General features: G+C 52.5%; 27 protein-coding genes. 12 read left to right on the top strand and 15 right to left on the bottom strand.

What is annotated here, in order from left to right:
* Positions 1–457: 457 nt before the first annotated feature.
* The 8 genes from FJM74_RS11150 (at position 458) to FJM74_RS11115 (ending at position 19,725) form a co-directional block, all read left to right on the top strand.
* Positions 458–772: a hypothetical protein gene (locus tag FJM74_RS11150; protein WP_187262683.1), complete on the top strand. Its 315-nt coding sequence runs from the start codon at positions 458–460 to the stop codon at positions 770–772.
* Positions 773–935: 163 nt separating this feature from the next.
* Positions 936–4,688 carry a DUF4450 domain-containing protein gene (locus FJM74_RS11145; RefSeq protein WP_187262682.1) on the top strand — a complete coding sequence of 1,251 codons (3,753 nt, stop codon included), beginning with the start codon at positions 936–938 and terminating at the stop codon, positions 4,686–4,688.
* A 221-nt stretch (positions 4,689–4,909) separates the two neighbouring features.
* A complete protein-coding gene (gene rhaM / locus FJM74_RS11140) occupies positions 4,910–5,221 on the top strand; it encodes an L-rhamnose mutarotase (RefSeq protein ID WP_187262681.1) in 312 nt (103 codons plus the stop codon).
* 361 nt (positions 5,222–5,582) lie between these two features.
* Positions 5,583–8,438: a glycosyl hydrolase gene (locus FJM74_RS11135; RefSeq protein ID WP_187262680.1), complete on the top strand. Its 2,856-nt coding sequence runs from the start codon at positions 5,583–5,585 to the stop codon at positions 8,436–8,438.
* Positions 8,439–8,681: 243 nt separating this feature from the next.
* Positions 8,682–11,963 carry a glycosyl hydrolase gene (locus FJM74_RS11130; protein WP_187262679.1) on the top strand — a complete coding sequence of 1,094 codons (3,282 nt, stop codon included), beginning with the start codon at positions 8,682–8,684 and terminating at the stop codon, positions 11,961–11,963.
* A 438-nt stretch (positions 11,964–12,401) separates the two neighbouring features.
* Positions 12,402–14,183, top strand: coding sequence for an FG-GAP repeat domain-containing protein (locus FJM74_RS11125; protein WP_187262678.1), 1,782 nt, complete (start codon positions 12,402–12,404; stop codon positions 14,181–14,183).
* A 721-nt stretch (positions 14,184–14,904) separates the two neighbouring features.
* On the top strand, positions 14,905–18,054 hold the full coding sequence (locus tag FJM74_RS11120) for a SusC/RagA family TonB-linked outer membrane protein (protein WP_187262677.1): 3,150 nt from the start codon (positions 14,905–14,907) through the stop codon (positions 18,052–18,054).
* A 9-nt stretch (positions 18,055–18,063) separates the two neighbouring features.
* The gene (locus FJM74_RS11115; protein WP_187262676.1) at positions 18,064–19,725 is read left to right on the top strand and encodes a RagB/SusD family nutrient uptake outer membrane protein; all 1,662 of its coding nucleotides are present in this window, start codon (positions 18,064–18,066) and stop codon (positions 19,723–19,725) included.
* Positions 19,726–20,016: 291 nt separating this feature from the next.
* Here the strand turns inward: FJM74_RS11115 and FJM74_RS11110 are convergent, their stop codons facing one another.
* Both FJM74_RS11110 and FJM74_RS11105 read right to left on the bottom strand, forming a co-directional pair.
* Positions 20,017–21,306 carry an energy transducer TonB gene (locus tag FJM74_RS11110; RefSeq protein ID WP_187262675.1) on the bottom strand — a complete coding sequence of 430 codons (1,290 nt, stop codon included), beginning with the start codon at positions 21,304–21,306 and terminating at the stop codon, positions 20,017–20,019.
* Positions 21,293–21,877, bottom strand: coding sequence for an RNA polymerase sigma factor (locus tag FJM74_RS11105; protein ID WP_187262674.1), 585 nt, complete (start codon positions 21,875–21,877; stop codon positions 21,293–21,295). The genes FJM74_RS11110 and FJM74_RS11105 overlap by 14 nt, the downstream gene beginning before the upstream one ends.
* A 203-nt stretch (positions 21,878–22,080) precedes the next feature.
* Between FJM74_RS11105 and FJM74_RS11100 the strand changes: the two genes are divergently transcribed.
* Positions 22,081–23,988: a vWA domain-containing protein gene (locus tag FJM74_RS11100; RefSeq protein WP_241739079.1), complete on the top strand. Its 1,908-nt coding sequence runs from the start codon at positions 22,081–22,083 to the stop codon at positions 23,986–23,988.
* 562 nt (positions 23,989–24,550) lie between these two features.
* Entirely contained in the window at positions 24,551–27,103 is a 2,553-nt protein-coding gene (locus tag FJM74_RS11095) for a PAS domain S-box protein (protein WP_187262673.1), read from the top strand.
* 382 nt (positions 27,104–27,485) lie between these two features.
* Here the strand turns inward: FJM74_RS11095 and FJM74_RS11090 are convergent, their stop codons facing one another.
* From FJM74_RS11090 to FJM74_RS11055, 8 genes are all read right to left on the bottom strand, one after another.
* Positions 27,486–29,369, bottom strand: a complete 1,884-nt coding sequence (locus tag FJM74_RS11090) for a rhamnogalacturonan lyase (RefSeq protein ID WP_187262672.1) — start codon at positions 29,367–29,369, stop codon at positions 27,486–27,488.
* A 569-nt stretch (positions 29,370–29,938) separates the two neighbouring features.
* The gene (locus FJM74_RS11085) at positions 29,939–31,912 is read right to left on the bottom strand and encodes a rhamnogalacturonan lyase (protein ID WP_187262671.1); all 1,974 of its coding nucleotides are present in this window, start codon (positions 31,910–31,912) and stop codon (positions 29,939–29,941) included.
* A gap of 206 nt (positions 31,913–32,118) precedes the next feature.
* Positions 32,119–33,447: a glycoside hydrolase family 88/105 protein gene (locus FJM74_RS11080; protein WP_187262769.1), complete on the bottom strand. Its 1,329-nt coding sequence runs from the start codon at positions 33,445–33,447 to the stop codon at positions 32,119–32,121.
* A gap of 542 nt (positions 33,448–33,989) precedes the next feature.
* Positions 33,990–36,854: a glycoside hydrolase family 2 protein gene (locus tag FJM74_RS11075; protein ID WP_187262670.1), complete on the bottom strand. Its 2,865-nt coding sequence runs from the start codon at positions 36,852–36,854 to the stop codon at positions 33,990–33,992.
* Positions 36,855–37,701: 847 nt separating this feature from the next.
* Positions 37,702–38,925, bottom strand: coding sequence for an oligogalacturonate lyase family protein (locus FJM74_RS11070; RefSeq protein ID WP_187262669.1), 1,224 nt, complete (start codon positions 38,923–38,925; stop codon positions 37,702–37,704).
* A gap of 39 nt (positions 38,926–38,964) precedes the next feature.
* Positions 38,965–39,741: a polysaccharide deacetylase family protein gene (locus tag FJM74_RS11065; RefSeq protein WP_187262668.1), complete on the bottom strand. Its 777-nt coding sequence runs from the start codon at positions 39,739–39,741 to the stop codon at positions 38,965–38,967.
* Between the two features lie 395 nt (positions 39,742–40,136).
* A complete protein-coding gene (locus tag FJM74_RS11060; protein WP_187262667.1) occupies positions 40,137–41,642 on the bottom strand; it encodes a RagB/SusD family nutrient uptake outer membrane protein in 1,506 nt (501 codons plus the stop codon).
* A 20-nt stretch (positions 41,643–41,662) separates the two neighbouring features.
* On the bottom strand, positions 41,663–44,953 hold the full coding sequence (locus FJM74_RS11055; protein ID WP_206684031.1) for a SusC/RagA family TonB-linked outer membrane protein: 3,291 nt from the start codon (positions 44,951–44,953) through the stop codon (positions 41,663–41,665).
* A gap of 867 nt (positions 44,954–45,820) precedes the next feature.
* Between FJM74_RS11055 and FJM74_RS11050 the strand changes: the two genes are divergently transcribed.
* Positions 45,821–48,700 (top strand): exo-beta-1,4-galactosidase, encoded by a 2,880-nt coding sequence (locus FJM74_RS11050; RefSeq protein WP_206684030.1) that lies wholly within the window; start codon positions 45,821–45,823, stop codon positions 48,698–48,700.
* A 137-nt stretch (positions 48,701–48,837) separates the two neighbouring features.
* Here FJM74_RS11050 and FJM74_RS11045 read toward each other — a convergent pair whose 3' ends face one another.
* From FJM74_RS11045 to FJM74_RS11025, 5 genes are all read right to left on the bottom strand, one after another.
* The gene (locus FJM74_RS11045; RefSeq protein ID WP_187262665.1) at positions 48,838–49,638 is read right to left on the bottom strand and encodes a hypothetical protein; all 801 of its coding nucleotides are present in this window, start codon (positions 49,636–49,638) and stop codon (positions 48,838–48,840) included.
* A gap of 387 nt (positions 49,639–50,025) precedes the next feature.
* Positions 50,026–50,628, bottom strand: a complete 603-nt coding sequence (locus tag FJM74_RS11040; RefSeq protein ID WP_187262664.1) for a hypothetical protein — start codon at positions 50,626–50,628, stop codon at positions 50,026–50,028.
* On the bottom strand, positions 50,629–51,921 hold the full coding sequence (locus FJM74_RS11035) for an LVIVD repeat-containing protein (protein ID WP_187262663.1): 1,293 nt from the start codon (positions 51,919–51,921) through the stop codon (positions 50,629–50,631).
* Between the two features lie 148 nt (positions 51,922–52,069).
* Positions 52,070–52,543: a hypothetical protein gene (locus tag FJM74_RS11030; RefSeq protein WP_187262662.1), complete on the bottom strand. Its 474-nt coding sequence runs from the start codon at positions 52,541–52,543 to the stop codon at positions 52,070–52,072.
* A 170-nt stretch (positions 52,544–52,713) separates the two neighbouring features.
* Positions 52,714–55,713, bottom strand: coding sequence for a DUF6298 domain-containing protein (locus FJM74_RS11025; RefSeq protein ID WP_187262661.1), 3,000 nt, complete (start codon positions 55,711–55,713; stop codon positions 52,714–52,716).
* A 341-nt stretch (positions 55,714–56,054) separates the two neighbouring features.
* Between FJM74_RS11025 and FJM74_RS11020 the strand changes: the two genes are divergently transcribed.
* Positions 56,055–57,671, top strand: a complete 1,617-nt coding sequence (locus FJM74_RS11020) for an arylsulfatase (protein ID WP_187262660.1) — start codon at positions 56,055–56,057, stop codon at positions 57,669–57,671.

The raw sequence follows: 57,671 nt of genomic DNA, 5'->3' as shown, positions 1-57,671 counted from the left end.
TTATGCCCTTTTTAAACCAGGTAGTCTCCAACTGCCTTTGCTTCGCATAAGCAACAGGCACGCAAGGAACAACTTACAGCAGTTGCATCTGCTCACGACACCAGCAGCCAGAATAGCCTCTGGAGGGGCATTTCCATTGAAATAATTGCCCTGATGCCTTGCAAGCAATCATGTGCAAGACACTGGCACCACTTCCATTTGATTATTAAGAAGATTTAATGCGCCAGCAGCAGCCAGTAAGCCTGGCTGCCAAATCAATGTAGCGAAACTCCAGAGGAAAGTTCAGGCAAACTGGATTTGCGTTTGGAGGGCCGCATCAACCGGGTAAACTTCACAGGACAGTACAGGATACCATTTACGGCCATTCTGTCTATTATTGAACAAACGTTCGTGCCATGTGCAAGGGTGGAGACGCCCGGGCAAAAACTGATAAATTATTAATCGTCCAGAAACGGAAATGTGCCAAAAGCTTAATTTTAAAGCAGTTACTCCCATAATTTGTGTTCTTTCATTTCCGGCTGCTGTCCGGACCAAAGAGGCTTCTGCCGGAGGTATCTGCAGCCAGGCCTGTGTAAGCCACACCAGCGGTGTGCCGCTGAGGCGGACTCATGTGCCGGCGCCTCAAACCGATTCCCATATATACGCAATTATTGATCAGGACCTCACCGGCATCACCAGAAACGGCGAGAAGGCCTCGAGCCTGAAACAGCAGCCGCTCCAGAAAAAGGCGGTGGTGGGTTCTATGATGCAGAAAGCAACATGCTATGGCTGAAAACAAAGCGTTCTGACAAAGAGGGTATAACCAGTGTGGTGCAGTAAAACCGCATGATGACACAGGTGCGGATGCTCGCGCAAATTTTAAATGGAATGGTGGATGTTATACAAACCTGAAGTAGCAACATTAGCCAGAAATAAGAAACATAAATATAATAGATGTGTTAAAAAGAGTAAGAAAAGCCGGAGTAGTAGCCTTATTGTTGGTGATGGCATGCCAGTCGCAGAACGTTTCTCAAAATGTTACTGGCATTAACCAAAGTGAGGAGGTTATTGTGGGGGGAGGTGGTTCATTAAAACCTTTGCAAGGAAGAACTGAGCCGACATTTGTTGATAAACCCGCTGCCTCCACTGATAAACTGGACCAGGTGCGCCCACTGCGCTATAAACCCGACGGTGCTGATTTTGTGATCGTTAACGGGAACAAGCGGTTTAACAGAGCCCTTTACGGCACACCCACAGCTTTCAGGGTAGAGGCGGGCGATTTGCCGGAGTTCCTGCTCTACATGCCCAACAAAGGCGGCAACCTGAAGCTCGGCATTGCCACCGACCGGGGAGAGAAGTGGCTGATAGAGGCAGCGGAGATCAAAGCTATCTACAGGCCCGGCACCATGCTCTACGAAATCAAGGACCCGCTGCTGGGCCAGGGGCAGCTGAACCTGCAGGTGCTGGCCATGGCCGATGCTGAAGGCATGGTGCTGTCGATGGAAACTGCCCCTAATACGGCACCCTTCGAACTGATCTGGACCTACGGCGGTGCCAGCGGGCACCGCCCGTCGCGCGATGGCGACATTGGAGCAGACCCGGAGGAAGGCTTTTACCTGCACCCGGAGCATTGCAAGGACAATAAGTTTGCCATCAGCAACAATACTTTTCTCCTCGATTTTAAAATAAAGAACAACACGCACCAGATACAAGGGATTATGCCATCTGGTTCTACCTTAAAGCTGGCAGATGCCCGAAAGCAGGATTCCCCCAAAACACTTTGGCAGTCTGGGGAGTCGGAGTTGCCGGTAGTGGTGGGGCGGCAGGCACTTAAACCAGCCCAAAAAGTATTCTTTGGCCTCCAGAATAGCAAAAGCAGCCCCATCCGATATTCAGATTTAGCCAATGTTTTCCAGAAAGCGGAAGCGAGCCGCAAAAAAGCGGCCAGCCACATCAGACTTGAAACACCTGATCCGTTTTTCAACACCTTCGGAGGCGCACTGAGCATCGCAGCCGACGCCATTTGGGACGGAAAAAGCTACATGCACGGGGCAATTGCCTGGCGCATGCCGCTCAACGGCTGGCGTGGCGCTTATGTGGCCGATGCCCTGGGTCACCACGACCGCGCCCGCTCTCATTTCCGGGGGTATGCCGAAGCGCAGGTGACCTCGCCGGCCAGTGGTCCGGTGGTGCCGGACCAGGAGCGGAACCTAGCCCGGATGGAGGAAACGCTGGGGCTCTCGCTCTACACCAGCGGTTATATATCCCGGAACCCAGGCAAAAAACATGTGGCCCACCACTACGACATGAACATGGTGTTTATAGACCAGTTGCTGCGCCACTTCCTCTGGACGGGCGACAAAGCCTACCTGCAGGAGGCATGGCCGATGCTGGAGCGCCACCTGGCCTGGGAGAAACGAAATTTCGACTCCGATAACGATGGCTTATACGATGCCTACGCCAGCTTCTGGGCCAGTGATGCCGTGCAGTACAGCGGCGGCGGTGTAACGCTATCCTCCTCTTACCATCACTTTTCCAACAAGATGGCGGCCCGGCTGGCCCCGCTTATCGGGAAAGATCCTACGCCTTACGCCAGGGAGGCAGAGAAGATAAAGAAAGCCATTGGGTCCACGCTATGGATGCCGGAAGCCGGTGTGTACGCGGAGTTCAAGGACCTGCTCGGACTGCAGAAACTGCATCCTGCGGCCGCTCTCTGGACCGTTTACCATGCCCTCGATTCGCAGGTGCCGGATCCGTTTCAGGCTTATCAGGCGCTGCGCTACGTAGACACGCAGATTCCGCACATCCCGATAAAGTGTGCCGATCTGCCAGGTGAGAATCTCTACACCCTCACTACTACCAACTGGATGCCTTATACCTGGTCGGTAAACAACGTGGCACTGGCCGAGGTAGCGCATACGGCTTTGGCGTACTGGCAGGCGGGCCACATAGAGGAGGCGAACCGGCTCATGAAAAGCATATTGGTAGAGAGTATGTACATGGGTTCCAGCCCCGGCAACCTGCAGCAACTCTCTTACTACGACCATTACCGCAACGAACTGTACCGCGATTTTGCCGATGGCATTGGAGTTACATCGCGCGCCCTTGTAGAGGGTATGTTCGGTATTCAGCCGGATATGCTGGCAGAGGAGCTGACGATACGGCCCGGGCTGCCAGCTTCCTGGAACCATGCGCTGCTCGAAACGCCTGATATTAAATACAGCTTCAGGAGAGACGGAAACAAGGAAACCTACCTGCTGGAACCACACTTTGGCAAACCGCTGAAACTTAAATTCAGAGCTGCCGCCTTAGGTGATAAAGTGGCCTCAGTAACCGTGAACGGGCGTCCTGTAAAATGGACAGCATTTGCAGAGGCTGTAGGCACACCGCAGATAGACATAGAGCCGGCTGTTGCGGAGAAATACGAAGTGGTCATAACCTGGGCGGGCGATAAACCCGCTGCACCGGCGCACCATGCCATTGCAGCACAAGGAGCGAATCTGGAAGTTGATTTCGGGAAAGCGGAAGTGCTGGAGCTGAAGGATACACAGGGAATTGTAGCAGGCTCGGACCAGAAAAAGAACAAAGTGCAGGTGAAGCTGGCAGGGAAGGACGGGCACCGCACATTTTTTGTGCGCACGGCACAGGGCGACCTCAGCTGGTGGCAGCCCGTAAATGTGGAACTTCGCGAGCCTTACCGACTTGTTTCTGCCACAGCTCCTGCTGAGGCGCAGCTGCGGGTTGAACTGCAGAATAATACAGCCCATGCACTAAATCAGGAAGTAACGGTTTCTGTAGGAAAGTACTCGCAGAAAATGAAACTGGAAGTGCCGGCGTTTGCATCATCTGCCGCCATCGTCATTCCTGCGGAACACCTTAAACCCGGTACAAACCAGGTCTATGTAAGCGCGGGAAACCAGACACTGGCCACAGCCGGCATTACCAACTGGCATGTGCCGGTAGCTGCGGCAAAGGCAGCTCCTAAGTGGGAGACGCTGGACCTGACAGCTCACTTTAACGACAACGTAACTCAGATCTTTAAAAACGAATACCTGACTCCACGGCCTGCATCGGCTACGCTGCAGCTGCCCAAGCAGGGCATCGGCAACTGGTGCTACCCCTTGGTAACAGCTGAGATCGACGATTCCGGACTTCGGGCGAAAGCAGGGGAGACAGGTGAAATTACCTTGCCCAACGGCTTGCCCTTTAAAACAACCGGTCCGGGCGCTGGCAGAAACATCCTCTTCACGAGCCAATGGGATAACTACCCTACCAAAGCAGCTGTGCCGCTGCAAGGCGCTGCCTCACATGCCTACCTGCTCATGGCCGGCTCTACCAACCCGATGCAGTCGCGCTTCGACAATGGCGAAGTGGTGATAACGTATACCGACGGGACACAGGACAAATTAGTGCTGCGCAACCCCGACACCTGGTGGCCGATTGAGCAGGATTTCTACCTCAACAAGTATTCGTTCACCAGCTCCAAGCCGAAACCGATCCGGGTGCACCTGAAAACAGGTGACGTGCCGACCAACTTTAAATACAGTACTATTCAAGGCTTCGCCTACGACAGCTACATTCCCGGTGGTGCCGCCACTGTGCTGGACCTGCCCCTGAACCCGGCTAAAAAGCTGAAGTCGCTGGAGGTAAATGCGCTGGCAAACGATGTGGTCATCGGGCTGATGGGCGTGACCTTGGTAAGGAATTAGGTTGGAGATGCTAGATAATAGATGCTAGATTTTAGACATTTAATAGGACAAGGTAATATAAGGAGGAAAAGCAGTTTACAGAATGAAAAAGCAGGAAGACTCCCATAGATATTGAAGAGTTGAGGGCGAATTCATAATCAGGTTAACTAAAAACCAATAATCAGTTTAATACACAGGGTAAAAAATCTAGTATCTCATATCTAAATCTAGCCTCTAACAACATGCAGCGATTTGCTTTTAAGATGAAACTGAAGCCTGGTTTTGAGGCTGAGTACAAGAAGCGCCACGACGAAATCTGGCCCGAGTTGGCGCAACTGCTGAAAGAGGCTGGCGTGAGCGATTACTCCATTTTTCTGGATGAAGAAACCAGCACGCTCTTCGCAGTGCAAAAGCAGGCGGGGCAATCGTCGCAGGATCTGGGCACTACGGCCATTGTGCAGAAGTGGTGGGCCTTTATGGCCGACATCATGGAGACGAACCCGGATAACTCACCGGTTAGTATACCGCTAAAAGAAGTGTTTTATCTGGCTTAGCCTGTAATACTTCACAGCGTTTTCCTGACCTGTGTGTCTTTGTAGAGCAATAGCAGCAGCGACTCTGGAAGGCCGTTTTCATTCAAATAATTTAGTTTTCGGTTGTTGAAAGGCTAAATGGTTTAATTGCTAAATAGTTGATTTAGGAGGTTTGAGGCTAAATGATGAAACACGAGGCAATGCTTCACTAACCTTGGGCCCTATGTCGTGGTACGTGATACTTATGTCATGATACTAAAATCTATCATCTATCATCTAACATCTAGCATCTAAAATCTATTTAAAGCCTCCGGAAGGTCATTTTCATTGGAATAATTAGAAATCAGGGGAATCAAGAAAATCCTTTAATCAAGGTTTAAGAATGGTACATAAAAATAAACTACTCCTCACCCTCGCACTTTGCGGGGCGGTGCTTACCAACTGCCGACAGTCGCAGCCTGCCGCCTCTACCGACACAGCCACAGCCGGTAGCCAGCAAACAGTGAACGCCTGGCCCGAGGTGCAGCGCGAAAACAAGCCCTGGACCCGCTGGTGGTGGATGGGCAGCGCCGTAGACGAGCAGAACATCGACAAGCAGATGACCCAATACGCGGAAGTTGGTCTGGGCGGTGTGGAAATTGCGCCTATTTACGGAGCCATGGGGCACGAGAGCCGCTACATCGATTTTCTGTCGCCGAAGTGGATGGGCATGCTCGACTACACCGTGCAGAAGGCCAACAACCTGAACATGGGCGTGGACCTGACACAGGGAACCGGCTGGCCTTTTGGCGGGCCGCAAGTGAAGCCGGAGTTTGCCGCGGCTAAACTGATTGTGCAGACCTATACCTTAAAGGCTGGTCAGATCCTGAAGGAGAGCCTGACGGTGCAGGACCCGAAGCAACGCGAGCTGAACCCGCAGCTGCAGGCAGTAATGGCTTATAGCGGAAAAGGAGAAGCGCTGAACATTACCGACAAAGCCACGGCCGATGGCAAGCTGAACTGGACCCCGAAATCCGGCACCTGGACGGTGTACGCGGCCTTTAATGGCAAAACAAGGCAAATGGTGAAACGTGCCGCGCCAGGCGGTGTGGGCTTCACCCTCGACCACCTTTCTGAAAAAGCCGTGAACGCCTACCTGGAGCCTTTTACCAAAGCCTTCGGCGGGAGCAACCACGGCGTGAGAGCCTTCTACAACGACAGCTACGAAGTGTACGGCGCCAACTGGTCGCCTACTTTTTTTGAAGAGTTTCAGAAGCGCCGTGGCTACGACCTGCGCCTGTACCTGAAGGATTTGGTGAGCAAAGAGCAGACTGAGAAGATAGCACGGCTCAAAGCTGACTACCGCGAAACCATGAGCGAAATGCTCTACGACAATTTCTACAAGACCTGGAACAACTGGGCGCACCAGCACAAAAGCTTCACCAAAAACCAGTCGCACGGCTCACCGGGCAACCTGCTCGACCTGTACGCAGCCGTAGATATTCCGGAGTGCGAGACCTTCGGCTCCAGCTACTTTCCGATTCCCGGCCTGCGCCGAGACAGTGCTGATGTGCGCAACGTGGACCCGGACCCGATCATGCTCAAATTTGCTTCTTCGGCTGCCCATGTGGCCGGCAAGAACCTGACTTCCAGCGAAACCTTTACCTGGTTGGGCGAACATTTCAAGACCGCTTATTCGCAGATGAAGCCGGAGGTGGAGCAGGTGTTCCTATCTGGTGTGAACCATGTTTTCTACCATGGAGTGACTTACTCGCCGGAAGATGTCGCCTGGCCGGGCTGGCTGTTCTATGCCTCCCTTAACCTGACGCCAGCCAACAGCCTCTGGTCGCATTTCGGAGCTTTTAACAATTATATTGCACGGGTGCAGTCGGTGCTGCAGTCGGGCAGACCCGATAACGAACTGCTCATGTACTGGCCTATCCATGATGTATGGAGCAACCCTAAAGGCATGGAAATGCTCATAAAAGTGCACGACATAGACGAGTGGCTGCACCCGACACAGTTCTACAAGCAGTCGCAGCAGCTCATGGATGCAGGCTACTCCCTGGATTTTGTTTCGGATAAGATGCTGCAGGAGGCGAAGGTGAACAACGGGCAAATTGTAACGGCTGCAGGCGCCCCCACACGTAAAGTGCTGATTGTGCCGCAGAGCAAGTACATGTCAGAAACCACGTTTGAGCGGGTAATTGCCCTGGCAAAAGAAGGTGCCACGGTAGTGCTGGAAGAGCTGCCAACCGATGTGCCGGGACTGCAGGACCTGGAAAACCGCCGCAAAAAGCTGGAGCAGCTGGTGCAGAGCCTGACTTTTACGGATGCCGGACAAGGCGTACGCCAGCATAAAGCCGGAAGAGGGGAGATTCTACTCTCTAAAAATGTGCAGCAGGCGCTGGAGCTGAAGGACATTCAACGCGAGGCACTGACTGATACAGGCCTTAAGTTTATCAGGAGAGAGATTGAAGGCGGTAAGTATTACTACCTCGTCAACCACACCCCCAAAGCTATCGACACTACCATCCCGCTTAATATAGAAGCGCAGTCGGTCGTGATCCTGGACCCACAGAGCGGCAGTGCTGGTCTGGCCAGGGCTACAACAGCCAACAACAAAACCAATGTGCGGGTGCAGCTCAAGTCTGGCGAAGCCCTGATTCTGCGTGCTACCAATGCTGCTACCCCAGGCCTGGTAGCCTGGCAGTACCTGGAACAGCCGGGTTCACCTATTGCCGTTTCCGGCGACTGGAACCTGCATTTCACAAAAGGTGGCCCCGAAGTGCCAGCCGATAAGAAGCTGACGAAGCTGGTGTCGTGGACCGAGCTGGGCGACAAGAAAGCCGAAGCGTTCTCAGGTAGCGGGGAGTATACCGTCACGTTCGACATGCCAGCCAAAAATGCCGGAGAATACGTGCTGGACCTGGGCAAGGTAAGCGAAAGCGCGCGTGTCTGGTTAAACGGGCAGGAAGTGGGCCACCTGTGGAGCATCCCGTTCCAGGCAAGGGTAGGGCAGTACCTGAAGCCAGGCAAAAATACCCTGAAAGTAGAAGTTGCCAACCTGATGGCCAACCGCATCCGCGACATGGACCAGAAAAAGATAGAGTGGCGCAGGTACCACGAAATCAACTTCGTGAACATCGATTACAAAGCCTTCGATGCCGCCGTCTGGAAACCAATGGCCTCCGGCCTGATCGGCCCGGTAACCATTACACCTTATGCCACTACTTCGCAGGGGCAGGCACTGAAGTAGCCATTCCCGCACAGACCTCGCAGCGTCTTTCAGACCTGCGAGCGTCTTGCTGGGCACGAGGCAATTTCGAATAAGTGAGCGCACCTTTAAATTATTCTAATGAAAATGGCCTTCCGGAGCTTTAGTAGGGATAATTAGTAGGGATAAAAGGCACAGGTCCCCAGGCTATAAAACAGGCTGGGTCAAACGAAAAGTAGTAGTGCCTTCCACGTAGTAAACCAAGAGGAGATAAAAAAGCCCAATATGCAACGGTACATTCTTCTGTCAGCCCTGGTTGCCCTAACCCACTTTGTTGTTGCTCAAAAACCGGGAGGCGAAAATCTTGCTGTTGCCCTGCAAGGCTTCAACAATGTGCAGGACAGCGCCCGCACTAAAGTGTGGTGGTTTCATGGAGAGACAGAAACTACCAAAGAAGGTATAACGGCCGACCTGGAAGCCTTTAAGCGCGCAGGTGTTGGTGGTGTGGTGTATTACGATCAATCGCATGGGAAGGCAGAAAATGCATTGCCCGGATTTTCGCCTGAGTGGTGGAAAATGCTCCGGTTTTCGGCCGAAGAAGCAAAACGCCTTGGACTGTCATTTGAAATCCACCTCTCCAATGGCTATGTTGCCGGTGGCCCCTGGGTTACGGATGAGTACGGCATGAAGCGACTCACAGCCACCGAAACAGTAATTAGCGGTGGGAAAGCTTTTGCAGGAAAACTGGAAGAGCCTGTTAACGCGCACGGATTTTACCGTGATGTGGCCGTGCTTGCTTTTCCTGCTAAGAGTGGTGCAGGCGTAAGTTCATCCACAGTACCATTCAGTTTGCATTCCAATGTAGCCGGCATGGATTTCGCCCCTATGTTCAATCCTCAATCTGCTTCACTAACCAGAATATCTCCCAAAGAGGGCGGGGTTTTGGTTGATTTGAGCTTTTCCAATCCGTTCGAGGCCAGAAGTATTTCCTACCAGGTGCAGCCAAAAGGAAAAGCTACCACCAGCGCCACCAACGTGCCCGGGCCACCGTCAAACACATTTGTCGGCACCGGTTACCGGGCTCTTCCTGATCTGGGGCAACTGGAAGCTTCTGATGATGGCGTTCATTACAGGAAAGTATGCGACCTCAAGCCAATTTACAGGGCACATGAAAGCTGGAAACAGAAAACCATCTCCTTTCCTGCCATCAAAGCAAAGCACTACCGGCTTAGGTTACACAACTGGTGGGAACAGAGCGAGAAAAATAAAGATATGCTGTTAGGGTCCGTGACACTGAACGCTGCCGCCAAATTGGACCAATGGGAGGAAAAGGCCGGGCTCTTCTCTGAATACATCGAAGCAGACAAAACCCCGGCCTATGCTCCTGCCGAGAGTATCGACGCAAGAAGCATTATTAACCTTACCGGCAAAATGGATGCTGAGGGGGTTCTACGCTGGGATGTTCCTCCGGGAAGTTGGGTCGTGATGCGGTTTGCCTATGTGCCTACCGGAGCGAAGACCAAGCACGGCCGGACAAATCTGATCGGAAGGGAATGTGACAAACTCTCGGTGCGGGCAGCCGAACTCCAGTGGGAAAATTATGTTGAGAAAATAGCAGACTCGCTCGCTTTTACCCAAAGTGGTAGCCTTTCAGGCGTTGCCATGGATAGCCACGAGGCCGGCGCACAAAACTGGACCGACAATTTTATCGATGAATTTACAAAGAGGAGGGGCTATGATCCCACTCCATTTCTGCCTGCCATGATGGGCTACGTCGTCAACAGCGTAAAAGAGTCTGATGGCTTTTTGTTTGACGTGCGGCGCAATATTGCCGATATGATTGCCGATAATTACTATGGCACCTTTGAGCGGTTGAGCAAAAGCAGAGGGTTGACCTTTACTGCCCAGGCCATCGGCAATGCCTTGTGCTTTGTAGGAGACCCGATCCAGGCGAAGAGCAAGGTAAGTAAACCTCAGGGAGAATTCTGGGCCATCCACCCCGAGGGCAATTACGACATAAAGGAGAGCTCTTCTGCCGCGCATCTTTACGGCAAGCGAATAGCCTCCGGCGAGGCGTATACGGATGCAAAATACAGCGCTTCTCTGGCCGACTTAAAATCGCTGGCCGACTATGCCTACGCCTTTGGCATCAATGAATTTGTTATCTGTGCTTCCGCCTATCAGCCCTGGCTTGACAAGTTGCCGGGCAGTACCGGAGGCGGCCGGCACTACGCCATAAACCGAAACAACACCTGGTGGAACTATAGCCGCCCGTTTTGGGATTACCAGGCCAGAAATGCCGCCATTCTGCGCACAGGCAAATCCTCCATCGACCTTTGTGTCTACTTGGGTGAAAATGCGCCTGTAAAAATTCTTACCTACCGGCTGCCTGACATTCCCGGCGGGTATGATTTCGATGCTTTTACAACCGATGCCCTGCTTACCCGCATGGAAGGAAAAGCAGGGAAAATCATGTTGCCGGATGGCGTAAGCTACAACATGATGGTACTTCCCCGAAACGGCGACATTACCTTGGAGGCCCTGCGAAAGATTGCCTCTATTGTGGAAAAAGGAGGAAAAGTTTATGGGCCCAGACCGCTGACATCCGGATCTGCAGGAGATGTAGGAAAAGAACAGGAATACAGAGAAATCGTAGCCAGGTTGTGGGGAAAGAGTTCTTCTGAATCAGGTGCCCGCACCTATGGCAAAGGAATGGTGTATTGGGGTATGCCGCTGGCTGAAGCTATTGAGAAAGCAGGTATGAGGCCCGATGTGGCCCTGGCATCCGGAGATACCAAGGCAAACAAAATTTACTTTGCCCACCGAAAACTGGCAGATGCGGATATTTACTTTCTGGACAACCATAAAGATGCGGCAGAGGAAAACCTGTTTACGTTTGCCGCTGCCGGAAAGCAGGTGCAGCTATGGAACACCGTGACGGGGGAACGCCTTTCCCTGCCGATTCTGAAAAGGGATAAAAAGTCCGTTTCTGTGCAACTGAATCTGGCTGCCCGCGAATCTTGTTTTATTGTTGTCACAGCTCAGAACGATAAACTTCTGCCATTCTCCCCGCCAAAGCCTGCAGGTAAAACCGAAGTTATCAATGGCGGTTGGAATGTCCATTTTGATGAAAAATTGGGTGGACCTGGAGAACGAACATTGGAAAGGCTGCAAGATTGGACAGCCTCCGACAATCCACAGATGAAATACTACTCCGGCACGGCTATATATAAAAAAAACATATTCATTGATCCTGCAGACGATGACATCTACCTGGACCTTGGCAACCCCGGATCTGTGGCACAGGTGTTCATAAACGGGAGGGAGGCTGGCATTGTATGGTGCTCTCCCTGGCAACTGCGAGTTACAAAGTACCTGAAGAAAGGAACAAATGAAATTGAGATTCACGTGGCCAATTCACTCATGAACCGCATGATCTATGATGCTCAGGTGCCGGAGTCTGACCGCATTACCTATGCCTTTCCGGCGATTGCCTCCTCAGAGGATGCGCTGGTGCCGTCGGGCTTAAAAGAAGTGAAGCTGCACCGTAGCGTACGTTCCAAGTAGGTTCTTAAGATACAAGACAACTACGAAAACACAATAGGATCCGGCAAAAGGGAGCACTCTCCGCAAAGCTGTTTATAGCTCTCGCAAGTTTTGGTGCTGCTGGTTCTCCCTATCCGAAGGTCGGCAACAGTGGGGCTTGCAGGAAGTGCTTGGCCCTTGTAAGATAACTTAAGAATCTTTGCAGAGGTTGATAATCAGTATTAACCTGATCCAGCTGGCATAGCAACTCCCCTTCTGTTTCGGGGGCATCATGCAACGATTGGATTTAGGTTGAATGGCACGCCTGAGGTGTGGTCTTTAAATCATTGATTAGGGTCTATTCGAGTGTCCGGAACGACCATAAACAACTTCAACAGTCTGTCATTCTGACTCAGATAACCTGCTCTGTAGCCATCAATACGTGCTGCGCAAGCTGCGTGGCCTTTACCGTTGTACCATATGAAAAGAAAGCAGATACTTCTTGCCGCCATTGCCTGCAGCTCCCTGTTAGCCGTGCAGGCCACCCTGAAGCAGCAGCCGGTAAATCAGCCACAGAAGGCCGATTCCATTGAAATAATTCGGGAATTGCCAGCCACCGTCATCATCCCGGCCTCAGATTTTCTGTATGACCTGCCCAAAGGAGATATCATCGCAGATGCCGGTATGCTGAAGGCTCCCTGGCTATTCAATAATACCGCTGTGATGCTTAAATCGACTACCAACCTGCTCACGCAGGTGCAGGTGCCGGAGGCGGGAACGTATTATCTCTATGTCCGGAGCCAGGGCGAGGACAAGGGATCTTTTAAGGTGGCGGTGAACGATCAGGTTACCTCTGAAACTTTTGGCAGGGGAGAGCTAACGTGGAAAAAGGGCGGCTCCTTTAATCTAGAAGCCGGGAAAGCAGTTGTGAAAGTTACCCGCATCCAGCGAGGTGCTGCCGTAGATGTGCTGGTGCTGAGCAAAGACCCCAACCTGACGGAGGAAGATATCAGGCCGTACCAGCTGCACGAAGAAGTAAAGCTGCTGAAGGAGTATAAGATACCGGAATCGAACGCAGTGAAGTTTGGCGATGTAAACGGGGATGGCCAGACAGACCTTCTGGTGCTGACGCGTGATTATTCAGCCCATATGATTGACCACAGCGGCAAGGAGCTCTGGTCCTGGAAAGCGCCGGAGGAATACACCAAAGAGCGGTCTGAATTCGAGGCACCGGGCGTGCTCTGGGATTTCGACCGGGACGGCAAAGCCGAGGTGGTGCACTGGCGACAACTGGAAGGCAAAGAGTGGCTCGTGATCGCCGACGGGCAAACCGGCAAGATTAAGCGCAAAACTGAGTGGCCCACACAGCCACTGCCACATGTCTACAACAACTTCCGGCTGGCCATCGGCAAGCTCAGCAAAGGCCAGCCAAACCACATCGTGGTGTTTACCGATATGGGCGGCACCATTAAAATAACCGCCTTTTCCGACAAACTGAAGAAGCTTTGGGAGCACACCGAGAACCGTAAAAAAGATAACCTCGGCCACTACGTCTACCCGGTTGATCTGAACAAAGACGGCATAGACGAAGTGCTGGTAGGTTCGCTGCTGCTCGATGCGAAAGGCAATAAGATATGGGACCGCTTCGCGCTGCTCGACGATAACCACGACCACGCCGACAGCTACAGGTTCGGCGACGTAGACGGAGACGGCAACCTGGATATTGTAACGGCCAACAGCGAAACCGGCGTGTTTGTGTACAATGGCATGACCGGTGAAATACTCTGGCAGCAGGTGGCGGAACATGCGCAGCAGATACAGGTTGGCAATTTTCTGGAGCAGGGGCCGGGGCCGCAGGTGGTGGTGGGCGGCAGAACCTACGGCAACAGACAAGTAAACGAACCCTACCTCTCGAGCCAGCTCTACTGGTTCGACAACCAAGGCAAGCTACTGCAAAAGTGGCCCGGTAACCCCATTAACGGCAACCCTGACTTTGTGAAAGGCAACTGGCACGGCGATGGCAATGATGAGCTTTTCTGGTTTAAGTTCAGGCTCAACAAGCAGGGAGCAGGCGAGCTTTATTTTCCAGACCCGGTGTTCCACATGTTCGATTTTATGGGCAAAGGAGCCGAAGAGGTGATCACCCTAAGCCGTGGCATGCTGCGCGTGTACGGCTCCGGCAAAGCCACCTACAGCAACCGCGACAGCAAGAAAAACCTCGATTACCTGAAAAGCAGCGTCGTGAACCACACCCATTACTGAGCAGTGGCTGCTGAGGCTTCGGAGGGCTAAATTGATTCAAATTATTTTTTTGGAGTGGCAGCATCGGCAGGACCTGTTCTGCTTTCTGCTGCTGCACCTGGTTTGCCGGTGCTGTGAAAAAGCGCCTGATGCTGGCTCACTCATATCCTGACTATGTTTGCTGAAGGCGGCCCCGCACAAAAGGGAAACTGCTTCCTGTGAGCGAGCTTCTTATCAGGCGACTGCGCCTGCAACTCTTGTTAGAAATAGTAGAGCAGATTTGTCCCCTGCTGAAGCTGTTTTCCGTACACCTACTCAATTACCTTTCCTTTAATACAGATACTGCGTCACTTCCAAAGGCATATCCATATGCCGGTACCTCAGAATGCGGCCATGAAATATGATTTTATAAATAATTTTTGCCTGTCTGAAGTTGAGTTTGTTCGAATGCAGGCTCCTGAGCAGGTTACATGCAGGATACTGCAGGATGGTGCAGGATATGAATATAGCTGCGTTCAGGTAGATTTATAAGAATTTTCAGATGTTTAAAGAGATGAAACAGGTTTAGACGCATGTTTTCGTCATCTGATAATCAATTTTAATCTAAACTTTGTCATAACATGAGCTAAACGATCATGACGCTGTAACTTGCTGAACCTGATAGTGTTAGCGTGTATTGTGGTGAGCAGAAAGAATTTTCGGAATTATATTTCAGAATAAGAGCAAACTTAAACATAGAAACATGAAAAAAAGAGTACACTATGCGCAATACATGCTTTTGGCGCTGCCCCTGCTCGGGCTTGCCCCCCAAAGCACCCAGGCTGCAGCATATGCCTGGGAAACAAGCGATGCCAGCCTTAACCTGCGCCTCGACAACTCCATTAAGCAATCTGGTGTAACGGTTTCGGGCAGGGTTGTTGGCGATAATAACGAAGGGTTGCCGGGTGTGGCTATTCAGATTAAAGGAACCACCCAGGGAACCACGACCGATTTAGACGGTAATTTCCAACTGGCAGTGCCGAATCAGAATGCCGTGCTGGTGATTTCCTATGTAGGATACACCCCGCAGGAGGTTCCGGTTCGCAACCGCTCCACTATTAATATAACCATGGCCCCCGATGTAAAAGCGCTGAAAGAAGTGGTGGTAGTGGGCTATGGTACCCAGAACAAAGCAGATGTTTCGGTGGCGGTAGGTAGTGTGGCCGGTGAGGCCATTGCAGAGCGCGGCACGGTAAACCCGCTGCAGGGGGTGCAGGGGCAGGTAGCCGGTGTCGATATTTCTTCCGGCTCCGGCAGGGCTGGCTCTAATTTTAGTGTGCAGATACGCGGGCAGAACTCGTTAACCAATGCACAGCCGCTCTATGTGGTAGATGGGGTGATTGTACCGGACATCAACTTTCTGAACCCACAGGACATTGCCAAAATGGACGTGCTGAAAGATGCGGCCTCTACTGCAGTTTATGGCTCGCGTGGTTCTAATGGGGTGGTGATCGTTACGACCAAACAAGGCACCGGCGTAAAAGGCGGCACTAGTATTTCGTATGACGGCTATACCGGTATCCGGCAGGTGGCCCGCATGCCCGATTTTATGGAGGGCGACCAATGGTGGGAATTTCGTCAGAATGCCTATATCGTGCCGGAGCTAATTGCCGGCAACAACAACTACCCGAGCACCATTGGTGGTGCCGAAAACCCTGCCGTGGCGCAGATCCTTGCCGAGAAAAAGTACACCAACTGGCGCGACCAGGTGTTGCAGACTGGCAAGCAAAACAACCACTGGCTGACCGTGGCCGGCATGAGCGAAAATAACATGCAGTATGTAATCGGCGCAGGCTACCAGAACGAGAAAGGCAACTTCATAAACGATAACTTTGAGCGCTACAACTTTAAGGCCAGCGTAGACCATAAAATAAGTGAAAAATGGGCTGCCGGCGTAAACTTTAACTTCTCCCTTTCCGAGATTGAACGCGGCAGCGACCTGGCCGTAACCAATGCCTTCCGGATGGCCCCTATCTTCTCGCCTTACGATGCCGAGGGCAACCTGGTATTCCGGCCAGGGCAGATTCCGATTCCGGGAACGACCAACGTTACCAGTATGACCAGTTCCGTGAACCCGTTGGTAGATAATGCCAACTCGGTTAACAATTCGAGGAGATACTTCGGGGTTGGTAACCTGTATCTACAATACTCTCCGGTATCCTGGCTCGATCTGCGCTCTACCTTTTCGCCAAGTGTATCGTTTTCCAGGCAAGGGCGCTACTGGGGACCCATGACGGAATCGCGCGGTTTACAGGCCGGGGCTGCTGAGCTCACGCGGTCAGAAAACTTCTCCTACATTATGGACAACATCATTACTGCCCGCAAAGAGATAAACGAGCACAGTTTTACCTTTACAGGCTTGCACAGCATGCAGCGGGATCAGTCTGAGACAAGTTTTAACAGGGTAAGCGGTTTACCTTTTAACTCTTCCTTCAACAACCTCGAAACTGCCTCCTTACGGGAGCGCTCCACCAGTGGGTACAGTGAGTTCACTATTTTGTCTTTCATGGCCAGGATAAACTATGCCTTTAAAGATAGGTATCTGGTTACATTGGCCAGTCGCTGGGATGGTTCTTCTAAACTGTCTCCCGGAAATAAATGGGCATCTTTCCCATCAGTGGCATTGGGCTGGAGAATATCGCAGGAGAATTTTATGCAGGATATGGGCTTTGTGTCTGATCTGAAGGCCAGAGTTAGCTTAGGCTATTCCGGTAACAACAACAACGTAAACCCATATGGTACTCAAATGAACCTCAGTAGTCCTACCTTCTACGACTTTGGTGGTGCGTTGGCTTTGGGCTACACGCCAAATCAACTGCCAAACCCTTCGCTAACATGGGAGCGAACCCGAGAGTTAAATCTTGGGCTGGATTATGGCTTTCTGAACAACAGAATTACGGGAAGTGTCGATGTTTATAATAAGCTTTCGGAAGGGTTGATACTTAGAAGACAGATTGCACTAGAGAATGGATATCCTGATGTTATAGACAACGTCGCCTCTGTGAAGAACAAGGGTGTGGAATTATCCTTGCGAACAGTTAACGTATCTACCGGAAGGCTTACCTGGACAACAACCTTTAATTTCTCCAGAAACAAAAACGAAATTGTAGAGCTCTTGTCAGGCAAGGAAGATATGCGGGGTGATGCCTGGTTTATAGGACAACCCATAAATGTAAACTATACTTATATCTTCGATGGTATCTGGCAGGAGAATGAGCGGGATCAGGCAGAAGTGTATCGCCAGATCCCAGGCCAGGCCAAGGTAGTGGACATCGATAACAACCAGGTTATCAACAACGAAGACCGAGCAGTAATTGGCCAGAAAGATCCGAAATGGGTAGGAGGTTTCTCTACTCAGGTAACTTTCCTGAACTTTGATCTGTCTGCTTCTCTGTTCGGCCGGCAGGGGCACCAGGTGTATAGCCCGTTCCATGCCGAATTTACGAACATGGCAGACCGGGGCCGTAATAAACTGGATGTAGACTACTATATGTCGCCAAACAATGTAACTCCAACAAGAGCCTCTAACTCGTATCCGCTGCCCGGCCGGCCAGGTGATTATTGGAGTCTGGTAGGGTATTATAAAGATGCTTCGTTCTTTAAAGTGCAGAACATATCGTTAGGCTACAGCCTGCCGGCAGCCTTGCTGGAGCGTGTGCGCCTTAAGGGCCTCCGTATCTACACCAATATCTTGAACCCCTTTGTCTTCACTGATTATGATGGCTTTGATCCGGAATATGCCGCTGGCTTAGACCCGACTACTACCACTATAAGGAACAATACAAACGGTAATCTGAACAACACAGGCCCTAGCTCTATTGTTTATCAGTTTGGTGTTAACGTTAAATTTTAATCTAAAGAAATGAAGAAGTTTAATATACTAAGTCTGCTAGTGGCAGTAGTTGTTCTGGCAGGCTGCAATGATTTTCTGGAAGAGGAGAATAGATCCAACATAGAGGCCGATGCCTATTTCACAACGGCAGAAGGGTATGAAAGAATTGTGAATGCTTCGTATGCTTCGCTACGGCCTGTGTACACAGACCCCTGGGTATTTGCCGCAGGCACAGACATGTATGTGGAGGGCCGGGATGCCCAGCCAAAGGGCATAAGCGAGTATCGTGAGTTAAACCCCGAAGATGCCGATATCTTAAACTTCTATCGTAGGGTATATGCCGGTATTCAGGTTTGCAACAACGCGCTCTATTTTAACGAACTAACAGCACCTTCGGCAACTATTGCCACCAGAAAGGGAGAAGTACAGTTTTTGCGGGCATACCATTATTTCCTGCTGGTACAACAGTTTGGTGGCGTGCCATTGGTGACCGATCGCTTTTCTGCCCCGGTAGATGCTTTCCCACGAAATTCGGCCCAGGAAGTGTATACGTTTATCATAAACCAGATGAACGAGGCGCTGGAACTAGTGCCGGAAACTACAACTGAGTTTGGCCGTGTTACCAAGCGCGCCGTGCGCCACTACCTGGCCAAAGCACATCTAACCCGTGGCTACGAAAGCTTTGCCGCCCCCGACGATTTTGCCAAGGCTGCCCAGTTTGCCGATGCTGCCATTGCTGGCCAGGCGCTGAGCCAGTCTTTCGAGCAACTGTTTTTCCCTGGCAACGAGCGCAACCCTGAGATCCTGTTTTCCATACAGTACGATGCCGGATCAGTGGCTAACCCCCAGAGCACAGGTAACAGCCAAAACTACTGGTACGGACCCTATATGGGTGGCCAGGGAGCAGCGCAAGGCTATCCGCAGCGTGCCTACCGCCTGGTGCCAACCATGTATACCTTCGATGTGTTTACAGAAAATGATGCCCGATTCGATGCCACGTTCATGATAGAGTTCTACCAACGCTATTACGACTATTATGATAAGAGCACGGAGCGCAACACATTGAACGTACGCTTCTACTACGCACCAAAATGGGCTAACTCTCCTGAGGCCATTGCAGCCTGGAAGGCAGCAAACCCTGACCGACGCAACGGAGCACAGGTTATACCTTATTCTCCGGCCTGGGAAGCCAATAACAGCACTGCCCTCGATAATGCCACGCCTGCCATTAAGAAGTTCGATGATCCTAAGTCTGTGTTTGGAGGTGCCACCAGTACCCGCGACATTTTCCTGGCACGCCTGGGCGAAACATACCTGATTGCAGCAGAGGCTTATTTTAAGTTAGGCGATAACGGAACAGCAGCCGCCCGCATTAACGAGGTAAGAAGAAGAGCTGCCAAACCGGGTGCCGAAGAGGCCATGCGAATTGAACCTGCCGATGTAACTATTGACTTTATTCTTGATGAAAGAGCGCGTGAACTGGCTGGCGAGTATCACCGGTGGTTCGACCTGAAGCGTACCGGCACCTTGATGGAGCGCACGCGTCTCTATAACCGAGACATCAGAAACTGGTACAACCGCGGGTTCGATCCGTTTCAGGGGCAGGATGGTGCTTTTAAAATACTTCGCCCTATTCCAGCAACTGTGCTGCTCCTAAACAATGCAGATGTTCCACAGAATCCTGGGTACTAAGTACATAACAATACCGGTTTTATTAAAGCCCGACAGCCGGCTCGCCTTATCTAGGGTGGGCCGGCTGTCGGGCTTTTGAGGTAGAGCAAAACCAAATTATGTGAATGAAAATAGCCCTCCAGAGGCTCAGACTGCTGCTACACAAATAACCACGCATCTTTTAAACTAACCCCCCTCAGCCCAAGCCCACACGGCTGATCATGATCCCAAATCAATCAACAATCAACCAGCAGCAGCAGACAGCTCCGGAGGGCTGTTTTCATTGGAATAATTGAGGCGGCACTCCTCCTGCTACGGCTTAAACCGAATCGAGACTTTTACCTCCTGTGAAACAGGACTGCCGTTGATGGTGGCTGGCTTCCAGGAGGGGCCTTCTTTTACCAGGCGTATTGCCTCGGCATCGCAGGCAGGGTGCAGGCTCTTCAATATCCGGAGATTGCCTGGTAGTCCGGCAGGCGTAACGGTAAATGCCACTTCTACCTTGCCCTTTACGCTGCCTTCTCTGGCTGCATCAGGGTATCGTAAATTTTCTTTGATGTATTTGTTGAAAGCTCTGGTGCCTCCAACAGGGCTGGGGGCTGCTGCTTCGGCGGCGCGGGCAGTTCCGTAGCCAACTACAACCACCTCGTTCAGGGCGCTGGCGCTGGGGAACAGATTAACCTGCACCATGCTGGTGCCGGGCCCAACGGTAGTCTCGGCAGGCTCGTAGCCAATGTAGTTGAACACAAGGGTGCCGCTCTCGGCGGGTGCAGGCAAGGTAAAATGACCATTTACATCGGTAGAAGCGCCGGTATTGGCACCTTTAATCACCACGGTTACTCCAGGCAGACCTTCTCCACTTTCCGACAGTACTTTGCCGGTTATTTTTCTGCTCTCAGGAGCTTTTGCCAGTCTGCTGGCTGCTGCTCTTGCTGAAGTTGCGGCGAGTGTGCTCCCGCTGGCGGCAGGGGGTTGGCTGGCGGCGCTATCTGTTTGAGTGTCTGTATTTGCCTCTGCCAGGGCAGGAGCATCTTCAAAAATAAGGGTGTGCAGCGGCTGTGGGGCTGTGCTCTGCGTAGGCTTGGTGCGTGCCTGTGGCCGGGCTGTGGCAAGGGGAGGTGCCGGTTCAACTGCGGCGGGCAGCGGAGCTACAGCCTCCTGCGTAAGCTCCTCTGATGCCGGAGCAGGCGTAGCCGGAGAAATTTCAACTGGTTGTTCTGCAACAGTTACCGCAGCAGGCCGGTCTTTGGCCAGCTGGGTGTACTGGTAATAAACAACCAGCGCCAGCGAGCAGAGTAATGCCACTATGGCCGCAGCTGCACGCCAATCGAGCAGAGGCATGGCCGGCAGCCGGCGCTTCTTTTTGGGCTGTTTCAGGTTCTGGAGTCTGAAGTTAATGGCGTGCACCGCCTTTCGGGTGCTGGCACGATCGGCCAGCATCATGCCCTCCACCACATCGGTGCAGACATCACAGGATAGCAGGTGCTGCTCCAGCTCCTGGCTCAGGGCAGAAGGCAGGGCATCTTCCTGGTACTGGCGCAGCTCCTCCAGGGTAGGGTGTTCTTCGGTTCCCCAGGTTAGTTGGTTGTTATGGCTGCTCATGATGATTTTCCAGGTAAATTTTCAGGTTTCTTCGGCCGTTCTGTATATAGCTTTTCACTTTGGGGAGGTCGGTTCCGGTAATGGCGGCAATCTCTTTATAGCTCTTTTGCTGCAGGTAAAACAGTTCGAGGCAGGTTTTTTGTTCAGGCGGAAGCTCTGTCAATCCTTTTTCCAGAATCTGCAGGGCCGCCTCCTGCTGATCTTCCTCCAATAGATGCAGGAAGGAGGTCGATTCCATAAGCAGAGCGGTCTTGTCATCCACTCTAACCTGTTTGCCATTGCGGCCGCGGAGCTGCAGCAGGCAATGGTTGCGGGTGGTTACGTGCAGCCAGCTCTTAAAATTAGTTATCTGGTGCTTCCTGAGCAGCTCTATCAGTTTCTCAAACACCTGCATAGTGGCGTCTTTGCTGTCATCCTCGTCTTTCAGATACTTCAGGCAGATGAGATAAACCATTTCGGTGTAGCGCTCAAACAGTTCTCCCATGGCCCGCATGTCGCCCGTTTGCTGGTACTTGTGCACCAGCTCCAGGTCGCTCGGGGGCGTCGGTTTGGAGAAAAGCTTTAGAAACATCGGGCTATAAAATGCAGCGCTTCGGGCCGGCATATTACCAGGCGAAGGCAATTTTACACTAATACGGATTTTTTGGGCTGTTTGGCAAGAGCTGCCTTAAACCCTGCCCTAACCTAACGAAAATTATTCAAAAGAAAAATCATAAGCGGATGTGCAAATTCACCTGATGCAGCATCCTTATACAAACCTTAACAAATAAAACTATGATCAGACACGCTAATATGCTCGCCCTTGTGCTAAGCCTCCTCATGCTTGGTACCTATGTGTTTGCCCTCCAGACACAGGACAGAATTATAACAGGCAAAGTAACAGCAGCCGATGATGGGCAGCCTTTACCTGGTGTTGCCATCACCGTGAAAGGCACCCGGGTAGGAACGGCCACCGATCAGAGCGGGCAGTATAAACTGGTAGTGCCAGCCTCCCGCAACGTGCTGGTGTTCTCCTTTATAGGTTTTAAGACCCAGGAAGTAAAGATTGGGACGCGCACCAACATAAACGTGGCAATGCAGCCGGATAACAGGGCGCTGGAGGAAGTAGTGGTAACAGGGTATGGGACCCGGAAAGGAAAAGCTTCGCGACTGGCCACGGTTACCGAAATGCAGATGAGTGCACCGGCTGCCGTAAAATATACCAGCCCGGTTATAAAACATGATAGGGAAACGGTTGGGGATACCAGCTTCAACACCGAAGAATATGATGCCGTGCACGAGAATCCTTTTCTGGTGGCTGTCCGCAATCCACTCTCCACGTTTTCTATCGATGTAGACAATGCCTCTTATAGCAATGTGCGGCGCTTCCTGAGCATGGGGCAGAAGCCGCCTAAAGACGCCGTTAGAATAGAGGAGATGGTCAATTATTTTTCTTACGATTACCCGCAACCCGAAGGGAAGGAGCCCTTTTCGATTACCACGGAGCTTGCTGCCTGCCCCTGGAACGAGGAAAACCAGCTACTGCACATTGGCCTGCAGGGGCGCCACATTCCGCTGGAGAACCTGCCCGCCTCCAACCTGGTGTTCCTGATAGATGTGTCGGGCTCTATGGACGAGCCTGCCAAGTTGCCACTCGTAAAAGCCGGCTTTAAATTGCTGGTGGAGCAGCTGCGGCCCCAGGATAAGGTAGCCATGGTGGTATATGCCGGAGCTGCCGGCCTGGTACTCGCCCCAACTCCCGGAAACAATAAAGCAAAGATTATGCAGGCTATCGATAACCTGCATGCAGGAGGGTCCACGGCAGGAGGAGAAGGCATAAAGCTGGCCTATAAAATAGCGCAGCAGCAGTTCATAAAAGGCGGCAACAACCGCGTGATCCTGGCCACCGACGGCGATTTTAATGTGGGTGTGTCGAGCAATGCCGAGATGGAGCGCCTGATAGAGGAGAAGCGGGAGTCGGGCGTGTTCCTGACGGTACTGGGCTTTGGCATGGGCAACTACAAAGACTCCAAAATGGAAACCCTCGCGGATAAAGGCAACGGCAACTACGCCTACATAGACAACCTGCTGGAGGCGAAGAAGGTGTTCGTGAATGAGTTTGGCGGCACCCTGTTCACCATTGCCAAAGACGTGAAGCTGCAGCTGGAGTTTAACCCGGCCAAGGTGCATGCCTACCGCCTGATCGGTTACGAAAACCGTGCGTTGCGCAACGAAGATTTCAACAACGACAAAAAAGACGCCGGCGAGCTGGGCTCCGGCCACACCGTAACGGCTCTGTACGAGATCGTGCCCGTAGGAGCCCGTTCTGCTGCCGCTATACCCGCTGTCGTAGATGCGCTCAAGTACCAGCAGGCACCTGCCACCACCACGGCCGCCAACTCCAACGAAGTGCTAACCCTGAAGCTGCGCTACAAAGAACCAGATGGCGATAAGAGCAGCCTGCTGCAGCGCACTGTGCCGCAAGGGCTGGAGCCGGCCGGCCGCACCTCCGATAATTTCAGGTTTTCGGCTGCGGTGGCTTCTTTTGGCATGCTGCTCCGCGAATCGGAGTTCAAGGGCAGTGCTTCTTATGCCTCGGTGCTGCAACTGGCCGAAGGAGCCAGAGGCAAAGACCGGGAAGGGTATCGGGTGGAGTTCATCAACATGGTAAAGTCGATGGGCTTGCTCAGTAGCGGCCAGTAAAGAAGGAACTGGTAAGGGTTTCATTTTCCTTTGGCGTTGGTACAGGCCGGCACCCGGTATTTACATACAGAAGCCCCTCCAGAGCAGCAGCAGAGCCTCAGGAGGGGCTTTTTGATTAGAATAATTGCCCGGAAGCCGGCAAGCCCTATAGGAAGGGGCACAGCACCTAAGCGCCCTTTGTAAGTTGAGATGAACCATGGCGGCACCTCCGGGCAAAGCCAGAACGAGCGCCCCTGATCCAAAAGCGGACCGCCGACTGTCAGCATGGTCCGCTCTGCGCCTCTGCTGCCTGTTAATAGTGGTGTCGGAGTGCCTTCGTTTTAGCTAATTAATGTGGGTGGTACCTGCTGCCCGCTTGCTGTTTTACGATTGCCACTAACCAGGTTTCTGTTGTGGGTAATTGTAAAATAGTAAGTTGTGCAAAATTGAATTTATTGTAATGTCCTGTTGTATTTACTGTTAATATCCTCTAATTTTAAAGGACTGAAAAAGACAGATATAAATTTATTTATTTAATCTGGATCAGATTTATTTTGATTTTTTATGAGTAAAACATTACTTAATGAAGATTGATCGGCGGAAGGGAGTACTGGAGCGGGCAGTAGAATATTCGCTTGATCTGGTCTGCGCGCTCGATAAGGAGGGGCGGATCTACCAGGTTAACGAGTCCTGCAAATACGTGCTGGGGTATGAAAGGGAGGAAATGGAGAACAGAAGTTTTCTCAGTTTTATCCATCCCAGAGATTACGAGGCCTCCCGGGCTTTTGCCAAAGATCTTCATAATACCAGGAAGAAAGGCTATTTCGAGAACTGCTACCTCAGTAAATACGGGCAGGAGGTGCTCCTGCAGTGGTCTACGGTTTGGTCTGAAGAAGATGAGCTGTATTTCTGTATAGGCCGGGATATAACAAAGGAGAAACGTGAGCAGCAAAGGCTCCGCGAAAAAGACGAACTGCATAGATCCCTGATTGAGCATGGCGCTGATATGCTGGCCCTGCTCGACGAGCATGGCAATTATCTGTACGTAAGCGATTCTACTGAAAAAGCGCTGGGCTACGCGCCCGAACAGATGGTTGGCCAAAATGCACTCAGCTACATTCACCCCGATGATCTGGCTTTTGCCCAGGCATCTTTGGCCGAAGTGCCCCTGAAGGGGTGTGTAAAGGTCTCCGATTTCAGGTTTAAGGCTGCAGACGGGCAGTGGCGCTGGGTAGAGACGGTAGTGAGCGACCAGTTACAGAATCCTGCCATAAGAGCTTTTACGGTGAGCTCGCGCGACATAACGGAAAAAAAGGTCAACAGCATAAAGCTGCTGGAAAGCGAGCAGCGGTTCAGGTCTATGTTCGAGAACAACCCGGACCTGGTCTTTTTTGAAAACGCGCACGGAGAGATTCTCGATGTGAACCCTGCCGTGCTGCTCACCTTCGGGATAGAGAAAACAGACCTGGTGGGCCGCTGTATCTTTGACCTGCTCTCGCCAGAGGTAAAGGAGGTTTGCCAGCAAAAGCTGCAGGATGCCTGCGAGGGCAAATTAACTCGCTTTGAAATCGAAACAGCAATTTCCGGCTCCGGACCTTCAGACGCGAGAGTGCTCGACATCACAAAAATTCCTGTAAAAGTAGGTGCTGAAGTGGCAGGCGTGTACAGCATTGTTAAAGATGTTACCGAGATTGTTCATTCGCAGGAAATTATAGCGCAGCAGGCCCGGAAGCTGAAGATCATTTTCGAGAGTATTACCAATGCCTTTTTTACCCTCAACAAAAACTGGGAGTTCACGCACGTTAATACTGAGTTTGAGCAGATATTAGGTATTAGCCGGCAAGAGTGCCTGGGGCAAAACATATGGGACCTGTTTCCGGAAGAAGTAGGAGGCGAGTTCTACAGGCAGTATCATAAGGCCGTTGAAACCGCAGAAACAGCGCACTTTGAGGCCTTCCTGGAAAAGAAAGGGAAATGGCTGGAGGCGACGGCTTATCCTTCGGAGGAGGGGCTTGCCGTTTACTTTTCTGAAATTACCCACAGGGTGCAGGCAGAGCAGGAGCTGAAAAGGCTGTCGCTGGTGGCCAGCAAAACAACCAACGGCGTTATTATTATGGATGCCCGGGGGCGAATTGAATGGATAAATGAAGCCTTCAAAAAGTTTTCGGGGTATACGCAGGAGGAAGTGCAGGGGCAGATACCTGGCGAACTGCTTTCAGGACCGGAGTCAGACATGGGCGCGATTGAGGAACTGAAATATAAGTTAACCAGGGCTGAGCCGGTAACCATGGAACTGATCAACTATCTCAAATCAGGAGAAAAAAGATGGGTGCTGGTGGAGATAACGCCGGTAAAGGACAATCATGGAAAGGTGCTGCACTTCATCGTGATCCAGACAGATATAACGGAACGCAAGGAGGTGGAGGAAAGGCAGCTGAAAATGACCCGGGACCTCTACAAGCAGAACCGCGACCTGCAACAGTTTACCTATATGGTGTCGCACAACCTCCGGGCGCCTGTCGCCAATGCCATGGGGCTTGCCAGGCTCCTGAGCAGAGTGGGCAAAAACGACCCGACCTTCGATAAAGGGCTCGAAAACTTGAAAACAAGTGTTTCGCAGCTCGACACGGTGCTGAAAGACGTGAACATGATCCTGTCTATTCGCGATAGCAAGGAGGAGGTAGAAAAAGAACCGGTAGAGCTTCTGACCATTTATCAGCAGGCGCTCGATAACCTGGGGGAGCAGCTTGAGAAATGTGGCGGCAAAATATGCATAGCCATAGAGGAAGGCTTCAGCCTGGTTGCCAACAGAGCGTACTTGTTCAGCATTTTCTATAACCTTCTGTCTAATGCGATCAAGTACAGGTCAGAGGTGCGCCCGCTTCAGATAAAGATTAGCTGCTACCTCAGCAAGGATAAGGGTACTGTTATTTCCATCTCTGATAATGGAAGCGGCATGGACATGAAGCGGGTAAACAATGATATATTTAATCTTTACAGCAGGTTTCACCCAGGCATCGCAGGCAGGGGCATAGGCCTGTTTCTAGTGAAATCGCATATAGAGGCCATGGGCGGAACCATAGAAGTTGGCAGCGAGGTAGAGGTAGGCACCCATTTTGTCATTAATCTGAATTAACTACTTATGTAGTCATCTCTTCATTTATAAACTCAAATTATTTAAATAAAAATAGCCCTCCGGAAGTTCTGCTGCCGCCGCCGAAGCTGTTCCTCCGCATGCGTACCATCCGACAGGTAGAAGAACACAAACATCAGCTTACAGGCACCGTGATGCTGCATTTTCCTGAAAAATAAAATATGCGCGTATTTGTGGCCGGAATATGCTGACCTACTCAAGGTGCGCTGTCAGGGGGCAGCGCACAGAAACTTAAAGCGAAGAAGCCAACGTCAATACCCGGGATTAAGAAAAACCGGAGCGCAAAAGTAGAGATTCTTTTGCGCTCCGGCCCGATTATAGAGAACAGTCTTAGATCAGGTGCCAAAGCCTTCACTGAAAAAGATTATCGCCTGCCTTTCTGCTGCGCTTCAGGCATTTTTACCATGATATCTGGTTTGGGTGGTTTGGCCATGCCATGGCCCAGGAAGTAGCTGGTGTGCGGGGGCTGGTTGTAGCCCACATTTTGCCAGGCAATGCTCAGGCGGTATTGCGGGTCGTGCATGAGCGTGTAGAGCCGGTGCTCGGTGGGAATGGTGGTGGTGAAAATGCGCAGCTCCCGGCTGTCTTCTGTCCGGAACATCACTTCTTCGCGCCAGTCGCCCAGGATGTCGGCGCTGAGGGCGGGGGTGGCTTTGGTGCCGTTGTTAGAGGTGCAGCCCTCGGCCGTGAACAGGCGCACAGCCGTCTCGTTTTCGCAGTCCCACTTGTCGATAAAGTTGCGGTCCAGGATCTCGCGGAGCAGGTCGCCATCCCACCAGATACCGAAATTGACTGACCTGGGGGCATTGCTGACACGTTCGCCTTTTACGTTGTACAGACCGCCGCTGCCGTTCCACCATAGTTCTGCGCCGGGGTTGCGCGGGTCGAGGTCGGCGGCCATGCCACGGCCTACATCTCTCTTTTCTTCGCCTCCCCAGATCAGGTCGCCCGTGCGGGCATTGAACAGGGCCACCCCGTAGCCTTGTGCCGCAATTCCTTCATCAGTTTCTATCTCGTGCACACCCCATACCAGCTGGTCGGGGTTGGCGGGGTCGAAGCGGCTCACGTGCAGGGCATCGCCGTGGCGCAGGCCGGTGGAGTAGATGCCTTTGCCATCGTCGTCTACGGCCATGGCGCCGTACACAATTTCGTCTTTGCCATCTCCGTCTATGTCATTTACGCTTAAGCTGTGGTTGCCTTGTCCTGAAAATGGGTTTTTACTGTTTTCGGAGTCGAACACCCAGCGGGAAGTCAGTTTGCCATTGCGCCAGTCCCAGGCGGCAATTACGCTGCGGCCGTAGTAGCCACGGCACATGAGCACGCTGGGCAGCTTGCCGTCCAGGTAGGCGGCCCCGGCCAGAAAGCGGTCTACCCGGTTGCCGTTGCAGTCGTTGCCGCCGTTGCCGCCCACGCCACCCCAGCCGCACAGGTCGCCACGGCCAACCAGGTAATCGGCGGTGGCCAGTGCTTCGCCGGTTTCGCCACTAAATACAGTGAAGAATTCAGGGCCCTGCAGTATTTTGCCGTCCGCATCGCGCCAGTCTTTGGTGGCGTCGCCTATAATTTTGCCTTTGCCATCTTTGGTGCCGTCGGCGGTTTTGCAGGCGAACTCCGCTTTGCCGTCCCCGTCCATGTCAATGACAATGAACTGGGTGTAATGCGCGCCTTCGCGTATGTTCTTGCCAAGGTTAATTTCCCACAAAAGTGTTCCATCCAGTTTATAGGCATGGAAAATGGGCTCATCGGTAAATCCTTTGGAAGGCGTGTCGCGGCTGCGGCCAGTCATGTGGATGATTACTTCGTAGGTTCCGTCGCCGTCCAGGTCGCCTACCGAGGCATCGTTAGCGGAGTAGCCCTGCGGCGTTTGCAAGGGGATGCTTAGGTATGGCTGCTCCCACACTACAGCTGCTTCTGAGGCTTCCAATTCCTTCTTTTTCAGCACAGGCTTCACAAAGTAGCTGTGCTGCTGCGTCAGGTCGGCTTTCGTGTCAACAAAATTGGTGCTGCCGGTGAGGGGCGCCTTGTTGAGTTTTACTGGTTTTTTGGTTCCTGTTTTCCGGTACAGGTTAAAGGCTGTTTCTTCTGGTTCGGTACCGAGCAGCCGCCAACCAACATACACGGAGTTGTCGGCATTTCGTACGGCCACCATGCCTCGGTTCAGGTACTCCATCTGCCGTTGGCTCCAGGCGTTTCCGGCAAAAAAATAGCACAGGAGCAGGGTAAGTGTCAATGTTCTGAGGTCTTTCATGATGGAGCGTATATTGGTTGAGCGGATTAAATTTGTTGAGTGTAGAATATAAGTAGGGGTATTCCTCTTATCATATTGCTATAAAGCAGGTTCCAGCTGTTATGGCTGCTGTTCTATCCGGAGCCCTCGAGCTGTTTTGTTCTATTAGCAGAAGTCTGAGCGCTCACGGCCGCGGGGCCTCGTCCCTAGCCATCGGCGCTGCACATCTTTCCTGCCCGCAAGCGGCCTGCCGCTCCCGCGACACCGGAAACCTGTGAGGCGCCTCAAGCCAGGGACTGGGTTCTGTTCGATAGCCAATTCTAATGCGAGGCAAATGCTTTGTTTAATTTATAATAGCTAGAGTCATACCTCAATCCAAATATCTTTCACTTAAATTATTAGAATGAAAAGGGCCTTCCGGAGGCTTTTTATTTAAGATACAAGAGATAGGACACAAGACGCAGGACTCTTTAAAAGCAAAGAGTTAAAATTTATAAGTTAACTGGTGCTTTTCGGGTCATCTTCAAATTTTAAAATCTCCTGATTAACCATTTAACAATCAGGAATAAACAATCAACAAGCAGATTTTTCTAATGAAATCGACCTTCCCGACCTTCTGCTGCCGCTGCTCCTGATGCCTTCCGTTTCGGGAAAACGATGTTTGGCCGGGGCGGCTTCTGCATGCCTGCCCCTATGAAAAAACCGGGGTGCGGCGGCTGGTTGTAGGCTACGTTCTGCCAGGCAATGGCCAGCCGGTACTGCGGGTCGTGCATGAGCGTGTACAGGCGGTTAGTGGCCGGAATGGTGCTGCTATAAATGCGCAGCTCTGAGTTATCGGCTGACCGCCAGATTATTTCTTCGCGCCAGTCGCCCAGCAGGTCGGCGGTGAGGCAGGGGGTGGCTTTGCTGCCGTTGTTAGCTGCTGCGCCTGTGGCTTCCAGCAAGGTTTGGGTGCTGCGTGTTTGCCAGTCCCATTTCGTGATCTGGGTTTGGTCTACCAGCTCGCGTAGCGGGTCGGCGTCCCACCAGGCGGCAAAGTTGGTGGAATTGGGTGTTTCGGGGTAGATGATTTCGCCGGTATCGGCCCGCCGGGTTCCGCCAGGCGCTCCCCAGCTCTCGGCACCAGGGTAGTTGGGGTCTATGTCTGCAGCCATGCCACGACCAACGTCTACGCCAGGGTTGTTGGCCCAGATAAGCTCTCCGGTACGACCATCGAACATGGCGGAGCCGGGCGTTTGCAGTGGAATGGTTTTGCCTTCGCTCTCGTGGATGCCAAACACCTCCAGGCCGGGCCGCGAGGGGAGCAGGTCGCCGGCGTGCAGCGCATCGCCGTGGCGCAGGCCGGTGCTAAAGAGGCCTTTGCCATCGTGATCGATTGTCATCGCCCCTACGCAAATTTCGTCTTTTCCGTCATCATCAAAATCGGCTACGGTTACCGAATGGTTTGCCATGCCGGAATAGGCTTGCCACTCCGGAAGCGCCGTGTCGAAGACCCAGCGCTGTGTCAGCTTCCCATCGCGCCAGTCCCAGGCGGCGGCTACGGTGCGACCATACCAGCCGCGGATCATCACGGCGCTGGGCAAGGAACCGTCCAGGTAAGCCACGCAGGCACTAAAGCGGTCGGCGCGGCTGGCGGTGCTATCGTTTCCGCCATTGCCGCCAATGCCGCCCCAGCCATCGAGCGGGTAACGGTCGGGCACATAGCTTGCTGTGGCCAGGGCGGCACCTGTTTTGCCATCGAACACGGTCAGGTACTCGGGGCCGCCGGCTACTTTGCCATACAGGCGGCTGTCGGGGGTATGGGTGCGCCAGTCTTTTTCTTTGTTGCCGATACTGTGGCCTGTTCCGTCTATGGTGCCGTCGGCGGTTTTACAGATGAGTTCTGCCTTTCCGTCGCCATCAAAATCATACACCAGAAATTGTGTGTAGGCGGCCCCGGAGCGAATGTTTTTGCCCAGGTCGATGCGCCAGAGCAGCGTGCCATCGAGTTTATAAGCATCGAGCAGTTGGTTGCCGGTAAGCCCCGTCTGCGGCGGGTTTCTGGCGTTGGAGGGTTCCCACTTCAGGATGATCTCGTATTCGCCGTCTCCGTCCAAGTCGGCTGCGCTGGCATCGTTGGCGTAGTAGCTGAATTTCCGGCCGCCAATCTCACCGCCAGCAGGGACTTGCAGCGGGATGGCGAGGTAAGGCTGCAGCGCTGGGTTAGCCTGAACGATAAATGCCTTGCTTGCCGGTTGCTCTTTGCCCTTCAGCACGGGGCGCACCACATAGGCATTTGGCTGGGTGAGGTCGGCGGAGGTGTCGGTAAAATCGGTGGTGGTGGCAATGGGCTTTTTGTTCAGCTTTACGGGTTTGCCAGCGCCGGTGCTGCGGTAGAGGTTAAAGGCGATTTCATCCCGATCTGTACCCAGTAGTCGCCAACTCACATACACGGAGCCCTGCTGCGGCACCGCTACCACCCCTCTGCCCAGGTTTTCCATAACCCGTTGCGCACTGCTGCCCAAGCTGCCAAGGAGCAGACAAAGCAGCAATAGTAAGTGGGGCAGGAGCCTGGTTTTCAGCATTCAATAGTAGCTTGTTAAAATTGGCATTGATAGTTATCAGTTACAAGGCCGAAATACTTCCTTATCGCGAAGGAAGAGCACCTCAGGCCTGGCAGGAGCCGGGCACCCTGCAAGGCCCGCGGACCGAATTATGCTAATCAAATTGCCCCTCCGGAGCTTTTATTGATGGTTGATCCGTGAGGGCAGTCAACATTCTTCAAAATACCTTACCTGGCTGCCGACGAAAACTGCACAGAGCTGTCGTTTATCTCGAACTTATTGCCTTTCAGAAAATTTAACATTTCGGCTCCGGCAAGCAGCACGGGGCCGTAGCCGTGCGCAGCATACACATTGATGGGGCGATAGTAGTAAAAAGCCGGATCGAAGGCCATGCCTGTGCCTACACAAGTGCCTTCTACCTGCCCTTTGTCGTTCACCTTGGTGGCAACAGCGTTCCAGGCCAGTAATACCATGGGGCCATAAGCTTGCTTATCTACCCAGCCGCGGTTAATGGCGCGGGCTATGGAGTAGGCAAAAATGGCGGTGGCCGATGTTTCGAGGTAGGAGTCGTTGCGGTCGAGGAGCTGGTGCCAGAATCCTTCGCCCGATTGGTAGGCGGCAATTCCTTTGATGTGCGCTTTCAGTTGGTTCAGCACCTTCTGGTAACCGGCATGCTCTTTTGGCAGCACTTCGAGCAGCTCCACCATGGTCATCACGGCCCAGCCATTGGCACGCGCCCAATGGAACTGCGGGTGCGGCTCCATGCCCTGCACCCAGCCGTGCATATAAAGTTCTTTTTCTTTGTTGAACATGCGCTCAGAGTATAGCAGCACCTGCTTCACAGCGTCGTCATAGTAGCGGTTGTCGTTGGTCAGCTTGCCCATTTGCGCCAGGGCCGGCACGCTCATAAACAGGTCGTCGAGCCAGATGGTGTTGGGTAGTGGCCGGTTTCGGGCCAGGCTTCCGTCGGGTAGCCTGAACTCTTTGTTGCTGATGTAATCGAGGTAGTTGTCGATAATCGGGCGCAGGTTGGTTTTGGTGGCACCGCTTCGGGTGGCTTTTATCATGGCAGCCGCCATGGCTCCGGCATCGTCGAGGGCGTGCGGGGCCAGCATCTGGCGGAGCGGTACTTTTGCGTCAGGATTTTTCTTGAGCTCGTTGCGGTAAAACGGGGCGGCATCGGCCAGGAAATTGAGACGCTCGGTGGTGTAGTTGGTGTAGCGTTTGTCGCCGGTGGCTTCGCCGGCCAGGAGCATGCCAGCGTAGGTTACGCCCCATTCGTAGCTGGTAAGCCGGAAATCGCCCTGCTCCAGCGTCGATTCCTTGTTCAGTTTTTTGAGGTCGGTAATGGCTTTGCCGTTCTTGTCGAGCATGCGGGCAGGGGTGGTGGCGTCCAGATAGCCATGTACCCGCTGCAGCACTTTGGCAATGTCTTCTACCGTGGTCTGGCCATAGGGCGTTACATAGTCTGGCTGCATGGCGTGCAGCGGCGTGTTGGTGTCGGTGGTTTTGGTTTGCGCGGAGGCCACCTGAAAGGCGCCTGCAGCCAAAGCCATTGTAAGCAGCGTGGTTTTTAGGTGCTTGGCTACCGTTTTGTAGCCGGATGGTTTGTTTATGCTCGGTTTCATTCTTCTTTTTTTCGGCAATGATGGGTTCGGGAATAATTGGAACAGCTTGTTTCTGTTAGATCTTTTGGAAGTTTAATACTAACGATTGTTATGCTGTTGTCTATCCTGCACTGTCCGGTGTGCACTGGCAAAGGTTGTATGGGGGAGCAGCCGAATTATTTGAATGAAAAGAGCCTTCCGGAGAGGTTTTAGATGTTAGGCGCTAGATAATAGATTATAGACTTATAAAGAGCTAGTAGCTGATTTGTGTTCTCCGGTTCATCTTCAAATCTCCTGATTAACTATGTAGCCATTAAACCATTTAACAATCAGCAATCAACAACAGACAATCAAATTATTTGAATGAAAATGGCCTTCCTGATGAGTTTTGGATTGAAACTGGCCTACACCCGAATTCTCAGAAGGACACAAAAACAGCAGCGGCTGCCTGTGTGGGGCAGCCGCTGCTAAAGGGTAAGGAAGTTCGATATTTAAAACAGTTCGTCTTTAACAGGCCGGCTGAACTGCTCCGGAGCAGCATCGTCGGTTTTTGGCAGGCCGAAGTAGAAGTACAGTGTCCTTTTAATGGGGCCGCTTACTTTGTTGGGCTCGCCTGTGGGGCCCAGATTGCGGGTATTGGGGCTGATGTTGAGAGCCAGCTTAGTTCCCAGCGCCGGGATATTGTCGAGGAAGGAAATGTTGCCAACCGGTAGCTCAGGATGTGGTTTCACACCGGAAAGACCGTGGAAATCGAGGCGGCGCACAAACAAGTCTTTTTCTTTGGAAGCCACCAGGAACTTGCCCTGCACGGTGTTAAACTCCATCCAGGTAACTTCGGCAAAGTAGCCTTTAAACTCGGGGTAGTTCCAGGGAGCGCTGCCGGTGTGGGTGTCGTTGTAGTAGTTCTCCCATACGCTATGCGTTACGCCCTGCAGCCTGTTTTTCCAGACACGGTAAGGGCCTTTGCCCAGCCACTTGGCGCTGATCACAAAATTGTCGGGGTACGTAAAGCTGATGCCGGTAAACGGGTACTCGCCGTTCAGACTGTACTCGTAGTCGAGGCTCAGCCAGCCACTGCCGTGCATTTTCCAGCGGGTGTACTTCAGGTCTCCGGCGTAGTTTACTTCCACCACATGGCCGTCGCCGTCTTTGTAGTGCTTCATGTTAGCCATGGCCGCCTTGCCCGCCACCATCACAGGCCCGTTCCCGAATAGCAGGCCCATGCTCTTGGTGTTGGTCAGCTGAGCGATCTGGCCCGTTTTCTTGTTGAAGGATATCCCGATCTCGCCGCCGGTCAGGATAATGGTCGAGTCGGTTTCGGTTGCTGTTACAGCGTTCTTATCGCTCAGGTCCACAATGTCCGCCAGCATGGCCTCGTTCGACCTCACGTTCCAGCTCCAGGTGTAGATCAGTTGTTTTGCCGGGTCGTAAGCTGAGAGCAGGAGAAGGTCATAGTTTTTCCAGTCGGCGGGGAGGTTGAGTTTCAGGTTGCCTTTAGCTACGGGTGCAATGGCTGGCCCGGCCCCGGTGCCTTTCTTTTTGGTGATGTAGCCGGTAAACCTGTCGCCGGGCTTGCGATACTCGGCCAGCTCCCACTGAAAGGTGCACTGGTTCAGGTTGGTGAAATGAAAGCGGTTCTCTACGGCAATCTCTCCGTTAAAATTTACTGGTAGCTCTTTCAGGTTTATTTTCACCGGCGAAAACACTTCTCTGATGGCCCAGAAGCTGCCTTCTTTCTGGCGGTAGGGGCCAACCACACCATCCGGCGCATTTACTTTGTTCACGTCTATGTAGCCATTCAGGTCGGTGCGTACAATGCCCTCGTCTACCAGCGCCCACAAAAAGCCGCCGGCTCCGAGCTTGCTGTTCCAGTGCAGTTCCCAGAAATCGTGGAGCGAGGTGCCGCCGCCGCCATCGTCCTGCGAGTGCAGAAACTCAGTCGGCATGTAAATGTTCGGGCCTTCGAGCAGGTTTTTGGTGCTGTAGTAGTCTTCGTAGTGGTTGCAGTCGATGCCGTTGAGCTCATTGCCCGGGCGGTGGTGCGCATGAATAACAGGGCGGTTGGAGTGGTCGTAGATGGCATAGTCGTCTACCAGTTCTTTGTTATGGCCGCCTTCATTGCCGTTGCTCCATAGGATGATGGACGGATGGTTGGCGTCGCGCATCACCATCTCTTTCACTAGTTGGGTGCCTACTTTGGTGTTGTAGGCGTTCTGCCAGCCGGCCAGTTCGTCGAGCACATACAGGCCCAGCGAGTCGCATATTTCCAGGAACGCTTTGTCGGGCGGGTAGTGGGCGCAGCGCACGGCGTTCATGTTCATTTCCTTCATCAGCTTCACGTCCATCAGGTCTATTTCGCGGCTCACCGAGCGGCCTGTTTCCGGCCACCACACGTGCCGGTTAATGCCTTTCATCTTAATCTTGGTGCCGTTCACATAAATGCCGTCTGCCTGCCTGATCTCGATGGTGCGGAAACCGAACTTGTCTGTTGTCTGCGAAATCGTTTTTCTGCCTGACACAATGGAAGTGCGCACGCGGTAGAGGTTCGGTGTTTCGGAGGTCCACAGCAGCGGGTTGGCCACCTGCGTTTTCAGGTTCACGAGCGTGTCGGTTGGTGCGAACCCTTGGCGGGTGGTGGCTATTACCTTGCCGTTAGCGTCCAGGATCTCGGCCAGTACCTCGTGCTTTGCCTGCGGGTTTTTGAGGTACACATTCATCGAGAAGGAGCCGTCGGCTTTGGCATCGATGGCGGTCCAGTCGATGTGTTGCTTTGGCTGCGCCTCCAGGTATACCGGCCTGAAAATACCGCCGAAGATCCAGTAATCGGCCAGGCGTTCGGCATTGTTCACCGAGTGGTCGGCCGACATTTTGCTCACCGTCACTTCCAGCAGGTTGTCTTTGCCGATCTCCAGTTTGTCGCTGATGTTGTACTTGAAGCGGTAGAAGGAGCCCTGGTGAATCGGGCCGGCCAGCTTGCCGTTTATCTTCACTTCGGTATCGGTCATGGAGCCTTCAAACACAATATAAATCTCCTTGTTCTTCCAGTTTTTGGGAACCTGGAAGGTGTGTTTGTACATGCCTTTTTCGTCGGCGAAGCGGAAGTTTTTGCCATACGTCACGTAGTCGCGGCCGTAGTTGTAGGAGCCAAAGCCTTGCTGCTCCCAATGCGACGGCACCTGGATCGTGCTCCAGACGCCGCTGTTACGGCCCCCGGTGCAGAAAAAGTCCCAGGTAACGGTGTTCTTGTTATCGGTTCCGGAGAGGTACTGGACCTGCCGTTGCGGCGAATCTTTGGAGAATGCCGTAGTGGCGCAAAGGAGAAGTAAACAAAGGAAAAGCAGTTTTTTTACCGACATGAGTTGATAGGAATTAGGCTTGTTTTATTGTTTTAACAGGCTCGCCCGCCTCCGGAAAGAAGCAGGAATAGTTGCTTAAAGCTAGCATGCCTGCCAAACTTAACTGTCCTGCGGTATCCGGCAAAATTTTTAGCTGAATTTTTAGGAGTGGGTTGAGAATGGTGTTTTCGGGGAAGAATAATGAGGGAAGTAACCCCTGTTTTGAGGCTACTTTAGTAAGCGGAAAAGGTTTATAAAGAGTATGCCGCACGTTTGGCGTCAGCGTAACCTGTGGCGTTGCTTAAGGCAGGTTTGCGTCTTGCATAAGTTGTCTTTCAACGAGGGTCGCAAGATTAAAACTTGCTGTCATGGTAGATAGACGGCAACTTAATTCCCAGGAAATCGAACTTTTATGGCCATCTGCCACAGGATTCAGGACATTTGATTTTTTCATAGATAGAATAAACCAAATGTTGAATTTCGATAAATTCTGTCACGGTACACCACCCGTTACCGCTTTGCTCCAGCCGTCGACATAAATACCTGGGAGAGAGTGCTTTTTACACACGGAGTAAGGTTTGCCAGGTACACGCAGGTAAATTCTGCCGAGTCATTTTTAGAGGAGAATGAAGTCCGCAGGTAGAAATTATTCTAATCAAAACAGCCCTTCGGAGGCACTTCTGCCCCCGCTCACATACGACATATTTTACCTGAATGTACTTAGGTTATAGGCAGCGTCATAACTTATCGGAAATCGGACTAAAAAAACAACCGCCCCTAACGCCTCCCTGACTAAGACGGGGAGTTTGGTTCGCTTTCTCTGCCATGGAGAATTCCAGGAAGCTGAGAGGTCGGCTATAAAAATATATTATTTGCTTTTCGCTATCTCCACGGCATACACCTGGCTGTAGCCCTCGAAATTAGCCCGGAAGATAACCCATTTGCCATCAGGGGAGAAGTGTACGTTAGGCTCGTGTTTGTAGTAGTGGTGTTTCATGTTCACCAGTTTTTCAGATTTCAGCCTTTCGCCTTCCGGGCGGAACAGGTAGATCCACATGCCGTCTGGTGCCTTGGCCACCTGGCCGGGGTCTCCGCCATCACCGGCAAACAGTTGCTGATCCGGGGAGATGTTAAAGTGGATAGACCATTCATTCCGATCCATCTCGTATTGCTTCTCTTTGCCGGTGGCTACGTCGGCCCCGGTCAGGTAGAACTTTACGCCACGCGGTACCTGCTGATCGAACCAGATGGTTTTGCCGTCGCGGCTGAAGAACTCATGGCCGGCTATTTCGCCTTCTACGGAGCGCTTGTGCATGTTTTTTACTTCGCCGGTCTTCATGTTGTAGGTCCAGATGCGGTCTACTTTGTGCCAGGGGCCTTCGTGGCAGAACATGAGCAGGTTAGGGTCGGTGGGGGAGAACTGGATGTGGCCGAGCCAGGTATTTTCAGAATGAATTTCCTTCATCTCGCCAGTCTCCACATTTACGGTAAACAATGTGTGCGGAATTTTGGCTTCGAAGATCCGGTTAAAGTAATCGCTTTTTTCAGGGTATTGCCGGTAGATCTCATCTTTCTCGGGGCCGGCAAAGCTTCCGGCCAGCAGTGTTTCATCTGCATTAAGCGTGGTGACGCCGGTTCTCATGCCTTTTGGGAACACATATACCAGGCGGGTTTTCCTGGTGTCGATGTGGGTCGCGAATACGCTGTCGTTGGTCTGGTAGATAACCTCTCTGCGTTTTGGCGCCAGAATCTCGCCTACTTTTTTAGACTTGCTGGTAGTGAGCTGTTCATTTTTCAGCGTTTTCAGGTTAACCGTGTAGAGTTGCCTGGTGCCGGAGGCATCGGTGTTGTAAAACACCATTTTGTCGCCTTCGTTTTTGAGCTGCTTCACAAAAGGGTTGTTATGGAAATAGAAACTGGAGTTGCTGCCGGAGGCGCTGGAGAGTCGGGCTACCTTATGGCCGGTGTCTTTGTCGATCCATTGCTGGGGCATGGGTTTTTGTGCGCCTGTCTCCAGCTTTTGCTGGGCGGTGGCTGGCAGGCTGATGCAAAAGAGCATGGTGGCTGCGATAGTTGCTAAACTGTTTTTCATGGTGGGGAGGCTGTTAAAAGCTGTTTTTATACATGCAGGTCAGGGGGTGTTCTTCAGGTGCTTATAGTCCGGCACTACCTGCCCACGCGCCGGTTCCACATTTATGTAGCGCTTCAGGTCGCGGAGCGCCACTACTTTGTAGTTATTGTCTTTCAGGTACTGCAGGTATTCCTCAAATAGCTCCGGAGGCGTGGTTACCCAATCGTGAGCTACATCCGGCACCCCATGTATGGTCAGGACCACAACCTTGCCGCCTTTTGCTTCTTGCAGCGCGCTCAGCACACGCTGCCTGTCGGTGGGGGTGCTGCCGGTGGTGCTGTAGCTGGGGATGAGGTACGGGTGGTCGGTTTCGGGGTTGTAGGGGCGGCTGCCGCCGGCGCGGGCAAACAGGTAGCCTCTTTCCTGCAGCGTTTCCAGGGCGCTCGGGTGGGTGCTGTAGCCGGGGTAGGCAAACGTGGCAGGTTTTGGAATGCCCAGTTCCGCGCACTTGGCTTCGATGTATTGTAGTTCTTCCGCCTGCCGTTCTTTGTTCATTTTAGTTACATGGGTATGGCTGCGGGTGTGGTTGGCAATCTCGAAGCCCATCTGGTGCAGCTGCTGTATCTGCTCCCAGCTCATGTACTTAGTCTTGTCCTCAAAATCGGGCGGGAACTCGCACACGAAAAAGGTGCCGCCAAAGCCGTGTTTTTTCAGGAGCGGGGCCACGTAACTGGCGTGCGAGGCAGAGGCATCGTCGAACGTCAGTACGACCAGCTTATCCGGCACCGGCTTGCGTAGCACCTGGTTAGAAGCGCTGCAGGACCAGAGGGACGCCATAGTTGCAGTAATCAATAGCAAGTAAAAGTACCTGTTTAATTTGTTCATTTCTGAAAGCGATGTTGCTGCTCCTGACCGAGCAAAATGCCTTTTAACTCCTGAACAAACATTCGTAATTTTATAAGATAATCTATCCTGTTCTGTCCTGTGGTTTAGCTTATACACGGCTGCTACGCACCAGTTTGCAAAAAGCCCTGCTGTAGCGGCACCAGGAGCCTCCCGAGGGCCTTTTTTATTCAAATAATTGACTGAAAGGAATCTCTTGGTTAAGGTGCGTAACATCAGTTATACATTTAAAGAAAAAGGAGTGGCAGGACCGGGGTTTCGTGAAGGAGGAAATGAAAGAGAGGCTGCCCGAATTCTCAGAACAGCCTCTCTCGCTTTAAATCGGGCTATCAATAGCCGGGGTTTTGCTGGTAAAGCCCCTCTTTTACGGTGAGCTGTGTAAACGGAATAGGGTAAATGATCGAATTAACGCCAATAGATTCAGGCATCCGGTTTAGTTCGTCCTCTGTGGGTAACCAGGCATTCATTTTGTCTATTACCGTGCCTGTTCGCACCAGGTCGTGCCAGCGGAGTCCTTCTCCGGCAAATTCAAGCCGCCTTTCTTTCAGGAGCATGTCCAGGGTAACATTGGCAACAGGACCTAAGCCTGCTCTGGCCCGCACCATGTTCACGATCTCATCTACCTCCTGCTGTGTTCCGCCCGAAGCGCCCTGCAGGATGGCCTCAGCCTTCATCATCAGCACATCGGTGTAGCGGATAAGGGGGAAGTTGATCGGCCAGTCGAACCGGTCGAGGATGGTGGCGGTTTCATCTAGAAACTTCCTGTAAAACGCCCTGGTCTCGACAAACCCGTTGGGGTCAGTGAATCCCTGTTGAATGGTTGCCGCTTTGCGGACATCGTTCTCCGCGTAATCGTTAAGCAGGTCGTCAGCAATTTCACGCATTTCGACAGAAGACTGCGGTAATGCAATGTTACCTGATAAGGAATTGAAGTACGGGGGTGTACCCATGTAGCCTGGCAGTGTGGTGCCAACCCCAATCTGCCCGCTCTGGAACTGCACATCAAACACAATATCGGGGTTGTTCTCGTTGTTGTAGGAGAAGATGCTGGCATAGTTGTTCACCCAGGTAAATGGGCCATTGTTTATCACATCGTTGAGCAAAGTAAGCGCCTCCGAATATTCGTTGGCCCCTAAGCCCGGTCCTTCTATGCCGTAAGAAGGTCCGGAACGGGTAAGGTGCACCCGGGCCAGCAGCGCCTTGGCAGCCCAGGAAGTAGCCCGACCTTTGTTCTCGGCGTTATAAGTGGGAGGTAGAAGCTCTATAGCTCTGTTCAGGTCTGCCAGAATCAGGTTGTATACTTCCTGCACAGAACTGCGCGGTATTTCCAGGGCTTCTGTTGGTGTCACGACCCTGTCGTACAACGGAACCTTCCCGAACCACCTTACCAGGTCGAAATAATAGAATGCCCGCAGAAACCTTGCCTCACCCTCGAATCGGCTTCTGAGGGCTTCTTCTGGTACTGCAGTTGCGTTGAGCCTGTCTAGCACGGTGTTGGCGCGCATGATGCCGTTAAAGTTGTTGTTCCAGGCTTCTGCTACCAGCTCGTTGTTCTCTATGGTGTTCACGAAATCGTTTATAGGGTCCCAGGGCCTTACACCTGTGGAGGAGGAGCCATAAACATTGTCCGATCTGGTTTCAGATAGGTCGTAGTACCGCTCTGGCACCGGACGCAGCTGCCCGTATACACCGTTTACGGCCTGCTCAAAATCTGTCGCGTTCCTGAAGAAATTTGCCGCGCTGGCATCCGAAATCGGCGCCTGCTCCAGCTTGTCCTCGCACGAGAGTAAGCCAAGCGCCAGGAAAGAGTATATAATTAAAGAATACTTGTTCATGATGTTCATGTTGCGTTCAATTAGAATGTAATATTTAGGCCCATGGTCATTGCCTTAGACAGCGGGAAGGCACCGTAGTCGTCGCCTACAATAGAGCCGCTGTCTGCATTATTCACTGCTTCCGGGTTAAAGCCGCCTTCGTACTTGTCGCCACCAAACCAGTTCTCTGCGCTTACATAAATGCGTGCTCCCTGAATCAGGTTGTTCGTTATCAACTTGCCTAAGTCATACCCCAGGGTAATGTTTCGTACCCTCCAGTAGTCGGAAGAGTACAGCCAGGCATCGCTTTTCAGGAAACCGAAGCTTGAGTTGGCTTTGCCGCGCTCTCCGGCACCAGGGTTTTCAGGAGATCGCCAGCGATCGCGGTGCAGACCCAAAGTATTTTCCACTAATCCCTGACCGGGTCTGTCCATGGCACGGCCAAAAAGGGAGTAAAGCTGCCCGCCAGTCTGACCCTGTACCAGTACTCTCAAATCAAAGCCCTTGTAGGTAAAGGTGTTGGTAAGCCCCCACACATAATCGGGGTTTGGTTTGCCCACAATTACCCGGTCGTCGTCGTTTATCACGCCATCCTTATTGGCGTCCACATACCTGGGGTCGCCAACTGTCTGGTTTCCATAGCGAGCTACTCCGTTGTCGAGGTCAGCCTGCGTCAGGATGCCATCCTGCTGCACCACATAAATGCTCCAGAGCGGCTGCCCTATTTCCAGTAAGCGGTGAGGTGTTCCCCATCCTCCTGATTGGATAGGTGTATTGTTCGGCCCCAGTTGCCTCACCTCGTTCTTGTTGAAGCTCAGGTTGGCATTGGTGGTCCATCCGAACGGGCCGGTTAAGTTGCGTGTGGTAAGCTCCAGTTCCCAGCCTGTATTGTACACCTCACCGATGTTGGTAAGTGCGGTGCTGAACCCAGTGGCGGTAGGCACCGGAATCCTTAGCAGCAGGTTGGAGTTGGTGCGGGTGTAGTAATCGAAGGAAGTGAAAATGCGGTTTTCCAGCAGGCCCACATCCAGGCCAATGTTAACCGTTCTGGATTCTTCCCAGCCTATGTTCGGGTTAGGGAAGTTTGCAGGCGCCTGCCCAACTGCCAGACCTGGAGCTGTTCCGCCAAAACTATAGCTGGCAGGAGTAAGCAAGGAAATGTGGTCGTAGTTTCCGATGGCGTTGTTGCCCGATACACCCCAGCTCGCTCTCAGTTTCAGATCGTTTACCATGCCTACGTTTTCCATGAAATTCTCTTCTGAGATTCTCCAGCCTATAGAGGCAGAAGGGAAGGTGCCCCATTTGGTGGCAGACCCAAACCGGGAGGAGCCATCGCGGCGAATGGTGGCGCTGAACAGGTACCGGTCAGAAAAGTTGTATTGCACCCTGCCAAAGTAAGACAACAGGGTGTGCTGGCTCTCCGAGGCAAAGGTGTTATTCACATTTATGTTGTTGGCCCCGTTCACCGTTGTAATGTCGTCGGAGCGGAACCCGCCGGCGCTTCTGATCTGGAAGTTGTTAAAGCTGCCTAAGTTGTAGGATGCACCCAGTACAGCAGACACCTGATGCTTGTCGTTGATCTCCCTGTCGTAAGACAAGGTGTTTTCGTTTACAAATGTTTGCCTGCGATAGCCGTCGAAGCCACCGGATGCAAGTCTGTTGCCACGCTGACCGCTCACAAAGGAGGGTGTAAAGGTTTTGCGGGTTACGTCGGAGTGGTCCAGGTTCACGGTGCTTCTGAACCGGAGGTCATCCAGGATGCTGTACTCGCCATACAGGGTAATCAGGGTTCTGAAGATCTTGGTCTCGCCGATAGAGTTCTCGATTACGCGTACCGGGCTGCTTCTGGAAACGCCCCACTGGTAAGGCAGGTAGTTCCCTGTGTTTACATCCAGGCCCACTGTGTCTTCTACCACAGGGTTAAAACCTACGGCAATGTGCATTTGTTGGTCTTTTCCTTCCACACCCGGGTCGTTAGCAATAGAGTAGGATGGGTTCAGGTTCAGGCCGAACTTCAGTCTGTTGTTGGCATTCACTTCCACGTTGGCTCTTGCAGAATAGCGCTCGTAGCCTACCCCAATGGCAATACCTTCCTGGTTCAGGTAATCGCCCGAAACAAAATACTGCACGGCGTCAGTACCCCCGGAGGCAGTTACCTGGTAGTTCTGCACCAGTCCTTTCCTGAAAATCTCGTCCTGCCAGTCTACAATTCTTAAGCCCGGGTAGCCAGGCTGCAGCCAACGCTCATCGGGCATTAAGGTATTGCTGAAACGGCCGAGGATGGCTGTTCTTTCCGCCGTAGTTTGGTCGGCTGTTCGACCCGGCCCGGAGTTTACCCAGTTGTAGTTCACCATCTCAATGGCCCGGTCTATCCATTCCTCACCACTCAGCACGTCGAGTTTTTTGACTGCTTCGTTCCAGCCGGCATACGTGTTGAACGTAATCCTGGGCTTGCCGGACCGGCCCGATTTGGTAGTGATGATCACCACGCCGTTCGCACCCCTGGATCCGTAGATGGCAGCAGCGGAGGCGTCTTTCAGCACCTGTATAGATTCGATATCGTTCGGGTTGATATTGTCCAGCGGGTTACCCTGCCCAAAGCCTCCGGACGCGCTTTGAGAGGCCACATCAAGTGGGAAGCCATCGATCACGTACAAAGGTTGGTCGCCGGCTGAGATAGAGCCGGACCCTCTTACCTGAATGCTGAAGCCCCTGCCCGGCACGCCGCTTGTCTGCTGCACCCGTACCCCGGCCATCTGCCCTACCAGTGCCTGGTCAACCCTGGCAAGGGGTCTTTCCTCTATGGCTTTGGCATCCAGAGTGGCAACGGCAGCGGTTACGTCGCCTCTTTTCTGGGTGCCATATCCTACCACCACTACTTCATCCAACGATTTTGTATCGGTCCGAAGTGTTATGTTCACGGTGCTGCGGTTGTTTACCGCTATCTCCTGCGGAAGATACCCCACATAAGAAACAATCAGTCTGGCATTGCCACCGGGAACTTCCAGCGAGAAATTGCCATCCATGTCTGTAACTGTCCCCTGGGTAGTGCCTTTTATCTGAATGCTCACACCAGGCAGGCCTTCATTATTGTCGCCTGTAACTCTCCCGCTTACAGTGCTGGTTTGTAAAGAGGAGGCATTGTGGAGTATGTCGATGCTCCCCGAACTAGTGTTTGTTCCGGAGAGTCCGGCCATAAAATGGGCTGTCTCGGTTGTAGGAGAAGCCTTGCTGCTAAGCGCAACGCTTTCAGCCTGAACTAAGTGAGAGCTTAGTCCGATAAGTGGTATAGCCCAGAATAAGTGCCGGGTATAGTAGACCCTGTTCCTCATGGTTATAGATTTAGTTAAACATAAATTAATTGTATCCGAAAGCCGGTTAAATGCTGTATGTTCTCTGTTTTCTCAGCCAATGCCTTGCTTGTACCTTAAGGAACAGCGGCCTGCTGCCTGATTGCTTAAACTTCTTTTTAGAACTTTATCTGCCAGAATAATGGCTTTTGCAAATTGGCAGGATGAGCAAACAAAATAGATTTTAATTATAATGCCATCCTGCTGTGACCTGCCACATGTTCAGAGTTTTACTATGTTTGTCTGAATAATCTGGTGCAGATGCCGGTGGTATGTATGGATTTAATAAAAAATAGCGATTATTGAAACCAAAAATTTAAAAACTCGTAAAGGTTTTCATTTTAAGAATACAGGCTATAAATTGTATTATTCCTGCGGTGGAAAGTCTTTGTCATGAGGGGGCTATACCCTTGGAAGCCTGGTAACGAGGCTACACGAAAAAATTTGCCATGTAAAAAAGCAGCAGCGAAGACGGATACACTTCAACAACCTTCTAGTCAGGAGATTCAGGAGCTGCTTAGTCACCATGCGCCCTGAATTATTCTAATCAATTCAGGCCTCCGGAGCTTTCAGAGGCTGTTGCTGCCGGTTCCATTAGCCATGTCGGCACATCTGTTATACGATTGTTCGGCTAATAAATGATGGCTTAGAGAGATTTTTGAACAAAGCAGGGTAGGGCAGGATAAAAGTTGACATTGTAAGGTATATATTTCCCTGGTCAAGGGTTTTAAGTTAAGTGTATTGCTACAGTATATCCAACGCTTAACGCTTTCCGGCTCCTTCACTATGTCAGCTATGCATATCTTTCTCTTTCGATTTTTTTGTTGCCAAAAGCATCTCCTCCTGTTCTTGGTTTCCAGCCTGCTTCTTTTCAGCAGTTTTACACAGAAAGAAGGTGGTACGATCTCCCTGGCAGGCGAGTGGCAGTTCGAGGCAGATCCTGCAGACCAGGGTATGAAAGAGAAGTGGTTTGCACGCACCCTCCATGATAAGATAAAGCTGCCCGGCAGCATGGCCGAAAACCTGAAAGGCGACGACATTAGCCTCAGCACCAGGTGGACGGCCAGCATCTACGACAGCTCCTGGTTCTATAACCCGCGCATGGCCAAATTCCGGCAGCCCGGTAATATTAAAGTGCCCTTCTGGCTTACACCCGCCAAGCATTACGTTGGCCCCGCCTGGTACCGCAAAGATGTAACCATACCAGCAAACTGGAAGGGCAGGCGGGTGGTGCTGGAACTGGAGCGGGTGCACATTGCATCCCGGCTTTGGGTAAACGAGGTGGAGGTGGGCCAGCAGAATTCCCTGGTTGCCCCGCATACCTACGATCTTACCAGCCACCTCACTCCCGGCAAACACACCCTCACCCTCCGCATCGACAACACGCTTACGCCAGCGGTTAATGTGGGCACTAACTCCCATAGCGTGGCAGACCATACCCAAGGCAACTGGAACGGCGTGGTGGGCAACATGCAATTGTCTGCTGGCGCAAAGGTTTACGTGGAGGAGGTGCAGGTGTATCCTGATCTGAAAAGCAAAACAGCCCACGTAAAGCTCACGCTCCGGAACAGCACCGGTAAGCAGGTGGCTGGTAAGTTGGCGCTGGTGGCCAGGAGCTTTAATTCCGACAGGAGCCACGAGGTAAATCCAAAGCCGACAAAGGTGCAGCTGCCAAACGGCGACACCACACTGGATCTGGAGCTGCCCATGGGCGACAACATGCAGACCTGGGATGAATTTAATCCGGCCCTCTACCGCCTCACCGTTTCCTTCGATGGCAAGGGTGACCTGGATGATGAACGGCAGGTGCAGTTCGGCATGCGCGAAATCAGCACACAGGGTACGCGCATTTTGGTGAATGGCAAGCCGGTTTTCCTGAGAGGCACGCTCCATAACTGCGAATTCCCGCTCACGGGCTATCCGGCCATGGATGTAGCGGCCTGGGAACGTATTTTCAAGGTTGCCAAAGCGCACGGCCTGAATCACATACGGTTCCATTCGTGGTCGCCTCCGGAGGCCGCTTTTATTGCAGCCGATAAAACGGGTTTTTACCTGCAGCCCGAAGGCCCCACATGGCCCAATCACAGCACTTCTCTCGGAGATGGCAAACCCATAGACCAGTACGTTTACGAGGAGACCAACCGCATTGCCCGCCACTTTGGCAACTATGCTTCCTTTACCATGCTGGCGGCAGGCAACGAGCCACGTGGCGGAAAGCAGGCGCAGTACCTGGCGCAGTTTATAAAGTACTGGCAGGAGAAAGACAATCGCCGCATCTACACGGGTGCCTCTGTAGCCATGAGCTGGCCACTGGTGCCCGAAAATGAATTTATGGTGAAGTCTGGTCCGCGGGGGCTGGACTGGCCCAACAGCAGGCCGGAAACCCTGACAGATTACCTGCCCAAAATACAGGATTTCAAGGTGCCTTACGTAACGCACGAGATGGGCCAGTGGTGCGCTTTTCCGAACTTCAAGGAAATACAAAAATATACCGGTGTATACAAGGCCCGGAATTTTGAGGCTTTCCAGGAAGACCTGGAGGACCGCGGCATGGGCGACCAGGCGGAGGCTTTTCTGATGTCGTCGGGGAAGCTGCAGGCGCTCTGTTACAAGCACGAGATCGAGAAGTCGCTGCGCACACCAGGGCTGGGAGGGTTTCAGCTGCTCGGCCTGCAGGATTTTCCGGGCCAGGGAACCGCCCTGGTAGGGGTCGTGGATGCCTTCTGGGACAGCAAAGGCTATATCTCTCCTGAGGCATTTAGCCGCTTCTGCAACGCCACTGTGCCACTCAGCCGCATGCCGAAGTTCGTTTACTCCAGCAACGAAACCATGGAAGCAGCCATAGAGCTCTACCACTTCGGAGAAGCCGACCTGCAGGACGCGGTGCTGCAATGGACAGTGAAAGACGAAAAAGGCAAAACGGTCGGCAGCGGCAGTTTGCCTGCTCAAACTTATGCCAGAGGCACTAACACCCATGCCGGGAAAATTACCTTCGCCCTGGCCAGCATAAATGAAGCCAGTCAGCTGAACCTGGAGGTGCGGGTGCTGAACACCGATTTCGTCAACGACTGGAATTTCTGGGTATATCCGGCTACCTTACCTGAAGTGAAAGCGGATGTGTATTACACCACTGTGTTGGACAAGCAGGCGGAACAGGTGCTGCAGAAGGGCGGCAAGGTGTTTCTGAATGCGGCCGGAAAGGTGGTGAAAGGCAAAGAAGTGGAAATGTACCATACGCCGGTTTTCTGGAACACGTCCTGGTTTAAAATGCGGCCTCCGCACACCACAGGCTCTCTCATCAACCCGACACATCCGGCCTTCGCGCACTTCCCCACCGATGATTTTACGGATCTGCAGTGGTGGGAAATCGTGAACAGGGCGCAGGTAATGCACCTGGAGGACTTCCCGAAAGATTTCCGGCCGCTGGTGCAGCCCATCGACACCTGGTTTATGAACCGCAAGCTTGGCTTGATTTTCGAGGCGCAGGTGGGCCAGGGGAAACTGATGGTATCGAGCACCGATCTGGGTGGTGATATGAAGGACCGGCCTGTAGCGCGGCAACTCTACCACAGCCTGCTGCAGTACATGGCCTCGGAGCAGTTCCAACCTAAAGATGCACTTGACATAGCCCTGGTACGCGATCTTTTCCAGACCCCATCCCGTGAGCAGTGGAGCGCCTACACCAAGGACAGCCCCGACGAGCTGAAACCCAACCAGGGGCAACGGTAGATTTGAGTTAAAAGGTAACGGGCCCAGGACTGAAAATAGAAAAATACCTCTGGAAGGGCGTTTTCATTGGAATTATTTGAAGGTCGGAAAACTTAGGGTTGATTTAAAAACTAATTATAGTACTTTTACTGGCCCGCCTACATTACTGCGAGCTTTAGCTCAACTTGGCTGACTTCCGCATCCACAACCCAAAGGGGAAATGCATCGATAATCTGCTTAATTCGTGCCTCTTGTTTTTCATTAAGTTTAACAGGAGAGTCAATCCTCAGTATATCAAACCTGGCCTTTTGATTGATCTTTAGAAGTACTCCGATTTGTTGGCCTCTGATTACACTCCTTATACCCTGAAAGTTAGAGCAAAGAGATAAATATGCCTCAAAACCATTCGGTATCAGAAAAACAGGTGGTTCGCTATTGGGCCATGTGATCACTGAAGCGTAATTTGCCTGGTAACTATTCATTACTGCACCTGCAAGGGCTCCGGTTGAACTCACCCTGCTATTGCTGAGGATATCAAAAATGGAGGGCTCATAAAAAAGATAAGTATCTATTTCGTCCGGAACACGTCGCGCCACATTCTCTGCCAGTTTTATATTTGCAGCTGCTCTACTCCCGAATAACTTCATGAATTCTTTGTCGATGTAATGAATCCCATCTTTTGTTCTGACGGTAAGCGTTACCGTCGGATATTCAGCTGGGTACTGGAACACAAACAAGTCGAAATAAAAAAGCTCTTCCGCAGCGTGTATCTTTTCCACCACCTCATAGTTCTTCTCAGTAAGTACTTTTTTCAAGACTTGTTCTATCTCGGCAGAAGAAGAGTTCGCAGTCACAAACCGCTCTCCCATTACAATATTAGCTTTTACGATTGCTTTTTTGGCAGATGCAGTGGTGTTGAAGTAGAAGGTGAGTGCGGCTATAATAAAAAGTATTTTCATGTTTGCTGGTTGTCTAAGCTTGGGCTCAGGCAGATCTTGGTTGCTTTGGCTTTTGATACAGATATATAAATAGAATAGGATTCACAAATGTATCCTATATATTTCAATATTTGTTGCTTTTCTCGCAATCCAGCAACACTGTAACAGATACTTCGGCTAAGGCAAATGGCTATTTCTTTACTCTTCCGGAGCTGGGACCGACTTTTACCATAGCCCGATACCACAACTGTAAAACAGCAAGCTTCCTTTCTTCATGGTTACTATGTAAGCAAGATGCTTCCCCCCAAGTTAAAAGAGCTTATGTTATTCAGGCATTTCTCCTGATACAAAGCAGCAGCATGCTCCGGAAGGCCAGATTCATTAGAATAATTTAAGATCAGACTGTTGCTAAAACATAAAGCCCATCCGCAGCGAAAGGCGCTTGTAGGTAATGCGTTCGTTTACCTGCACTCCCCAGCCCGTCATAGATTCTGTGTCGACGCGCTGCTGTTTATAACCCAGGCTAAAGAGGTAAGCGGTCTGGTTGCCAGTGCGCACCCGGAGCCCCAGGGCGGGGTTCAGCAGCCAGCCTCCATCGGGTCGCTCACCGGCACGTTTGCTGCTTAAAAAAGTGGCGCCATAGCCCGCATCCAGGCTGTAAAACGGACTCACCCGCGTATTCAAAATGTCGCCCCTGATGCCCAGCGTGAGTGGTGTTACCAGTAGGTTCTCATAAAAATCGAGCCCTGTGGTGGCACCTATGGCAAACAGCCGGTGCGCGCGGTAGCCGTTAAACAACTGCACCGTGGGCGATGCCATGTAGGTAGGCGGGTTGTTAAATGGATTTTTGAATTTGCCATACAGGAAGCCTAGCTCTACGGAACCCACATAGCCTGTGGCGGCAGGAGAGGGGGCGAATGCTTCAGCGGCAGCGCCCGACTGGGCCTGTGCTGAAGAAGCAATACGGGTGATGAGTAAGAGCAGGAGAAAAAAGGCTGCAATATGTTTCATTTAAATGGTTTTGCTGGCGATAGGGATTTTGCTGAGCAGCTTTATCTGGCTCGGGTTGCTGTAGTCGTACTGGTAGAGGCCGTCTTTGCCAATCATCAGCAGACTGGTGCCTAAGGGAATAACATCGTAGGCGTCGTGCTCTTTGAAATGGGCCAGCAGGTTTTCATTTACCTTCAGGTGGTTCTTCACGTCAAATACCTTCAGGCCAAACTGCCCTTCGCAGAGGAAGAGGGTAGATCGGTCTATACCCAGGCCGTGCGGGTTCTGCATGGGGTATGTTTTGAGAAGCTTCGGACTCCGGGCGTTGCTCACATCAATCACATCGAGCTGGTTCGTAAAGCCGGCACAGGCATTACCCGAGCGCAGGGTAACCCAGGCCAAATCGCCTTCCACCACCACCGGGTCGCAGCTTCTTACGTGGGCGTAGGTAGAGAGGTGCTGCGGCGAAGTAGGGTTGCTGTTGTCGTAAATGTGCATGCCCGTGGTAGAGCCGATAAAAAGCTTGTCGTTGTACGGGAAAATGGTTTCGATGCCCCAGCCAAGCCTGATCTTCTGACCGGACTGCGGTTCAGCGGCATTGCTCACATCAAACACCTGCAAATCGGAGAGGCTGACGGTGTAGAGGTGGTTGCCGGCTATCGTAAACCGGGCCATGGAGCCTCCTTTGCCTGCACCTGAACCACCTGGCGCAGCGGCAAAGCTCTGCGGGGAGCGGGTACTTCCATCCATCGCCATAAACATCCACGGGTTTCTAATTACCCGGCTGTTGTAGCTCTGTACCGTCTCGGTAATGGTTTTTTCCTCAAACCGGGCTATAAAAATTCTGGCCGTGTCGTTTACCAGCATACCGTAGCTGGGGAAAATATTCTCTACCCGTTTCACCAGCTTTACGTCGAGCGGGTTGCTGATGTCCAGCGCCACCAGATCTATGTAGCTGTCGGCGTAGAGGATATTACCTTTCACCGCCATGTCGATGTTACCGGGAATGTCGATAAAACTGACGAACTGGGGCGAAGCAGGGTTGGCATTGTTAATGATGTGAATGCCTTTATCCACCTCATTGATGAACAGGTAATTCCCCTTTGCATAAATTTTGCCGGGTGTCTCAAGGCCGCGGGGCGTGTTTACTTTTACGGCCTGCTGCAAGTCCGCCCGCAACATGTATACCGGCTCCTGAACCGTGTAAGTGATGGTGGTTTCCACCTCGTCGGTGCAGGAGCTCAGCAACAGGGCCGGCAAAAACAGCAACAAGGCAAGGAGCTGTTGCGGTAGGAGTAAAGCTTTATTTTTCATATGCGCTGGATATAGGATGTACACTTTTTCTTGGTCTACCCACATGACCCTTACTAACGGCTAATGGTTGTAAGGCCCGACAAAAAAAGAGCATTTATTTTACAGGCATGCTGCCTGTGCGCAGGGTGTTTTCAGGTGGCACATCTTCTTACTTTAGCCGGTTTTCATGAACCTCCAACCGTTCAATGCCAGTGTTCTGAATTTCTACAAGCTCTTCTTTATTTATGATAAAAGATGTTTTACTACTGGCTCCTGGCAGGTGAGTAGTGTCTGTGGTAATGAGGAACAGTGAATCTGCTTTTACGCAAAAGACTCCCGCTGTTACTACTCTTCGTAAATTCCCCAATTCATAAGTGCCATCCTCGTAAAGCGCCAGAAAAACGCCTCCAATCAGCTTCTCTCTCGAAGCAGTGAGCACCACTTTCTTTTTTGCTCTGTTAAAGTCTCTTTGCGTCAGTTCTTCCCAATTCAGTATGTAAAACAAAAAAGTGGTTGCCAGAATTGTTAGGGTGGCATGTAGCAGCCTTGCCAGCTTTTTCTTTCTCAGAAAGACAACCAGAAATATAAAAGTCAGCACAAAGCCAGTAGCCGCTATTAACAATGCAGGTATAGATGTTGTCATGACGAGGGTATGCTCAACTACTTATTAACACTCATTAAGTTAGGCCTCCAGAGGGTTGGTTTAACAAATATAAAATTCCTTTAAACCTGTAGGCTGTTTTTTTGTGAATTTTAGGGAGTTTTAAGCAGTAGCGTAAAGCCGCGAGGGCCAAAATCATTCAAATAATTAGGTTACCTCTGTAGCAGCAGGAGCCAGTTCTTCTCGTCCGGTTTTGACAGAGCGGTTCCCTTTTTCAGTGACTTTGGCAACTGCGCTACTACAGTCTTACCCGTTTCGGGGTTAAACCAGGTGCCAGTGTAGTTCTTTCCTTTGAGTTTCTGCACTAATTTAATTTCTGTGCCGGTGAGCGAGTAAAGGAGCACCGTCTGTTGTTTGTTATCAGCCAGCACCCAGTTCTGCGACTGGTTCAGGAGGAAGCCATCCTGTGGGTGCATGTGCATCAGCTTTTTCGCCAGGTGCTCCTGCACAAATGCGTTTAACGGCGTCCGGTCTACAGAGCGGCCCTGGCCGTGGCCGGCGGTAGGGTTGCGCATGAGCACCTGGGCACCTCCGGCCATGAGCGTCGGTGCGGCGCCTGCACCTGCATGCCAGGCCACGATGGCTTTGTCAGGGTACTGCGCCCGGTACTCCCGCACCTGCTTATAGGCCATTTCGGGTGAGGTAGGATCGCCGAACTCCTTGGGGTGCATCTCGCGGAAGGCCAGGTTACGGCCGCCTTCGGGTGCCCAGAGGCTGCCGTCGGGCAGGTAGTGCCAGTAGCGCATGTCGATTACGGCCACCTGCCTGGCCAGCTCCGGATCGGTGAGAATGGTATCGGTTACGTCTTTGCTCGTGTCCAGCACCAGGCGCACCTGCCGGTTGTTTTCCTTTTCCCACTCCGCCACCGTCTGCTGAAAGAACTTCTGAAACGAAGCCGGCCCGGAGTACTGGAAACTCAAACCAAAAATAACGTTATCGAATTCGCCCAGCTGATCCAGCACATGCAGTATGTACTGGCGGTGCAGCTCGCGCAGCTGCGGATTGTCGGCATCATAAAACTGGTTGGCCACATGGATGCGGTTTTTGGGCTCCAGCGGAGGCACCTGCAGGCCGGTTTCGTTTATGTTGTTCTCCGGCCGCCAGGGGTAGTCGATCCAGTGGGAGGCTGTTTCGAGCAGGTTGTGGGTGTTGTAGAGGTGGTGGTAGAGCACAAATCCATGCTGGTCGGCCAGGGCTGCAAACGTACGGGCGCGGTCGAAGTACCAGGGGTTGTAGGTGGTAAGATCGTAGCGGCTGAGCCCGTCCCAGGCGCGGCCAGTGCCGCTGCGGGCCCAGGGCAGCTCGTAAAAAGCCGCCCACACATTCGCGTCTGGGCGTTCGGTTATGGAGTGGTCGTCGCGCCGGCGGTCGTACCAGATGGCGGGGCCACTCTGATAGAAGGGCGTGCCCTGGGCCACCACCCTGGCGGCCAGTGCTGGCAGATCTTCCGTGAGGCCGGGGCCAGTTCTGCCGGGCACAAAGCGCGAAATGCTGATGCCGGCATCGAGGGCGTTGGCCGGCGGGGTTTGCCCCAGCCACCAGGCATCGTTCACGGCACCGCCCCACAAGGTTTTGTCTCGGATCACAAAGCGGCCGTTAACAAGGCGAAGCGGTGCTTTTTCTGCAGCAGGAACAGGTGGTATGGCCGGAATATCCTGTACCGTGAATTCTTGTACAGAACTGCTTTCTGGCGCTGCTTCCGAGGCGGCAGGTTTATGGTTTGGGGCTGTTTGCCGACCTGTTCTGCGTAAGAGCTGTTGCTGGTAAAGTGAACCTGGCGCATGCACGATCAGGTTGGGCGCGCCGGCTGGTCCTTTGGCTTCTATGTGCGTGGCGGAGCAGTTCCAGATAACGCTATTGGCTGCTGTCCAGCCGCCTGCCTGGGCGCGTTCGGTGTCGTAGGTGAGGCGCAGGGCTGCACCCTCTATTTTTATGTTTTCGTAGAGCACACCCGAGGCCCAGCTTTCGTAGGAGCCGCTGGCGCCGAGGGTGTTGGTGGCGGTGCAGTTACGGAACACGTTCGGGCCGGCGGCGGTAAACCCGATGGCAAAGTCGTTCAGGCCGGCGTCGGCGGCACAGTTTTGGACCAGCACCTGCTGCCCCTCCACCAGGAAGCTCTGCCTGCGGTAACCACCCACCTCCGACACCGGCTGCTCGCTTCGGCAGTTCTCCACCGTTACCCGTCTGGCCCGTGGCCCCACCCGCACGACAGCACTTACCAGATGGCGCCCCGTTACATTTCGCACCCAGGCATCTTCCACGTTTTCCAGGGCAATGCCATACCAGGCGTGCTCTTCGTCTTTTGGGTTGGCTTTGTCAAATTCACTTTCGATGAGCAGGTTCTCGATGCCGATCTGCTGCAGGGGCAGGTGCGCTGTTACAACGGCAACAGTGCCGCCGCCATAGCGCTGCTCCAGCGCCGTGGTAATAGGCGCATCAAAGGTGAGCTGATTCTGGTGAATGGCGGTGATGGTGCGTTCCCACACCAGGTTTCGGGAGCCCGGAGCCCAGTGGTAACGCAGGTCGGCAAAAGTACCTTTTAGCGTGTCCATGCCAAGCGCTGAGATCCACTCTTTGGTGCTGGGGCGGGTAACGGTGACCTTGTCGCCAACTTTAAAGCTTGTGGTACTTGCCACGGCAAGTTGACTACTGCCCGCCGGCACCAGCTTATCCGTTACCTGAACCGGGTTGCCTGTTGCGGATACATGGGGGTTTCCTGCTTCTATCAGGGTGCGTCGGCTCTGGCCGGTGGCCACCAGGGTGGTCGCTTTGCTGCCGCTGCCTCTGAGCACAAGGCCACTCATCGGCAGGCGCAGTTGCCCCTGCACCTGAAACCGGCCGGGTGCCAGCTCCACAGCCCCGCGAAACCCGTTTGCTCCTGCCGGCAGACTGGCTACATGATCCAGGGCGGCTTGCAGCAGGCGGGTATCGTCGGCACCGGAGGGCCGCACGGTGAGCACGGTAGGCACAGTGGATATGGCCATCCCTCCACCTCCATAGCCCGCATGCGAAAAATCGATGGCAGGAGCAGGGGGTAGGGCAGCTGTTTGTGCCTGCGCCGCCGTCGTAATAACCATCAGGTAAAACCAGATGATGCGCAGGCAAGAAGAGGCTGCGCTGGGTTTTGGGTCTAGGTGGAGTTGCTGAAGCATTGTCACTCGAAGGGTTTATGGTAAAGCTATTTGAGCGGAACTTTCAAAGTTAAATTCACCTAAGTTAATGAGCTGCCATGGCTGAATTATCCTGTAGTGTCGGGTAAAGGATGTGCAGGGTAATTAAGCCATTACCTGATGCTCTGCAGCAGCAGGAGTGGCAGAGCCTCCGGAGGGCCTTTTTCATTGGAATAATCTGGTCTGTGCTGCTGCTCTGAGGGTTTGCTACACCTGCTTTAATCTCCTAGCTACATTTCGGCATCTACAATGAACAGGACAGGACAGGATGAAATTTACTGGAAAGAAACCTATCTTACCGGCTTGAACCAAAATGCCGAATTATGCTCAGAAAACGTCTCTTCAACCTGTCGCTGATCTTCGCTACCGGACTGCTGCTCAGCCAGACGCCTGTCAGCAAGAAGCCGAACATTATCATTATCCTGGCCGACGACATGGGGTTTTCGGACCTTGGCAGTTTTGGCTCTGAGATCAGCACGCCCAACCTCGATGCCATGGCCGAAGGCGGGCTCAAGATGACGAATTTCTACAATACCTCCCGTTGCTGCCCTACCCGGGCCTCGCTGCTTACCGGTCTTTACCCGCACCAGGCGGGCGTGGGGCATATGGTGAATGAGCGCGAGCACCCCTCGTACCGTGGCATGCTGAGTGATCAGTGCGTAACCATAGCTGAGGTGTTGCAGGACAATGGCTACACCACCTTGATGACGGGCAAGTGGCACCTGAACGCCCGGCCGGAGCAATGGCCGGTAAAACGCGGCTTCGACCGCTATTTTGGCCTGCTCGATGGCGCGAACAGCTATTTTGGCAACCGCCCCTACCGCCCGAACCAGAAGCTGACGTACGCCCTGGACAACAAGGAATACACACCGGGAGAAGGTTTTTACGCCACTGATGCCTACACCGATTTCGCGATTCAGTTTATAGAGGAGAACAAAGCCAAAGACAAACCATTTTTCCTGTACCTGGCCTACACAGCGCCGCACTGGCCGCTACACGCCATGCAGGAGGATATTGCCAAATACAAAGGCAAGTACCTGAAGGGCTGGGACAAGCTGCGCGAAGAGCGCTTTAAGCGCATGCAGGCCCTCGGCGTTATCAGCAAAAAAGAGCAGCTCTCGCCCCGCGACGAGGAAGTGCCCGCCTGGGACTCGCTCACCGAAGAGGAAAAGTTGAAATGGGATGAAAAGATGGCCGTGTACGCCGCCATGGTAGACCGCATGGACCAGAACATAGGCAAGCTGCGAGCCAAGCTGAAAGAAATGGGAGCAGACAAAAATACGATCATCATGTTCCTTTCTGATAACGGGGGCAGTTATGAAAATATTGGTGGCCCTAGTTTTACACAAGAAATTCAGGAAGCAAATAAAAAGCCGGCCAGCGACCCTACTTCTTTTACAGCTTACGAGTTTGAGGGAGCAAATGTAAGTAACACGCCTTTCCGAAAGTTTAAGCGCTGGGAGCACGAAGGCGGCATTGCCACGCCGTTTATTGCCTACTACCCGGGCATGATGAAAGGCGGGAACGTGAACCACCAGCCAGCGCACGTGATTGACCTGATGACGACCAGCCTCGAACTAGCAGGCGCCAAATACCCAACAAACTACAACGGCAACAGCATTAAACCCATGGAAGGCAAAAGCCTGGTGCCGCTGCTCAAAGGGCAGAAATGGGCCGGCCACAAAGAGCTGTTTTTTGAGCATGAGGGCAACCGTGCCGTGCGGCAGGGCGACTGGAAAATCGTGTCGGTTTTTCCTGAAAACAAATGGGCGCTGTACAACCTCGCCACCGACCGCTCTGAGCTAAACGACCTGAGCAGCAAGCACCCCGAAAAGGTAAAAGAATTGGCCAAGCTTTACGATGCCTGGGCCAAACACGCCAACGTGGTGCCCTTTGCGGAGGTGCAGGAGATGGACCGGCAGAAAAAGCAGAAACCTTAA

The sequence above is a fragment of the Pontibacter beigongshangensis genome, from assembly GCF_014332515.1.
Lineage (GTDB): Bacteria > Bacteroidota > Bacteroidia > Cytophagales > Hymenobacteraceae > Pontibacter > Pontibacter beigongshangensis.
Note: the sequence above shows the minus strand (reverse complement) of the source record. Positions and strands in the feature narration are given on the sequence as shown.

What these genes read in the sequence shown, in the direction of transcription:
- FJM74_RS11115 (WP_187262676.1), top strand. Translation starts at nt 18,064, where the DNA reads ATGAAGAAGTTTAATATACTAAGTCTGCTAGTGGCAGTAGTTGTTCTG.
- FJM74_RS11040 (WP_187262664.1), bottom strand. Translation starts at nt 50,628, where the DNA reads ATGAAACATATTGCAGCCTTTTTTCTCCTGCTCTTACTCATCACCCGT.
- FJM74_RS11060 (WP_187262667.1), bottom strand. Translation starts at nt 41,642, where the DNA reads ATGAACAAGTATTCTTTAATTATATACTCTTTCCTGGCGCTTGGCTTA.
- FJM74_RS11130 (WP_187262679.1), top strand. Translation starts at nt 8,682, where the DNA reads ATGCAACGGTACATTCTTCTGTCAGCCCTGGTTGCCCTAACCCACTTT.
- FJM74_RS11070 (WP_187262669.1), bottom strand. Translation starts at nt 38,925, where the DNA reads ATGAAAAACAGTTTAGCAACTATCGCAGCCACCATGCTCTTTTGCATC.
- FJM74_RS11135 (WP_187262680.1), top strand. Translation starts at nt 5,583, where the DNA reads ATGGTACATAAAAATAAACTACTCCTCACCCTCGCACTTTGCGGGGCG.
- FJM74_RS11025 (WP_187262661.1), bottom strand. Translation starts at nt 55,713, where the DNA reads ATGCTTCAGCAACTCCACCTAGACCCAAAACCCAGCGCAGCCTCTTCT.
- FJM74_RS11065 (WP_187262668.1), bottom strand. Translation starts at nt 39,741, where the DNA reads ATGGCGTCCCTCTGGTCCTGCAGCGCTTCTAACCAGGTGCTACGCAAG.
- FJM74_RS11075 (WP_187262670.1), bottom strand. Translation starts at nt 36,854, where the DNA reads ATGTCGGTAAAAAAACTGCTTTTCCTTTGTTTACTTCTCCTTTGCGCC.
- FJM74_RS11100 (WP_241739079.1), top strand. Translation starts at nt 22,081, where the DNA reads ATGATCAGACACGCTAATATGCTCGCCCTTGTGCTAAGCCTCCTCATG.
- FJM74_RS11105 (WP_187262674.1), bottom strand. Translation starts at nt 21,877, where the DNA reads ATGTTTCTAAAGCTTTTCTCCAAACCGACGCCCCCGAGCGACCTGGAG.
- FJM74_RS11055 (WP_206684031.1), bottom strand. Translation starts at nt 44,953, where the DNA reads ATGAGGAACAGGGTCTACTATACCCGGCACTTATTCTGGGCTATACCA.
- FJM74_RS11035 (WP_187262663.1), bottom strand. Translation starts at nt 51,921, where the DNA reads ATGAAAAATAAAGCTTTACTCCTACCGCAACAGCTCCTTGCCTTGTTG.
- FJM74_RS11110 (WP_187262675.1), bottom strand. Translation starts at nt 21,306, where the DNA reads ATGAGCAGCCATAACAACCAACTAACCTGGGGAACCGAAGAACACCCT.
- FJM74_RS11080 (WP_187262769.1), bottom strand. Translation starts at nt 33,447, where the DNA reads ATGGCTTTGGCTGCAGGCGCCTTTCAGGTGGCCTCCGCGCAAACCAAA.
- FJM74_RS11030 (WP_187262662.1), bottom strand. Translation starts at nt 52,543, where the DNA reads ATGACAACATCTATACCTGCATTGTTAATAGCGGCTACTGGCTTTGTG.
- FJM74_RS11045 (WP_187262665.1), bottom strand. Translation starts at nt 49,638, where the DNA reads ATGAAAATACTTTTTATTATAGCCGCACTCACCTTCTACTTCAACACC.
- FJM74_RS11120 (WP_187262677.1), top strand. Translation starts at nt 14,905, where the DNA reads ATGAAAAAAAGAGTACACTATGCGCAATACATGCTTTTGGCGCTGCCC.
- FJM74_RS11085 (WP_187262671.1), bottom strand. Translation starts at nt 31,912, where the DNA reads ATGCTGAAAACCAGGCTCCTGCCCCACTTACTATTGCTGCTTTGTCTG.
- FJM74_RS11020 (WP_187262660.1), top strand. Translation starts at nt 56,055, where the DNA reads ATGCTCAGAAAACGTCTCTTCAACCTGTCGCTGATCTTCGCTACCGGA.
- FJM74_RS11090 (WP_187262672.1), bottom strand. Translation starts at nt 29,369, where the DNA reads ATGAAAGACCTCAGAACATTGACACTTACCCTGCTCCTGTGCTATTTT.
- FJM74_RS11095 (WP_187262673.1), top strand. Translation starts at nt 24,551, where the DNA reads ATGAAGATTGATCGGCGGAAGGGAGTACTGGAGCGGGCAGTAGAATAT.
- FJM74_RS11125 (WP_187262678.1), top strand. Translation starts at nt 12,402, where the DNA reads ATGAAAAGAAAGCAGATACTTCTTGCCGCCATTGCCTGCAGCTCCCTG.
- FJM74_RS11150 (WP_187262683.1), top strand. Translation starts at nt 458, where the DNA reads ATGTGCCAAAAGCTTAATTTTAAAGCAGTTACTCCCATAATTTGTGTT.
- rhaM (WP_187262681.1), top strand. Translation starts at nt 4,910, where the DNA reads ATGCAGCGATTTGCTTTTAAGATGAAACTGAAGCCTGGTTTTGAGGCT.